The 57,671-nt window shown below is 39.4% G+C and carries 52 protein-coding genes, 1 rRNA gene and 1 pseudogene (1 of these 54 running past the window's edge); 17 read left to right on the plus strand and 37 right to left on the minus strand.

Going from position 1 to position 57,671, the window contains the following annotated elements; translation table 11 throughout:
• The 6 genes from MMU07_RS17730 to rpmH all read right to left on the minus strand — a co-directional run.
• Positions 1–71: ribosomal RNA gene (locus MMU07_RS17730) — 16S ribosomal RNA — on the minus strand; the annotation flags it as partial.
• A gap of 388 nt (positions 72–459) precedes the next feature.
• Positions 460–966, minus strand: a complete 507-nt coding sequence (locus MMU07_RS17735; RefSeq protein ID WP_241127899.1) for a DUF2480 family protein — start codon at positions 964–966, stop codon at positions 460–462.
• On the minus strand, positions 963–1,652 hold the full coding sequence (gene tsaB, locus MMU07_RS17740; RefSeq protein ID WP_241127900.1) for a tRNA (adenosine(37)-N6)-threonylcarbamoyltransferase complex dimerization subunit type 1 TsaB: 690 nt from the start codon (positions 1,650–1,652) through the stop codon (positions 963–965). The genes MMU07_RS17735 and tsaB overlap by 4 nt, the downstream gene beginning before the upstream one ends.
• Before the next feature lie 12 nt (positions 1,653–1,664).
• Positions 1,665–3,332, minus strand: a complete 1,668-nt coding sequence (locus tag MMU07_RS17745; RefSeq protein ID WP_241127901.1) for a S41 family peptidase — start codon at positions 3,330–3,332, stop codon at positions 1,665–1,667.
• The gene (gene rnpA / locus MMU07_RS17750) at positions 3,329–3,718 is read right to left on the minus strand and encodes a ribonuclease P protein component (protein WP_241127902.1); all 390 of its coding nucleotides are present in this window, start codon (positions 3,716–3,718) and stop codon (positions 3,329–3,331) included. The genes MMU07_RS17745 and rnpA overlap by 4 nt, the downstream gene beginning before the upstream one ends.
• A gap of 46 nt (positions 3,719–3,764) precedes the next feature.
• Complete coding sequence (gene rpmH / locus MMU07_RS17755; protein ID WP_113926163.1) at positions 3,765–3,923, minus strand: 50S ribosomal protein L34; 159 nt, start codon at positions 3,921–3,923, stop codon at positions 3,765–3,767.
• Positions 3,924–4,062: 139 nt separating this feature from the next.
• Here rpmH and MMU07_RS17760 point away from each other — a divergent pair, with 139 nt between their 5' ends.
• Positions 4,063–5,718: a M61 family metallopeptidase gene (locus MMU07_RS17760; protein ID WP_241127903.1), complete on the plus strand. Its 1,656-nt coding sequence runs from the start codon at positions 4,063–4,065 to the stop codon at positions 5,716–5,718.
• Positions 5,719–5,879: 161 nt separating this feature from the next.
• Here the strand turns inward: MMU07_RS17760 and MMU07_RS17765 are convergent, their stop codons facing one another.
• The 8 genes from MMU07_RS17765 to MMU07_RS17800 all read right to left on the minus strand — a co-directional run bounded on the left by MMU07_RS17765 (position 5,880) and on the right by MMU07_RS17800 (position 14,591).
• A complete protein-coding gene (locus MMU07_RS17765) occupies positions 5,880–6,617 on the minus strand; it encodes a LolA-like protein (protein WP_241127904.1) in 738 nt (245 codons plus the stop codon).
• A 56-nt stretch (positions 6,618–6,673) separates the two neighbouring features.
• The gene (locus tag MMU07_RS17770; RefSeq protein ID WP_241127905.1) at positions 6,674–8,716 is read right to left on the minus strand and encodes a M16 family metallopeptidase; all 2,043 of its coding nucleotides are present in this window, start codon (positions 8,714–8,716) and stop codon (positions 6,674–6,676) included.
• Between the two features lie 44 nt (positions 8,717–8,760).
• Positions 8,761–10,125: a M16 family metallopeptidase gene (locus MMU07_RS17775; protein ID WP_241127906.1), complete on the minus strand. Its 1,365-nt coding sequence runs from the start codon at positions 10,123–10,125 to the stop codon at positions 8,761–8,763.
• Positions 10,126–10,331: 206 nt separating this feature from the next.
• Positions 10,332–11,327 (minus strand): adenosine kinase, encoded by a 996-nt coding sequence (locus MMU07_RS17780; protein ID WP_241127907.1) that lies wholly within the window; start codon positions 11,325–11,327, stop codon positions 10,332–10,334.
• A 68-nt stretch (positions 11,328–11,395) separates the two neighbouring features.
• Positions 11,396–12,562 carry a hypothetical protein gene (locus tag MMU07_RS17785; protein ID WP_241127908.1) on the minus strand — a complete coding sequence of 389 codons (1,167 nt, stop codon included), beginning with the start codon at positions 12,560–12,562 and terminating at the stop codon, positions 11,396–11,398.
• A 120-nt stretch (positions 12,563–12,682) separates the two neighbouring features.
• Positions 12,683–13,174, minus strand: a complete 492-nt coding sequence (locus tag MMU07_RS17790) for a rhodanese-like domain-containing protein (RefSeq protein WP_241127909.1) — start codon at positions 13,172–13,174, stop codon at positions 12,683–12,685.
• A 155-nt stretch (positions 13,175–13,329) separates the two neighbouring features.
• Positions 13,330–14,043 carry a Crp/Fnr family transcriptional regulator gene (locus MMU07_RS17795; protein WP_241127910.1) on the minus strand — a complete coding sequence of 238 codons (714 nt, stop codon included), beginning with the start codon at positions 14,041–14,043 and terminating at the stop codon, positions 13,330–13,332.
• An 80-nt stretch (positions 14,044–14,123) separates the two neighbouring features.
• A complete protein-coding gene (locus MMU07_RS17800; protein ID WP_241127911.1) occupies positions 14,124–14,591 on the minus strand; it encodes a type I restriction enzyme HsdR N-terminal domain-containing protein in 468 nt (155 codons plus the stop codon).
• A gap of 51 nt (positions 14,592–14,642) precedes the next feature.
• Between MMU07_RS17800 and MMU07_RS17805 the strand changes: the two genes are divergently transcribed.
• Positions 14,643–16,277 carry an amidohydrolase gene (locus MMU07_RS17805; protein WP_241127912.1) on the plus strand — a complete coding sequence of 545 codons (1,635 nt, stop codon included), beginning with the start codon at positions 14,643–14,645 and terminating at the stop codon, positions 16,275–16,277.
• A gap of 19 nt (positions 16,278–16,296) precedes the next feature.
• Here MMU07_RS17805 and MMU07_RS17810 read toward each other — a convergent pair whose 3' ends face one another.
• Positions 16,297–16,989 carry a ComEA family DNA-binding protein gene (locus MMU07_RS17810; RefSeq protein WP_241127913.1) on the minus strand — a complete coding sequence of 231 codons (693 nt, stop codon included), beginning with the start codon at positions 16,987–16,989 and terminating at the stop codon, positions 16,297–16,299.
• A gap of 232 nt (positions 16,990–17,221) precedes the next feature.
• Here MMU07_RS17810 and hemA point away from each other — a divergent pair, with 232 nt between their 5' ends.
• Both hemA and MMU07_RS17820 read left to right on the plus strand, forming a co-directional pair.
• The gene (gene hemA / locus MMU07_RS17815) at positions 17,222–18,493 is read left to right on the plus strand and encodes a glutamyl-tRNA reductase (RefSeq protein ID WP_241127914.1); all 1,272 of its coding nucleotides are present in this window, start codon (positions 17,222–17,224) and stop codon (positions 18,491–18,493) included.
• Between the two features lie 68 nt (positions 18,494–18,561).
• A complete protein-coding gene (locus MMU07_RS17820; RefSeq protein ID WP_241127916.1) occupies positions 18,562–20,133 on the plus strand; it encodes a WG repeat-containing protein in 1,572 nt (523 codons plus the stop codon).
• 70 nt (positions 20,134–20,203) lie between these two features.
• Here the strand turns inward: MMU07_RS17820 and floA are convergent, their stop codons facing one another.
• The 3 genes from floA to proS form a co-directional block, all read right to left on the minus strand.
• Positions 20,204–21,220, minus strand: coding sequence for a flotillin-like protein FloA (gene floA, locus MMU07_RS17825; protein ID WP_241127918.1), 1,017 nt, complete (start codon positions 21,218–21,220; stop codon positions 20,204–20,206).
• A gap of 3 nt (positions 21,221–21,223) precedes the next feature.
• Positions 21,224–21,685: an NfeD family protein gene (locus tag MMU07_RS17830; protein ID WP_241127921.1), complete on the minus strand. Its 462-nt coding sequence runs from the start codon at positions 21,683–21,685 to the stop codon at positions 21,224–21,226.
• A gap of 116 nt (positions 21,686–21,801) precedes the next feature.
• Entirely contained in the window at positions 21,802–23,283 is a 1,482-nt protein-coding gene (gene proS, locus MMU07_RS17835) for a proline--tRNA ligase (protein ID WP_241127922.1), read from the minus strand.
• Positions 23,284–23,409: 126 nt separating this feature from the next.
• Here proS and MMU07_RS17840 point away from each other — a divergent pair, with 126 nt between their 5' ends.
• Entirely contained in the window at positions 23,410–24,831 is a 1,422-nt protein-coding gene (locus tag MMU07_RS17840) for a hypothetical protein (protein WP_241127924.1), read from the plus strand.
• 85 nt (positions 24,832–24,916) lie between these two features.
• Positions 24,917–26,437, plus strand: a complete 1,521-nt coding sequence (locus MMU07_RS17845) for an OmpP1/FadL family transporter (protein WP_241127926.1) — start codon at positions 24,917–24,919, stop codon at positions 26,435–26,437.
• Here MMU07_RS17845 and MMU07_RS17850 read toward each other — a convergent pair.
• Genes MMU07_RS17850 through MMU07_RS17860 form a run of 3 tightly spaced genes read right to left on the minus strand, consistent with a single transcriptional unit; the run spans position 26,427 to position 28,592 of the window.
• Positions 26,427–26,957, minus strand: a complete 531-nt coding sequence (locus MMU07_RS17850; protein WP_241127927.1) for a shikimate kinase — start codon at positions 26,955–26,957, stop codon at positions 26,427–26,429. The genes MMU07_RS17845 and MMU07_RS17850 overlap by 11 nt on opposite strands.
• Entirely contained in the window at positions 26,954–28,054 is a 1,101-nt protein-coding gene (locus MMU07_RS17855; RefSeq protein ID WP_241127929.1) for a BT_3928 family protein, read from the minus strand. Before MMU07_RS17855 ends, MMU07_RS17850 begins: the two co-directional genes overlap by 4 nt.
• Positions 28,047–28,592 (minus strand): DUF1599 domain-containing protein, encoded by a 546-nt coding sequence (locus MMU07_RS17860; RefSeq protein ID WP_241127931.1) that lies wholly within the window; start codon positions 28,590–28,592, stop codon positions 28,047–28,049. Before MMU07_RS17860 ends, MMU07_RS17855 begins: the two co-directional genes overlap by 8 nt.
• A gap of 16 nt (positions 28,593–28,608) precedes the next feature.
• Between MMU07_RS17860 and folP the strand changes: the two genes are divergently transcribed.
• Positions 28,609–29,493: a dihydropteroate synthase gene (gene folP, locus MMU07_RS17865; RefSeq protein WP_241127933.1), complete on the plus strand. Its 885-nt coding sequence runs from the start codon at positions 28,609–28,611 to the stop codon at positions 29,491–29,493.
• Positions 29,490–30,359 (plus strand): diadenylate cyclase CdaA, encoded by an 870-nt coding sequence (gene cdaA, locus MMU07_RS17870; protein WP_241127934.1) that lies wholly within the window; start codon positions 29,490–29,492, stop codon positions 30,357–30,359. Before folP ends, cdaA begins: the two co-directional genes overlap by 4 nt.
• A 58-nt stretch (positions 30,360–30,417) precedes the next feature.
• Here the strand turns inward: cdaA and MMU07_RS17875 are convergent, their stop codons facing one another.
• A complete protein-coding gene (locus MMU07_RS17875; RefSeq protein ID WP_113926186.1) occupies positions 30,418–30,609 on the minus strand; it encodes a cold-shock protein in 192 nt (63 codons plus the stop codon).
• 89 nt (positions 30,610–30,698) lie between these two features.
• Between MMU07_RS17875 and MMU07_RS17880 the strand changes: the two genes are divergently transcribed.
• Positions 30,699–31,187 carry a SixA phosphatase family protein gene (locus MMU07_RS17880; protein ID WP_241127936.1) on the plus strand — a complete coding sequence of 163 codons (489 nt, stop codon included), beginning with the start codon at positions 30,699–30,701 and terminating at the stop codon, positions 31,185–31,187.
• Positions 31,188–31,219: 32 nt separating this feature from the next.
• Here the strand turns inward: MMU07_RS17880 and MMU07_RS17885 are convergent, their stop codons facing one another.
• The 9 genes and pseudogenes from MMU07_RS17885 to MMU07_RS17925 form a co-directional block, all read right to left on the minus strand.
• On the minus strand, positions 31,220–31,957 hold the full coding sequence (locus tag MMU07_RS17885; protein WP_241127938.1) for an SDR family NAD(P)-dependent oxidoreductase: 738 nt from the start codon (positions 31,955–31,957) through the stop codon (positions 31,220–31,222).
• A gap of 108 nt (positions 31,958–32,065) precedes the next feature.
• Positions 32,066–33,469, minus strand: a complete 1,404-nt coding sequence (hslU, locus tag MMU07_RS17890) for an ATP-dependent protease ATPase subunit HslU (RefSeq protein WP_241127940.1) — start codon at positions 33,467–33,469, stop codon at positions 32,066–32,068.
• Between the two features lie 191 nt (positions 33,470–33,660).
• The gene (gene lon / locus MMU07_RS17895; protein WP_241127942.1) at positions 33,661–36,150 is read right to left on the minus strand and encodes an endopeptidase La; all 2,490 of its coding nucleotides are present in this window, start codon (positions 36,148–36,150) and stop codon (positions 33,661–33,663) included.
• 125 nt (positions 36,151–36,275) lie between these two features.
• Positions 36,276–38,315 (minus strand): Kelch repeat-containing protein, encoded by a 2,040-nt coding sequence (locus MMU07_RS17900; RefSeq protein ID WP_241127944.1) that lies wholly within the window; start codon positions 38,313–38,315, stop codon positions 36,276–36,278.
• Between the two features lie 12 nt (positions 38,316–38,327).
• Positions 38,328–39,548, minus strand: a complete 1,221-nt coding sequence (locus tag MMU07_RS17905; RefSeq protein WP_241127946.1) for a hypothetical protein — start codon at positions 39,546–39,548, stop codon at positions 38,328–38,330.
• A gap of 116 nt (positions 39,549–39,664) precedes the next feature.
• A pseudogene (locus tag MMU07_RS17910) lies at positions 39,665–39,864 on the minus strand (site-2 protease family protein); the annotation flags it as partial.
• Between the two features lie 223 nt (positions 39,865–40,087).
• Entirely contained in the window at positions 40,088–41,314 is a 1,227-nt protein-coding gene (locus MMU07_RS17915; RefSeq protein ID WP_241127948.1) for a hypothetical protein, read from the minus strand.
• Positions 41,315–41,416: 102 nt separating this feature from the next.
• Positions 41,417–42,736 carry an RIP metalloprotease RseP gene (gene rseP, locus MMU07_RS17920; protein WP_241127950.1) on the minus strand — a complete coding sequence of 440 codons (1,320 nt, stop codon included), beginning with the start codon at positions 42,734–42,736 and terminating at the stop codon, positions 41,417–41,419.
• Positions 42,736–43,902 (minus strand): 1-deoxy-D-xylulose-5-phosphate reductoisomerase, encoded by a 1,167-nt coding sequence (locus MMU07_RS17925; RefSeq protein WP_241127952.1) that lies wholly within the window; start codon positions 43,900–43,902, stop codon positions 42,736–42,738. Before MMU07_RS17925 ends, rseP begins: the two co-directional genes overlap by 1 nt.
• Positions 43,903–44,100: 198 nt before the next feature.
• Here MMU07_RS17925 and MMU07_RS17930 point away from each other — a divergent pair, with 198 nt between their 5' ends.
• From MMU07_RS17930 to MMU07_RS17945, 4 genes are all read left to right on the plus strand, one after another.
• Positions 44,101–45,546 carry a trypsin-like peptidase domain-containing protein gene (locus MMU07_RS17930; protein WP_241127954.1) on the plus strand — a complete coding sequence of 482 codons (1,446 nt, stop codon included), beginning with the start codon at positions 44,101–44,103 and terminating at the stop codon, positions 45,544–45,546.
• A gap of 71 nt (positions 45,547–45,617) precedes the next feature.
• Positions 45,618–46,034 (plus strand): nucleotidyltransferase substrate binding protein, encoded by a 417-nt coding sequence (locus MMU07_RS17935; RefSeq protein ID WP_241127956.1) that lies wholly within the window; start codon positions 45,618–45,620, stop codon positions 46,032–46,034.
• Positions 46,035–46,224: 190 nt separating this feature from the next.
• Positions 46,225–47,502 carry an LVIVD repeat-containing protein gene (locus tag MMU07_RS17940; RefSeq protein ID WP_241127958.1) on the plus strand — a complete coding sequence of 426 codons (1,278 nt, stop codon included), beginning with the start codon at positions 46,225–46,227 and terminating at the stop codon, positions 47,500–47,502.
• A gap of 66 nt (positions 47,503–47,568) precedes the next feature.
• The gene (locus MMU07_RS17945) at positions 47,569–48,183 is read left to right on the plus strand and encodes a hypothetical protein (RefSeq protein ID WP_241127959.1); all 615 of its coding nucleotides are present in this window, start codon (positions 47,569–47,571) and stop codon (positions 48,181–48,183) included.
• A gap of 58 nt (positions 48,184–48,241) precedes the next feature.
• Here MMU07_RS17945 and MMU07_RS17950 read toward each other — a convergent pair whose 3' ends face one another.
• Entirely contained in the window at positions 48,242–48,853 is a 612-nt protein-coding gene (locus MMU07_RS17950) for a hypothetical protein (protein WP_241127961.1), read from the minus strand.
• A 653-nt stretch (positions 48,854–49,506) separates the two neighbouring features.
• Here MMU07_RS17950 and MMU07_RS17955 point away from each other — a divergent pair.
• Both MMU07_RS17955 and MMU07_RS17960 read left to right on the plus strand, forming a co-directional pair.
• Complete coding sequence (locus MMU07_RS17955) at positions 49,507–50,223, plus strand: ABC transporter ATP-binding protein (protein ID WP_241127963.1); 717 nt, start codon at positions 49,507–49,509, stop codon at positions 50,221–50,223.
• Positions 50,216–51,859, plus strand: a complete 1,644-nt coding sequence (locus tag MMU07_RS17960) for a putative ABC exporter domain-containing protein (protein WP_241127965.1) — start codon at positions 50,216–50,218, stop codon at positions 51,857–51,859. Before MMU07_RS17955 ends, MMU07_RS17960 begins: the two co-directional genes overlap by 8 nt.
• Positions 51,860–52,228: 369 nt before the next feature.
• Here MMU07_RS17960 and MMU07_RS17965 read toward each other — a convergent pair whose 3' ends face one another.
• From MMU07_RS17965 to MMU07_RS17975, 3 genes are read right to left on the minus strand one after another with little or no spacing between them, the layout of a single operon-like run.
• Positions 52,229–52,798, minus strand: coding sequence for a pentapeptide repeat-containing protein (locus tag MMU07_RS17965; RefSeq protein WP_241127967.1), 570 nt, complete (start codon positions 52,796–52,798; stop codon positions 52,229–52,231).
• Between the two features lie 23 nt (positions 52,799–52,821).
• Positions 52,822–53,229: a type II toxin-antitoxin system VapC family toxin gene (locus tag MMU07_RS17970; RefSeq protein WP_241127969.1), complete on the minus strand. Its 408-nt coding sequence runs from the start codon at positions 53,227–53,229 to the stop codon at positions 52,822–52,824.
• Positions 53,222–53,458, minus strand: a complete 237-nt coding sequence (locus tag MMU07_RS17975) for a hypothetical protein (protein ID WP_241127971.1) — start codon at positions 53,456–53,458, stop codon at positions 53,222–53,224. The genes MMU07_RS17970 and MMU07_RS17975 overlap by 8 nt, the downstream gene beginning before the upstream one ends.
• A gap of 223 nt (positions 53,459–53,681) precedes the next feature.
• On the opposite strand from MMU07_RS17975, the gene MMU07_RS17980 reads away from it, so the two are divergent.
• Positions 53,682–54,716, plus strand: coding sequence for a galactitol-1-phosphate 5-dehydrogenase (locus MMU07_RS17980; RefSeq protein ID WP_241127973.1), 1,035 nt, complete (start codon positions 53,682–53,684; stop codon positions 54,714–54,716).
• A gap of 10 nt (positions 54,717–54,726) precedes the next feature.
• Positions 54,727–55,845 (plus strand): Gfo/Idh/MocA family protein, encoded by a 1,119-nt coding sequence (locus MMU07_RS17985; RefSeq protein WP_241127975.1) that lies wholly within the window; start codon positions 54,727–54,729, stop codon positions 55,843–55,845.
• A gap of 168 nt (positions 55,846–56,013) precedes the next feature.
• Here the strand turns inward: MMU07_RS17985 and tnpA are convergent, their stop codons facing one another.
• Both tnpA and MMU07_RS17995 read right to left on the minus strand, forming a co-directional pair.
• Positions 56,014–56,475 carry an IS200/IS605 family transposase gene (tnpA, locus tag MMU07_RS17990; protein WP_241127992.1) on the minus strand — a complete coding sequence of 154 codons (462 nt, stop codon included), beginning with the start codon at positions 56,473–56,475 and terminating at the stop codon, positions 56,014–56,016.
• 171 nt (positions 56,476–56,646) lie between these two features.
• Positions 56,647–57,671: the 3' portion of a Gfo/Idh/MocA family protein gene (locus MMU07_RS17995; RefSeq protein WP_241127977.1), read on the minus strand. It continues 349 nt past the right edge of the window; 1,025 of the gene's 1,374 nt are visible here — the last part of the coding sequence; its start codon lies beyond the right edge, outside the window; it ends in the stop codon at positions 56,647–56,649.

Here is a 57,671-nt window from a genome sequence, read left to right on the forward strand (position 1 = left end):
TACCGCTCAACTTGCATGTATTAGGCCTGCCGCTAGCGTTCATCCTGAGCCAGGATCAAACTCTCCATTGTATAGTTATTTTCTCAGCATCACTGCTGATTCGTTTCCTAATCCTATTGCTTCTGTTTGTATGGATATACAAACAGTATTTTGTGTTATTTCTCCAGTACTTCAATGAACTTTTACCACTCTTTTCAGCAGTAATGTAAGACCTTGTCTTAAAAGCGAGTGCAAATATCGGGATATAAATCTGAACTTGCAAAACCAAAGCCAAAAAAAGAATGAATTTATTTTTTGACTTGAAATTGAGATGTATTGTTAGACAAATATCAGACCTCTTTTGGCTGAACTTTGTCGTAATCGGATTGCAAACTTAGCAGACTGAATTAATATTACCAAACTGTAATGTTAAAAAAACTGCATGTGTAACCTAAGTATCTGTATACAAGAAGAATGTTTTTACTTAGGAGCCTTGTATAACGGTACAGTACTGCAGGGTTCTCCATACATGATGGATTTTGCAAAGGGTTGGATTATAGCCTGAATCCTCCCATATGCATACAAGGGGACTGGATATTTACTACAACCTTTGATGACGACAGGTCTATTTTCGTAATCCTTTGGCTTGACTTCTGAAATCGCTTTCTCAAAAAGATATTGTTCCAAGTCGTCCATTCCTCCAATCACAAATTCAACCCCAGCTTTTGAAAGATAGGTTCCTACCAACATAAAAGCCCAGTTTGGTACAATGGCATCTGCTGAACAGAATATAGCAACCAATTTACCGTTATATCTTTTCCAATCTATTTTATTAAGATCTGCCCTGAATTCTTTTTCCTTCAAAACCAATTCTTGAAAAAGAAATTCTTTGAGGTCAAAACCGACCCTTTCTTCATTCCTATAAAAGGTTTCAAGGTCAATGGTAATGATGGGGCTAGACGCTACTCTGTTTACAATTTCGCTCATATTAAAAGTGGGTTCTTTTTTGAAGCTAAAACCCGAAATTCCTTCAAGTAGTTCGGTTCAAAATAAGCGATATCTTCAAAAGATTTATTGATAAATTTTTTGTAGGCCAAGAAACCGATTGATGACGCGGAATTTAAATTCGGCAAAAAGATGGAATTTTCATGGTCAAGAATGTCAAGAAGCTTTTTTAGACCATCACCTAAAAAAAACACTTTACTGGTATTCAGATAGTTCAAAAATGGATTCCCTTCTATTTCAAGCGGGTGGGATGACTCTATCAATTTGCCATCAAAACCAAATATACTTGTGTAAACCTCCATTCTTCTGGCATCCAACAATGGGATAACGAAATCATTGAGCCCAGATAATGGGAATGCCTGAAAAGCCAAGGCCTCTAATGTATCCACTGCAATTAGGGGTATATTGAATGCAAAAGCCAATCCTTTGGCAACCGAAACCCCTATCCTCAAGCCTGTATATGAACCCGGACCTGAGGAAATCGCAACTGCAGAAAGATCGGATGGTTTCAGTCCCGACTCATTAAACATTCCCTCAACCAAAAGCATCAATTGCTTAGCATGGGTATTTTCCTGATCAAGCTCAGACAACCTCAGCAACTTCCCTTCTCTATGTAATGCTACAGAACAAATAGATGTTGCGGATTCTATCGAAAGGATCAATGCCATACAAGAGCTGAATTATTTTACTGAGGCTGATAGAACCCTGTTAATTTCATTTGTATTGGAAAGGATTTTTAAGGCAGCTTTGGCATCTTCATCATTTACGAGAGAAGCTTCTACTATACCTTGTTGAAAAAAATATCTTGAAACCAGCTCTTCCCTCAATGCTTCCTTAATTTCAAATTTGAAGGTGACCAAGTCCTGCTCCTTGTTATGGCTTACTTTTTTCTTAAGATCATCTATGGTTGGCTTGATATCATCAAAAAATTTCTCCTTCAATGCGTACTTTTCCAGATCTTCAAGTGTTTTTTCAACATATGTGGTATAATCGTAATCTTTTCCTTCTAAAGAGGCCACGAAGTCGGCATAAATTTCTTCTGTAACCACAAAATCCTTGGGACTGGAAATCATCTCATTTTCAAGGAAAAACTTGTTACCAAATTCAAAAACAAGATTTCTTGCCACCAAACTGTAGGTAATTGGTGCAAACGATTTGGATTCCGTTCTTTGGTCAGGTTCAATACCGGCTCCATCGAGTACAATTCGACCGTTTTTCGTCTTAAATTCCTTCCTTAGCGAATCAGGAATTGAAATTGAATTCCCATTTTCATCCCTATTTACTTGACTATAATCTATAGCTTGAATACATCTGCCACTTGGTATATAATACTTTGCTGTTGTGATTTTTACCTGGGAGTTGTATGAAAGCGGAACCGTGGTCTGCACCAAGCCTTTTCCAAAGGTCTTTCTTCCAACTAGAACTGCCCTGTCATAATCCTGAAGTGCGCCGGCGACAATTTCGGCTGCTGAAGCACTCCTTTCATTGATCAAAACCACCATAGGTATGTCCTTATCAAGTGGTGACTTCGTCGTTTTGTAAACCGAATTCACATTTTCAAGCTTTCCAATCGTCCTGACAACTTCTTTTCCTTTGGGAATAAACAAGTTGACAATTTCAACTGCCTCCTTCAAAATACCTCCTGGATTATCCCTTACATCCAACACTAGCCTCGTGATTCCTTGGGATTTTAGATCAACCAATGCATTTCTGACATCAGATGCAGCATTTGTGGTAAAGTCTGACAGTTTGATGTATCCTGTTTGGTCATCGAGTTTGCCATAAAACGGAACGTTGCTGATGACGATTTTCTTTCTTGTCAAATTCACTGAAATAGTGTCAGCACCTCTTTTTACCTGAACAAAAACATTGGTATTGGCAGGACCCTTTAATAATTTTGAAATATCAGAAGTAAGACTATTGACAACGTCGACTGTATCCACTTTCAGAATTTGATCTCCAATCCGCAATCCTGCCGATTGTGCGGGAAATCCCTTGTAGGGCATTAAAATCATGTTTGAGCCAATCCTGTTTCCAATCAAAGCACCTACTCCTGCATATTCCCCGGTGGTCATCAGTCTAAAATCATCTGAGTTCTCTTCAGGAATAAATTCAGTATATGGATCCAACTCTTCGAGCATGGCGTTGATTCCGATTGTAACCAATTCCTCCGCATTGATCTCATCGACATAGTAGGAATCCAATTCCCTAATTAGGGATGCGAAAATGTCCAGGTTTTTTGCAATGGCAAATAACTTGTCATTTTTGTTAACAAATGAAAACAGCAATCCTACCGTAAGAACTGCTGAGAGCATAAGGATTACAGGTTTTTTGAAATTTCTGTTCATGGATGGTTTTTGTCGGAAAGTGGCTTTTCCTTAATAGTGGTGAGTATTTTTTTTATTTTGGCCTCGATGACATGAAATGTAACAATTTCTGAGGAAACGTAAATAAGGCCGATTATTTTTTTACCCTCAGCCATTTCCCCAAGAATTTGCTTGTTAAGTCTATAGGCCTCTCTCATCCTACGTTTGATCAGGTTCCTATTGACAGCTTTTTTGAGCTTCTTCTTTGAAACGGAAAACAATACCTGATTGGTTTCTGAAATATCAAAATTGATTTCCAAAACCATTACCTTAAAGGGATATAAAAAAAAAGAGGAACCTTTGTCAAAAAGTTCCTTTATTAACTTTTTAGAATGCAATCTTTCATTCTTATGAAGTTCGGAATTCATTGCATTTTGATTTGCGTATTAAATATACGAAACTAAATGCTCAAAATTACTTCTTCAAAGTCTTTTCAGAAGATACTGTAAGTTTGTGTCTTCCTTTTGCTCTTCTGGATTTCAATACTCTCCTACCGTTAGCAGTGGACATTCTAAGTTTGAATCCATGCTTGTTTCTTCTTTTTCTTCGAGAAGGCTGAAATGTTCTTTTCATGACGCTATCTATTTAATATTTTGTGCTTTGCTTGTTGAATTCCTGAAGGTTGCCCTTTAAAGGACTGCAAAGATAGATAACCTTTTTTTATTTACAAACCGTAGATTTACTTTTGTTTTGAATCCAAAGAATTTAGCCAATGCATTATTCGATTGTGAGGAATTCACACACTTCCCAATTTATACAAATCCAACTGGAAATTTCCTGCCATCAAATGGAAACAATCTGTCTCCAATTGCCTTCTTGGAGGCCTGGCAGGTATGAATTGACCAACTATGCCCAAAAAATAAGGGGTTTTGAAGTACTTGCTAAGGGATCGGAAATTGCTTGGAAAAAAACGGTCAAAGACCTTTGGGAATTTACAGCTACTGAGTCCGGACAATATTTCATCAATTATGAGTTTTATTGTAATCAGATGGACGCAGGTGGCAGTTGGTCTGATGACCAACAATTATACCTCAATTTCAGTAATTTCATTTTCGAGGTTTTAAAGAGGAAAAATGAAAAAATCAGCATTTCAATTGAATTACCCGGTGATTATAAAGTTGCAACTGCGCTTAAAAAAATCGGTATCAATAAATGGGAATCTGTGTCTTTTCAACATCTGATGGACAGTCCATTATTGGCAAGTGCAGAATTGAAACATTTTTCTTATTCAGTAAATGGTTCGACATTTCATATTTGGATTCAGGGGGAAATTCATTTTCAAATTGAAAACTTGATTGCTGTATTTCATTCCTTTTCTGAAAAGCAAATCGAAGATTTTGGAGAATTCCCCGCGGAGGATTACCATTTTATATTTCTGCTTTTGCCTTACAAGCACTATCACGGTGTCGAACACGCCTATTCTTCAGTCATTACCTTTGGCCCCGCCCACGCATTATCAGAAAAATCCGAATTGGATCAACTCATTGGGGTAAGTTCCCATGAGCTTTACCACTTTTGGAATGTCTGCCGTATAAGGCCTAAAGGCATTCTTCCTTATGATCTTTCCAAAGAAGTCTATTTGAAGGAAGGTCTAGTCATGGAAGGAGTCACTACCTATATGGGGGATTACTACCTCCTTAAATCAGGATATTATAAATTGGAAGAATACCTCCTGATTCTTCAAAAACAGATTCAACGTGAGTTTGACGGCTTCGGATGGCAAAATCAGTCCATTGTTGAATCAAGTTTTGACCTGTGGCTCGATGGTTATAAAGGTGGAATCCCTGAAAAAAAAGTCAGTATTTACAACCGCGGTGCTTTGCTTTCACTCTGTATGGATCTGATGCTACGGAAGTCAGGATCTTCGCTTGCCAAAGTATTGAAAGAAATGTGGGAGAAATTCGGAAAAACGCAGATTGGGTATGCCATTGGGGATTTTGAAAAGTTGGTAGTGTCTCATGCAAAAGAAAAGGAATCGATGACAGACTTCTTTTGGGATTTTGTTTGGGGTAAAAATGACTTGCTTCCCTATTTGAAATCCTTATTGGCCAATATAAATATCGAACTCCTAGAAAATTTTGAAAACAATAACCTGCTTCATTTCTTTGGAATCCGAAAAGAAGAATCTGGCATCGTCACACAGCTTCATCCGCATGCTGATGCATACAAGATACTTATGAAAAATGATCGGATTCTGGAAGATGACAGCATCAATACAATCGGACATCAAGTCAATCTCAAAATTGAAAGGTTGGGAAGAACCATTACTGTAGTACTCCCAAAGAGTCAGAAAATGTATTTCCCAAAATTCATACTCCATGCAAAAAAAGACAATGTATCAAGTCTCCAAGGACTTATTGGAGAATGACGGACTAATTGGATTCTGCAGGGATTTTTAACTCCTTGAAATTGTTTGGACAGCATTGCGGGATTTTCGAAAAAACAAAAATCAGATTTTTGATAGGGGAAAAACAAAAAAAAGGGCTTCCATATTTCAGGAAGCCCTTTTTGGCACAAAATAGTTTTGATTTATTTGAAATCTTCATCAGAAAGCTCTTGGTTGAATTTCATTGAAACCATTTTTGCTTCCAAAGCCACGGGCAACATTGGGTTTTTGATTGAAAGTCTCATGGGAACTTTAACTCCCTCGATCTCTGTGTAATCCATGTAAGAAACATCACCTGTTGCATCAGAGCTTGTTCTCAATTTTAAACCTGAAGCAACTGAATAATATTCTGCGGTTTTCATCCCGTTTGGGGCGGTGATAATCAATTTGTAGGCATCTTCTTCATCGATAATTTCAGTACCTTGAACCTCCAGAACATATCCCAAATCCTCGTAATGCATCTCAGGGAAAACAAAAGTCTGGGCTTTCAACATAGATACCATTTCTTCGGTTAATTCTTGTTCCTGTCCCATACCCGACATTTTTCCTTTACCGTTTGCAAGCACTGTTTTCTGGGCAACATTACCCATCACCGATGTTTCCTGGAGCATTCGGCCATTGACTTGATCAGAAATGCCACGGATGATGATTGCATTCCCTTGAAAATCAGCCTCCATTACTAGTACCGAATTTTTGATTTTCTCAACATTTGCTTTACCACCTACAGCTTTGATATAATTATCAATGATAGTTGTGGGATCATTGTCCGCCCAACCATGTATTTCGGGTATATTGTTTTCTGTAAGGTTTATTTTGGCCGCGACATTTGATCCTGTCAAAATGATTCCCATTGCGAGCGCTACAATAAATAGTTTTTTCATTATCTTTTTTTTTGAAATTTAAACAAAAAAAGAGGGGAAGAACCCCTCTTCTAAATTTATTTTATATCGTCTTCAGAGATAGAAACATTGAATTCGATTTTTTCCACTTTAGTTTCCAAAGGCATAGGAATCATCGGTGATTTCAACAACATCATCATAGGGTATTTGACACCCTCTACTTCCTGATAATCGCTGTAAAACATGTCGCCTGCCTCGGCGCTTTCTGTTTTGATTTTCAATCCAGATTCCACACTGTAATAATTGATTTGCTTGGAACCGGTAGGATTAGAAATAATTAATTTGTAGGCATTCTCGCCTTCTACATCTTTTATTCCTTCCAAAACCATGGAATAACCTAATTCTTCGTAATGTAATTCGGGGAAAATATACATGCTCATTTTGGCCGCTTCGTATTGTTCGTCCGTCAATTCTGTGGATTGTCCCATGGCAGTAACAGAACCTTTCCCATCCTTGATGACCGTATTGGAAGCAACATTTCCCATCATCATAACTCTTTGTGCAAACGCTCCCTTAGGCTCGTCATAGACAGCTACGAAATTCAGTTTCATTCCCTGAATTTCGGCGACAGATTCCATTTTGGAAGTCCTGATGGCTTCGGCTTTACTTTCTCCGCCTATTGCTGAAAGGTAATTTTCAATGACCTGCTCCGCATCCATCTCTGTGTCCATTGCAATCTGCCGCTCAGGCTCCGCCATATTGGTAAACCTTTTTACATCACCAAAAGCAAGAAGGCTTTTTTCAATTGCAGCTCCGTTTCCTACGACCGTAATGTACATGTTGTCAGGCTTCATGAATTTTTTTGCTGCAGCATTGATATCGGCAACAGTCAAGGCATTCAATTTCTGAAGATAAGTGGCATAGAAATCTTGTGGAAGCTTATACCTTTCGGTATTGATGGCAAAATTGGCAATCGTAGAAGGACTTTCTAGAGATCTTCCAAAAGAACCACTCAAATTTGCTTTCGCATTGACCAATTCCTCTTCTGTGATGCCATTGTCCCGAAGGTTTTTGATCTCATAAATCATCTCTGTGATGGCTGAATCTGTTGCAGTCTGTTTTACACTTGCATTTGCAGAAAAACTTGTGATCAATTTGTCCGCACCAATGGAAGAATAGGCTCCATAAGTATAGCCCTTTTTCTCCCTTAGGTTCATGAATAACCTAGATGAAGCACCTCCGCCAAGAATATAATTCAAGACCCTTGAGGCCAAATAATCAGAATTGCTCAAGTTCATTTCTAGTGGATAAGTAACATCTACCACTGTTTGCACAGAGGCTGCCCTGTCAACCAAGGCTACCATATTCTTGGCCGGAGGAGTTGGTTTGTCGTAAGACTTGGTTGGCACGGTGCCTTTTTCCCATTTGCTGAAATATTTTTTGACCAAAGCTTCAGCTTCTTTCTTATTGATATCTCCGACAATGGCCAAGTAAGCGATGTTTGGCTTGAAATAAGTGCCATAATGGGATTTAATATCCTCCACAGTTATATTTTTTACTGTAGCCTCGGTTTCGGATTCTCCATAAGGATGGTTAGTTCCAAAATTTAGGGTTGATGTCAGCCTTCCCGAAATGGCGTTCGGATCATCCTTACTTGCTGCCAATCCTGAAATCATCTGTTTTTTCAACTTATCCAGTTCTTCTTGAGGGAAAACCGGATTGTAAAGAACATCGGTCATCAACTCGAGAACCTTTTCCTGATGCTTTTTCAAAGAGGCCGCATAAATGGAACTGGCACTTGCATCTAATGACGCACCGATGAAATCAATTTCCTCATCCAATTGGTCTTTGGTCCTATTTGCAGTACCGCCGGTCATCATCTGACCTACCATACCTAAAATACCTGCCTTTTCTCCTTCGAATATAGGATCTCTCTCCAAAACCAAAGAAAATGCCACTCTTGGCAATTTCCTGTTTTCGACCACAAATACCTTAAGTCCATTTGGCAGGGTAAAAGAATCGGCATTCCCAAGTTTGATTTCTCTCGCTGGACCGGGTTCTGGATAGGAGCTCCTATCAATCTGTGCAAAGCCTGTCTGAACGACACAAGCCAATAATATGTATAGAATTATATTTTTCATGTTTTTGAAATTGATGGATAAAAATGATTGGGATAAATCTTTTATCAATTTTTGTTTTCCTGCATTGAAGCCCCTGCGGGAGATTCCGGAACCTGAGCTGATTTTGGCATATAATAAAGCACCACCCTACCATCCAATGAAAGGTACTCATTCGCTACTCTCTTCAGGTCCTCAGGAGTCACTTTGGAGTAATATTCCATTTCTTGGTTGATATAATCTGTTTTGCCATAAAACACTTTAGACTCAGCCAAATTTTGGGCAATTCCTGCCATCGAACTGTTTTTGGTCACCAGGTTGTTTTCAATGATATTTTTCAATTTCTGAAAATCCTTATCCGAGATACCTTCTTTTTGGACTTTGGCCAGGATTATATCCATCTCTGTTTCCAAAGCCTTAGGATCTACACCCATGTTTGCTATGCCATACATCAAAAACACTCCTCCATCTTCCAGATCCAAAGGAATAGCAGCAACACCAAGCGCTTTTTGTTGCCTATCCACCAATTCTTTGGTCATCAAAGAAGAATTGCCGCCTGCCAAGTAAGTCGAAAGCATGGATAGTGCATAAGAATCCGGATGGTTTTTTGGGGGAAGGTTGTAAGATTGGATTACGGCAGGAATCTGGATATTATCATAAATAATATCTCTAGTTTCTGTGGTTTTCTTTGGTTCTGCTATGTTGGGACGATAAAATTCTGAAGGTCCTGATGGGATTTCTCCAAAATAATCCCTCACCCATTTTTCTGCCTGTGCATAATCAATGTCTCCGGCAATTGTTAGGGTTGAATTTCTTGGAACGTAATATGCTTTATGAAAAGCCATAAACTCTTCCAATCTGGCGGAATCCAAATGCTCCATTGATCCGATTACAGGCGACATGTAAGGATGGTTGACAAACGATCTTTTCATTGTCTCAGGAAGGATTGTTCCATAAGGACGGTTATCATAGGATTGTCTTTTCTCTTCCTTGATGACTTCTCTTTGTGTATCTACGCCAATTTGATCGATTTTAGGATGAAGCATCCTCTCCGATTCCATATATAGCGCTGTTTCCAATTGATTAGAAGGAACTATCTCGTAATAATAGGTTATATCATTTGAAGTGAATGCGTTTAATGTTCCTCCGATTGATTGTATTTTGTTCATGTATTCTCCTCTGCCGATGTTTTCTGTTCCTTCAAATAGGAGGTGCTCAAAAAAGTGGGCAAAACCTGTTCTATCCGGTTTTTCATTTTTTGACCCAACGTGGTACAGCACAGAAACCGCGACGATCGGTGTGCTGTTATCCTGATGCATAATCACATTCAAACCATTTTCCAAGGTAAATTCCTTGAAATCGATTTTATTTTGGGCTATTGCTGAAAGCGTCAAAAAGACTCCCATCAACAGCATAAAGGTAAACTTTCTCATATACTTGGATTTAGTTTTTGGTTCATGTAAGTTTTACTTTTTTAAATCAAATTTGTTTATCAAAAAAGGATAAAAGAATAAAATTGGATACCGATGAAGAAATTGTTAAGTAATATCTGCGAAAAATATAACAAAGCAAATAACTGAACAAATCCATAACTAATTATTTTCAGTTAAATTTAAAAACTGTAAACCACATGTTGGTATCAAGGAGTCAGCCTGCCCAATATTTCTTTGGCTTCATGCCATTTCAACCTTGGTCCAAATTGACTTACGATTTTGGAACTTGCCATAGATGCTAATTTTCCACTTGAAGCATAGCTGTGACCATTGGTAATGCCATACATAAAAGCTCCTGCAAACATATCCCCTGCCCCATTGCTGTCAATGGCCACGGTCCTATAAGGCTCAATATCAATAAAGGTGTCCCCATCCCATATCATCGCCCCGTTTTTTCCCTGGGTAATCACAAAGTGCTTTGCTGCCTTTTTCAATTCCTCCCTGGCTTCTGCAAGGGTATCTTTAGCAGTAAACAACATTGCCTCTTCTTCATTGGCAAATAACAAGTCAACACTTGGTCCGATGACATCATCAAATCCGGACTTGAAATACTTCACCATAGCCGGATCTGAAAATGTCAATGCTACTTTTGTGCCGGCAGCTTCTGCGATTTTCTTTGCTTTTACCATGGCTTCTTTCCCATTCGGAGAAGTCACAAGATACCCTTCTAAAAATAAGTATTTGGAATCTTTGATAGCCCATTCATTCAGGTCTTGGACTGAAAAATTCTGGGTGATTCCCAAAAATGTGTTCATCGTCCTTTCGGAGTCTTCGGTGACCATGACGAGACATTTGCCGGTAATTCCGTACTCAGGTACTTTTCCTTCCAAGCTGTTGTCCACGCCGGAGTTTTTCAAATCCTCAAGGTAAAAATGTCCAAGTTCGTCATTGGCCACTTTACAACAATAGAAAGCATTTCCCCCAAATTGGCTTACAGCGATAACTGTATTTGCGGCAGAACCTCCGCATTGTTTTTTTGCTTCTTCTGTATTGATGACTCGCATCAGGGAATTTTGACGGTCTTCGTCAACCAACGTCATCAGGCCTTTTTCAACATGATTGTCTAAGAAAAACTGGTCAGAAACTCTGAATTCTATATCTACGAGGGCATTACCGATACCCGTTACATCATACTTTTTCATGTTTTTTGTTTTTATCAATTAGATGTTTTGTTCAGTAAATAAATCCCCCTATATGGAAGACCATCCGGTCATTCAAAAATTTTATGCCTCTCAAAAGGTATGGATCTGTCAAACAGATACCTGTAGGTATGATGGGTTTTGTATATTTCTGCATTGAGCTGTTCGCAGACACGCATCATTTTAGGATTAAAATCTCCGATCCAATTCATTTCGATGGTTTTGTAGGGAAAAGAATCATGGCGGGCAAATATTTCATTATAAGCCATAATCATGGCGCTGTCTACACCTTTTCCCTGAAACTCCGGCACAACACCAAAGACCAAACCCAACATTTTATTGGGTGGATGAAAGGTTTTGTACCAAAGGAATTTGAGTTTGCCCATCAGATCCAACTTCCCTTTTACATATTTGAATATTTGGTTGATCTCGGGAATATTAATAAAAAATGATACAGGTTCCCCTTTATAAAAACCAAAGTATAGCAACCTTGGGTCGCGTATTGGTTTTAGTTTAGCAAACATCAATTGGGTCTCCCTGATAGTAAGGCTTTTTCCCATATGCTTTGCCCAAGCTCTATTATACACTTCCATGAAGTATTGCGGGGCTTTTTCGGAAAGCTCTTTTCCTTTCATATATCGAAATGAAAAATCAGGATCAGCCAGGACTTTGTTGGCTCTTTCGACCATTTTTGCGTCAAAGTTCCCTCCCTGAACAGGCCGCATATAGGTGTATTGTCTGAAATACAGCTGAAAACCATAATCTTCAAAGAGTTTCTGGTAATAAGGAAAATTCCAAGGCATGTTGTAATTGGCAGGGGAAAAACCCTTTACCAATAAGCCCCACCATTTATCCCTTTCACCAAAATTGACCGGTCCATCCATGGCTTCGACTTCCTCATTTTGAAGCCAGGATTTTGCAGTGTCAAATAAAAGGAAAGCAACTTTGTTATCATCTATAGACTCGAAGAAGCCGACTCCGCCTGTAGGTTGTTTTTCTTTCCATTTGGGATGGATAAAAGCTGCAATCCTTCCAACAGATTTTCCTTTTTGATCTTGTACCAACCAACGCTTGGCCTTTCCTCCTTGCTTAAACAGCTTATTTGTTTCCGGCTCAAACAATCCCTGAATGTCTTTGTCGAGAGGTCTGATCCAGTTTTTCTCTTTATTGTATAGCCTTACGGCCATTTCCAAAAACTCTTTTTCAAGTGCTGGACTGTTGACTTCCAGAATATTCATAGCAGTGAATTAAATTAAGCGCTTAAAAGTAGAGAGATAATTTTAAAGTAGAAAAGGGTGTTTTTGAGGAAACAGGGATTTTGAGGTTTTTGTATGCAGTTTTGGCCAACTGGAAGGAATTCAATATACTTTCTCCCCTTTATTTACCCAAATACTCCAAATCCGATTGTAGGTATGTATTCTGTTTGTGGTTGTCTGGCCGCTGAAGACAGGTCGGTCTTCGTTGACCCAATGAAAAATCCCTCCGTAAAGATTATAGACCTCTTTGTATCCTGCTGCCTTGAGTTTTTTTCCAATATCCTGACTTCTGGCACCCACTGAACAATAAACCACAATCGGTTCACTTTTGGCTATGTCCTTTACGCTTACTAAGGAAAATGTATCATATCCAACCCATCTTGCGCCTTTTATGTGACTTACTTCAAATTCCTCTTTTTCCCTAGTGTCCAACAAGATCGCTTTACTTAAAACATCTTTTTGGTCAATATAGACCAATGGAAAATCTTTTTCATAGATGCCACTTAGCATTGTTTTGTAGGCAGTGCTTTGGCTGTGACCTTTCACAAATGAGATTAAAAGAAGAAAGAGAAGTAGTGAGGCTCTAATTTTCATGGAAATGGGCTTATTGATGAATTCAGTTTTAAAAGACCAAAGAGCTTCATTTGGACAAACAGTTAAAAAGAAAAATTGATTGATCCGTTCTTGTAAAAAGTCAATGAAAAAAATTAACGCGTGTTTTGATCCAATCTTCTTTTGGGTGTGGCATATTATCCATAAAAATCCGATAATCTAGCCAACCCTCTTTTGTCTAGTACTAGGATTTTCTTCCCTTCAAAATCGATGAGCTCATCCTTTTTGAATTCAGAAAGTAACCTAATGACAGTTTCTGTGGCTGTTCCTACCAAACCTGCAATTTCCTCTCTTGTCAAAATAATATCAATTTTTTCTCCTTCATTCCCTTCAATTCCATAGGTTTCACTGAGTTTTAGGAGTGTAAAGGCAAGTCTTTCTCTGATTGATTTTTGGGTGGCATCGGTGAGTTTGTCTTCCATGATGCCAAGGTCATGGCAAAGCGCCTTTGTGACCCTTCTGTGGAACTCTGTGTCTTCAGCTAATACTTTTAGAAATGATTCTCTTGGCACAAAACAGATTTTGGCATCTTCTACGATAGTTGCCGAATTGGAATAAGACTCTTCGCCCAATAGCGAAGCGTAACCTAAAAAATCACCCTTTTTTGCAAGTCTAATAATCTGTTCTTTTCCATTGGAGGCAGTTTTGAAAACCTTCACAACCCCATCGTTGATGCAAAATACGCCAAGCGGCTTCGTTCCTTCATAAAATAGAATCTGCCCCTTTTTATGCGTTATGAAATTTTTATGGTCAGATAAATGGCAGAGATGTGGCTCAGAAAGACTGGAAAAGAGTGAAAATTTCCGGCTCATACAAAGTTCACATGGAGTGCTTTTTTCTATAGTTTTCATATCGAAGAGTTAACAACCATTTAACAAACTTAATTCATAAATATAACAGATTACATGACAATAGTCACATAAATCATTGTTTAAAATTGAGGCAGTTCTGATATTTGGTCATATATTTTTGCAGTAAAATTATATTTTAAGAACAAATGTTGCCTGCCGTTGCTGATTCCCATAAAAGCAGCACCTATGGTTTTATTATAGACAGCAACTTGTTCGACTGTTTTTTTAGACAAACTGACTTTTGGGGCCTTGCATTCGATCAGAAGAAAAGGGTTTCCTTCTCTATCCAATATCAAAATATCAAATCTTTTCTGAACGGAATTATACAAGATTTCTTTTTCTAGTGAAAAAAGCCCCTTGGGATAACCTCTATGTTGTACCAAAAAACAAATCATGTGCTGTCTGACCCATTCTTCCGGAGTCAATATCAAATATTTCTTTCTAAGGGAATCGAAAATGCTTAATTTCCCCTCAAACTCTTGAATTTTGAATTCGAATTCAGGAAAATTGAGAGAAAGCCGCATAAATTCATACCGATCAGCTATCATTTCGCAAATATGTCCGCTTTCCAATTAGAAACATCAACCAAACTGTCTAAAATGAAGAAATTTATTTTCTTTTCACTGCTTTCAGCTACCATTCTCTTTTTTTCTTGTTCTCCAAAGGAAAAAGTAGACATCATCGTCCATAATGGCACTATTTACACCGTAGATGAAGGGTTCACAATAGCCAATGCATTTGCGATCAGGGACAACCGTTATGTGGCGGTCGGAAATGAAAATGCCATATTTTCTAAATATGAATCCGAAGAAATCATTGACTTACAAGGCAAACCGGTATATCCAGGCTTCATAGATTCCCATTCGCATTTTTACAGGTATGGATTGGGCTTACAAGTGGCTGATCTGCTTGGAGCAGAATCAGAAGCAGAACTGGTAGACAGAGTGAGAGTTCATGCGGAAAAAAATCCGGAGGCAGCTTGGATTTTGGGAAGGGGTTGGGATCAGAATCTTTGGGAATCAAAAGAATTTCCAACCAAAGCCAAATTGGATTCCCTTTTCCCTGACAAGCCGGTCCTTCTTACCAGGATTGACGGACATGCTGCCCTAGTCAACCAAAAGGCTTTGGATCTGGGAGGTGTAACTGCCCAAACATCAATGATTGGAGGAAAAGTTATACTTACAGGAAACAAACCTTCGGGGGTTTTGATTGACAATGCGATTGATCTGGTTTCATCCAAGGTGCCCAACGCGAGTAAGGAGGAATCCAGGATTGCCTTACTCGGAGCTCAGGAAAATTGTTTTGCAGTCGGTCTGACAACAGTAGTAGATGCTGGTCTGGAGAAGGAAACAATCGACCTTATCTTTGAAATGCAAAAAGACAATACATTAAAAATGCGGGTATATGCCATGGTAAATCCAACAGAAGCCAATATGGCCCATTACTTCAAAGCCGGGATTTATCAAGACGACAACCTCACAATCAGGAGTTTTAAAATATATGGAGATGGAGCTTTGGGCTCTAGAGGCGCCGCACTCCTAAAGCCTTACCATGATCACGCTGACAATTATGGCTTTCTTCTCAAAAACCCTGAGGAATTTGATGAGTTGGCTAAAAAAATGTATGAAAACGGCTTCCAAATGAACACCCATTGTATTGGTGATTCTGCCAATAGGACACTCTTAGACATCTATGCCAAATATCTAAAAGTCAAAAACGACCTCAGGTGGCGAATCGAGCATGCCCAGGTAGTAAGCAAAGAAGACATGCCGAAATTTGCTCAATACAGTGTCATTCCTTCCGTCCAGCCTACCCACGCTACTTCTGATATGTATTGGGCAGGTCAAAGACTTGGTCCTTTCCGAATCAAAACAGCTTACGCCTACAAGGACCTTTTGGACCAAAATGGGATGCTGGCACTTGGAAGTGATTTTCCGGTGGAGCATATCAACCCACTTTATGGATTTCATTCGGCTGTAGTGCGAAAGGATGCCAAAAACTGGCCTGACGATGGATTCCAGCCGGAAAATAAAATCACAAGAGAACATGCACTTAAAGGGATGACGATTTGGGCAGCATTTGCAAACTTTGAGGAAAACCTAAAAGGAAGTATTGAACCGGGAAAACTCGCTGACTTTGTGGTTTTGGAAAAAGACATCATGACAGCTCCCGAAAACGAACTCCGTGAGATCAAAATCTCAGGAACCTTTGTTGGTGGGAAAAAAGTCTTTTAACTTATGAGATCAAATACCGTCAAAATTCCAGGTAAGGTTTGAGCCTATCCACCCATTCAGCATTGAAAATTTTGATCTTGAGAAGGTCATCCGAAGACTGGTAAGGTCCATGTTGCTCACGGAATGCGACAATGACTTTTGCCGATCCATAGTTGATATAGGGGTGTTTTGCCAGAGTGTTGACATCAGCCTGATTGATGGGGATTTTGTTTTTGACACCAGGTTCAAAATCAAAATAATCAAAAACCCTTTCCAAAACCTCAGGAGTCATTCCATAAACCTCCAATAGTTGATCTTTGCTATGTAAGCCTCCAATATTATCCCTGAACTTTACTACTCTTCCAGCCATGGTCTGCCCTATCCCAGGAACAATTTGAAGGACAATAGAGTCAGCTTCTGAGAATGACATTTTATTGAACTGCGGAATTTTGGGTTTTTGATATGTGCTTGCCCTTTTGACCGTATCTGATTTATGGCCTAAGGATTGACTTTGATAGTTATTTTGAGAAGGTTTCCAACCAGCCAATACCAAGCTGTCAATCTTTTGAGAATACGCTGAATAATGCTTTTCGTTTTTCTTTCTAACAAGCCAACCATAGCCTAACGGAATGATATAGAGTAGAATAAGAGCCGGAACCACCAACACGAAGCCTCTAGATTCCCTTTTGGAGAATCCAAAATAAGACTTTAGAAAAAAATAAATTTTAGCCATCAGAATATTATCATAAAAACCATACTCCAAACGCAACCGATACTTTGTATCTATATCCTTTAAGAAAATACAATTGGAATTATTTTACAATTATTACGAAATTTGAAATTGAAAACCAAGAGCTTAATTTTTACTCATTTTATTTAGACCGAATTTAAATTAAACGGAAGTATAGAGAATTTATCTTTTACTACTTAAACTGAATTAAATTTGTGTCAGAAAAGTATCTAAAATGCAAAAAACGTTTAGAGCCATCAGTTTATCCCACAAAAGTGCCCCTGTCGAAATACGGGAAGTCATTGCACTAGATGAGGGCTCCATACATTCTCTATTACTGAAACTGAAAGATTTTTTCAGCGTTACTGATACGCTCATTCTTTCAACCTGCAACAGGACTGAAGTTTATTACTCTCACGAAATCGACTTAAACGAGGAAATTATCAAACTCATTGGGCTTGAAAAAGGCATGACCAATGTGGTTGATTACATGGATTATTTCAAAATTCATAACGATGACAGAGATGCCATCGAGCATCTCTTCCGGGTATCGATGGGACTTGAGGCCCAAGTAGTGGGTGACATGCAAATATCCAATCAAGTGAAAAGAGCCTATCAGGCTTCCGCGGACTTGGATATGGCCGGACCATTCCTGCATCGATTGATGCACATGATTTTTTTTACGAGCAAAAGACTTGTTCAGGAAACTGCATTTAGGGACGGTGCGGCTTCTGTATCATATGCGGCGGTTGAGCTTATCGAAGAGCTTACCTCCAATACTCACCAGCCTAGGGTGTTACTTATCGGAGTAGGTGAAATCGGAGAAGATGTTGCCAAAAATATGGTACATATTCCTGAGGTAAAAGTTACCATTACAAACAGGACTTTTGAAAGAGCAAAAGCCTTGGCAGATGAGATGGGATTTGAAGTTATTCCCTTCGAAAACTGCTTTGAAGCCATGAAAGAGGCAGACGTTATCGTTTCTTCAATAATGAAGTCTGAGCCGTTCATTACCAAATCATTGGTTTCCAAAATGGAAATCCAAAGCTATAAGCTTTTTGTTGACCTTTCTGTTCCCCGCAGCATAGAAACAAACCTCGAGGAAATCCCGGGAGTTATGCTTTACAATGTGGATAATATACGAAGCAAAGCAACCGAAACCCTTGAAAAAAGACTTGCTTCTATCCCACAAGTTGAAGTGATAATTAATGAAAGCATTGAAGACTTTTTTAACTGGAAAAAAGAAATGATGGTTTCCCCGACTATCAATAAGCTGAAAAATGCATTGGAGCAAATCCGCCAAGAGGAGATGGAAAGATTTTTGAAAAATGCTGATGAAGTTCAAATAGCCACCATCGACAAAATCACGAAAAGCATGATGCAAAAAATCCTCAAAGTCCCTGTGGTACAACTTCGTGCTGCATGCCAAAGAGATGAAGCGGATAAAATGATTGACATCCTGTCGGACCTCTTCGATCTTGAAAAAGATTCAGAAAAAAAGGTTTAGAATAATCCTCCGTATACTTGAAATACAGATCCAATCCATTTATTTTACCTTCGCCAATTTAATGATTTATGAAGCTTAAAATTTATGGGACACTTCCCCTCTATTTCATTTTTATAATATTCTCTACCGAAAAAGTAAATTCCCAAACCTATGAGGTTTTTGACCAGAACCTCAAGTTAAAATCAAGAATAGAATTCGACCGGATAAGTATTTTGGGGGAGTCTGTGAGGGTAAGTTCTGCCAATAACCAGCTTAAGCTTCTAAGTAAAGAATATAAGCCATTTGTAGACTTAAATGCCTTTTCAGTTTATACCTACGACCAGCCTTGGATTGTGGTAGAAGGCCCTAAAGGAAAAGGGGCATTTCACGAATATGGCGAAGAGATCTTTGCTCCTGAATACGATCATATTGAGATACTTTTTACGAGGCTTCTTGCCAAAAAGGGCAGTCAGTATTGGATTTACGATCATTCAAAAAGGCAAATCAAATCTATAGGCACCTTTCAAGAGGCAAAAATGGCACTGAATGGGCAAGTGATTGCAAAAAATACCGAAGGCTATTTTTTGCCCTTGTCTGATAATCCTGAAAAATACTATGAAGAACTAGAGGAAGTAAGCGAAAACTTCCTGATTTCAAAAGAAAACTCAGGATATGGCATAATCAACAGAGAAGGGAATTATATCCTAGAGCCTATTATTGACCATATGGTTCACCTTGAAGGAGATTATTTTTATGCTTTCGACGGCAAGCAATATATGCTTATCCGAGGTCTAGAAAAAAGGGCTGATATCAAATATACCTCATACCACAAAATTACATTAGAGAATGGTATACTTCTCGAGTATATACATGGCAAATTACGTAGAGTGATGGATAATGACGGTATCCTTCTGGACCAAGTAGGAATGGATAAAGTCACGGGTGTCGGCGGGAAACATTACAATGTTTTATTACGGGATAAAAAAACAGGTTTACTTGGCCCAAACGGTTGGGAAGTGAGTCCATTGATAGAGGTTGATTTGATATTACAGGGGAGTGAAGGATTGTTTCCCGCAAAAAAATCTGGAAAATATGGATTTATTGACCGGTCAGGAAATTGGGTAATTGAAAACCGTTTCGACGAAGTAAGGAGCTTTAAAGAAGGAATTGCCGCTTATAAGTCGGAAGGAAACTGGGGTTTTGTCAACAAGGAAGGATTGCTAATAACAACAGCTACTTATGAGTATGTGTCTGATTTCTATAAAGGAAAAGCAATAGTAAAAAAAAGTGGCAAGTACTTTTTAGTGGGAAATGATGGCCATCAAATTTTGGACAAGTCTTTTGAAAGGATTTCCCTTCTAGTAGACAACTATTATGTTTCGGAACTTGATGGAAAATATGGCTTGATATCTCCTGAAGGAAAAGAAATAGTAGAACCCAAATTCCAGGAACTTAGGAGGGAAGATCTAAACAGAGTCCTGGTCAGGCTGGGAGATAAATATGGGATTTTGGATGAAAACGGAGATTATATCCTTCCTGTTTATTATAAAAGTATCGTGTTCGATTACGGCGCCAATCAAATTCTAGCCGAAGATGATTATCAATTTACACCTTTAGAATCTGTAGAAAAAATAAACATCAAAAAGAAAAAAGGAAACTGAACTTTTCGATAAAAGCCATTAAAAAGCCTGATCCGAATTCAAACTCGGATCAGGCTTTTTTATTCTAGAATTACTTCTTATCTCCTTGTTTACCTCTTCCCCCTTCTGTACCGCTTGCCACATCCGTGCCGGCGATGGAGGATCTCATTTCTGTATCAGATTTGATGTTTTCCATTTTATAATAATCCATGACACCTAGGTTTCCGCTTCTAAATGCCTCTGAAATAGCTTTCGGAATCTCAGCTTCAGCAGCGATTACAAGAGCTCTCATTTCGACCGTCCTGGCTTTCATTTCCTGCTCAAGAGCAACTGCCATGGCCCTTCTTTCCTCGGCTTTTGCCTCTGCTACTTTTAGATCGGCGGATGCCTGATCAATTTGAAGCTTGGCGCCGATGTTGGTTCCCACATCGATATCCGCAATATCTATGGATAGTATTTCAAAGGCAGTGCCTGCATCAAGACCTCTTTGCAGAACTAATTTTGAAATTTTATCAGGGTTTTCTAGGACGCTTTTGTGGTTCAGAGAAGATCCGATTGAAGTTACAATTCCCTCCCCTACTCTTGCCAGAATAGTTTCTTCACCGGCACCACCTACAAGCTGGGCTATATTGGCACGTACCGTAACCCTTGCTTTAGCTATCAACTGGATCCCATCTGCAGCCACAGCTGCTACATTTGGGGTATTGATGACTTTAGGATTGACTGAAATTTGAACTGCCTCAAAAACATCCCTTCCTGCTAAGTCAATGGCTGTGGCCTGTTTGAAAGTCAGGGTAATATTGGCCTTATCAGCAGAAATCAATGCCCGGATAACATTTGGTACATTTCCCCCTGCCAGGTAATGAGTCTCAAGGTCATTTGTAGTGAGATCAAGTCCTGCTTTGGTAGCTGTAATCAAAGAATTGACAATCACTCCGGGAGGCACTTTCCTGATTCTCATTCCGATCAGCTCCCCTATTCCCACTTTCACATTTGAAAAGATGGCGGTAATCCAAAGATTGACAGGTATAAAGTATAAAAACACAAAAAGCAATATCAGCGCGGCAAAGGCTGTAAACAAAATAATAGCCGAGTTAGACATGTCCATAAATTATGATTTAATGATTATTGTATTGTTTTCCAATTTAGTAATAAAAACAGAAGTCCCGACAGAAATAAACCCCGATTCGGATTTAACCTCATAAATCCCATCCCCTATTTCAGCTTTCCCTATTGGTTTTATGTCTGAGATAGTGGTCCCTTTCATCCCTAGCTCCAATCCTTTGAGCCTATCATCGAATACCCTGCTTTTTACAGTACTCTTCAATGCAAATTTCTTCCAGGCACCTGTCCTGAAACCATAAATAAGTGCCCCCAAATTAAGGACAAGTGTGGCAATCAAAACCATACCTGCAACTTGCTTTTCAAAAGTCACGAAGGCATAATAGATTCCTACAGCAGTCACCAAAACTCCAATAATTCCGATAATCGTGGTGCCAGGAATAAAAAGAATCTCTGAGATCACCAAAATCAATCCGATAAGAAGAAGTGTACTTAAGACAAACCAAACCATTTCATTTAATTTTCATGAAATTAGTCAGTTTTTTTGCAACCAAAAAACTGAACAAATAATTAAGTCAAAAAAAATACCTCCCAATAATCAGGAGGTATAAAATTTTGGTCAGGATTCTAATAAGCCCTTGCAAAGTAAACCCGGCCTTTTGAAGGGTTCCCTGTGAGGATACATTTACCGTCCTCTTCTTTCCGGTCGATTGGGATACACCTTATAGTTGCTTTGGTAAGCTCTTTGATTCTCTCCTCAGTTTCAGAGGTACCATCCCAATGTGCAGACAAAAACCCTCCTTTTGACTCTAATAGCTCTTCAAATTCGGCCCAGGTATTGACCTCGGTGGTCATTTTTTCTCTAAAATTAAACGCTTTTCTATATATACTTTCCTGAATATCATCTAGTAGGTTACTGATGTACTCTTCAAGGATTATTTCTCCAAGGTAGACTGTTTCTTTGGATAGGTTATCGCGTCTCGCCAACTCAATGGTATTGTTTTCCAGATCCCTTGGTCCCATTGCTATTCTTAATGGGACACCCTTGAGTTCATATTCAGCAAATTTCCAACCTGGCTTGTGCGTATCCCTATTATCAAAATGAACAGAAATACCTTTAGCTTTTAATTTGGTGATTATTTCCCTTGCTTTAATGGAAATTCTTGCGAGTTCTTCTTCCCCTTTATAAATCGGCACGATAACAACCTGATTTGGTGCAAGCTTTGGAGGAAGTACCAAACCATTGTCATCAGAGTGGGCCATAATCAATGCCCCCATCAATCGGGTACTTGCACCCCAGGAAGTCCCCCAAACATATTCAAGTCCACCTTCTTTGGTAGCGAATTTTACATCAAAAGCTTTTGCGAAATTCTGCCCCAAGAAATGGGAGGTACCCGCCTGAAGGGCCTTACCATCCTGCATCAACGCTTCTATGCAATAGGTATCTTCCGCACCTGCAAATCTTTCGTTGATACTTTTAACCCCCTTTACCACAGGAAGTGCCATAAAAGTTTCTGCAAATCCAGCATAAATGTTCATCATTTGAATGGTTTCATCAATAGCTTCCTGCTTGGTAGCATGGGCTGTATGCCCTTCCTGCCACAAAAACTCCGTTGTTCTTAAAAACAACCTGGTTCGCATTTCCCATCTGACCACATTTGCCCATTGATTTATGAGTAGTGGCAAGTCTCTATAAGATTGTATCCAGTTTTTATATGTACTCCAAATGACAGTTTCAGAGGTAGGTCTGACGATCAGTTCTTCCTCAAGTTTTGCTTCAGGATCGACAATCACACTTTTTCCATCTTCAGAATTTTTAAGTCTGTAATGGGTCACAACCGCACATTCCTTTGCAAATCCTTCGATGTGGCTTGCTTCCTTGGAAAGATAAGATTTTGGAATAAATAAGGGAAAGTAAGCATTTGTATGCCCTGTTTCCTTAAACATCCTGTCGAGTTCTGCCTGCATTTTCTCCCAGATAGAATACCCATACGGTTTGATTACCATACAACCTCTAACCGGAGAATTTTCTGCTAAATCCGCTCTTTTTACCAATTCATTGTACCACAAAGAATAGTCTTCACTCCTTTTTGGCAATCCTTTACTCATAGTGTTTTTTGATTTCAAAAATCTAATTATCTTCGCTAACTACTGTAGGGGGCAAATATAATCCAAAAAATGATAACCCTCTCTTATATGACTCGTATATAACGGTAATTAGTAAAAACCAAACAAATGAAAAATCTCAACAAAATATTGATCCTTGGAGCTGGTACAGTACTTGTCCTCTCCTCTTGCAGCACAAGTCAAACAGCTACAAGGGGTAGAGAAACTGACGATTTATACTTTATGGCTTCAGATGTGAAAGTAGCCACTCAGTTTGCAGTCTCAAATAATAATCCTGAGAGTTTCAAACAATTAAACACCGTCAATCCCGGGGAATTTGAACAGGAAAATTTTTCTGCGAGAAATGTTAACCCTGAATATATCGCCAAATATCAATCCCAAACCGCAACCCCTAATTCGGGAGAGGTATATTTTGATGACAATGAGATGCAAGAATCAAATCCAAACGTGAATGTTTACAACAACTTCTATGGTTCAGGCGCCGGTGTAAACGGAGCAGGATTCAATAGTGGCTTGAATGTAAATGTAGGTTTCGGTATGGGATTTGGAGCTCCAATGTGGGGTATGGGAATGGGTTGGGGTATGCCAATGTGGGGCATGGGAATGGGCTGGGGTATGCCAATGTGGGGAATGGGTATGGGATGGAATTCTATGTGGGGTTGGAATATGGGAATGGGAATGGGTATGGGTTGGGGAATGGGTGGAATGTGGGGCAACCCTTGGATGAATCCCTGGATGGGTGGTGGAATGTGGGGCAACCCGTGGATGAACCCTTGGATGGGTGGCGGAATGTGGGGCTGGGGAAGACCAGGTTGGGGTATGCCAGTATGGGGGGCTCCAGGATGGGGCGGTGAAAATGGTCGACAGGTAGTAAGAGGAGGCAGACCGGGAAGAGATTCTGGAATGGCTTCAGTAGGAAATAGACCTGGGACAAATTATCCTTCCACAGCAAGATCTGCTAGAAGAGATGCAGTCAGTCCTGATAGATCAGTGGGGGCAAACAATAGAACAGCCGGTAGGGATTTTAGCAGATCTCAAAATGATTATTACAATAGTTCTAGAAGTAGAGTGGCCAATTCGGCGGCAACGGGCAGCAGAAATGTAGGATCTGCAGCGGCAACAAGACCAAGTAACAGGACCGGAATTGACAATGCAAGACCAACTTACAACTCAAGAAGCAATTCAGGAGTATCAAATGGTACTATCAACAGAGGCACCGCATCGCCAAGCTTCAATAATAGAGGTACAACCAATACAAACAGAGGTGCCAACCCTTCTTATAATAGAGGTAACACCATAAATAATAGCAGGACTTCAACACCATCGAGAGGAGGTAGTATGGCAGCCCCATCAAGAGGAGGCAGCATGTCGACTCCTTCAAGAGGTGGTAGTATGTCAGCTCCTAGCAGAAGCTCTTCACCATCATTTAGCTCACCTAGCAGAAGTAGTGGTGGCAGTAGCATGGGTGGGGCAAGCCGCGGAGGTGGTATGAGCTCCGGGGGTTCTAGAGGAGGTAGAGGGGGAAGATAATTCCCCTTTTTTTATAAGGCCTACACTACTATTCTTGTCAATTTATCCTTTGTTAATTCCATAAGTCAAATTTCCATATTCTTATATGATTTCGACAAAACACCTTCTTCTTGGAATTTTTATGGTTTTTTTAGGCACTTCATCAGTATTTGCTCAGTTCGGATACTTTGAGGACGCCTTAAGATTCAGTCAATTCAGATCTAATGGATCTGCCAGAATAATTGGTTTGGGGGGCGCTCAAATGTCTTTGGGGGGAGATATTTCAAATATCCATACTAACCCCGCAGGACTTGGATTTTTCAGAAGATCTGAATTCAGCTTTACGCCATCTTTTGGAACTTGGAACACTGAATCGAATTATTTGGGGCAAATTCAAAACGACAGAACAGGGAATTTTGCTATTCCAAACCTAAGCTTGGTAATCAGTAATCCCAGGCAGGGGGCTTTAAACACAAGCGCATTTAAAGGTGGATCATTCGGTATCAGTTTTAACCGGATCAATCATTTTAATAGTCAATTCGGCTATTTTTCGGATATCGAGGGTGATGTTTCTATCATTGATTTCTTTCTACAGCAAGCAAACGGAATACCTGAAAGCCAGATAGAAAATTTTGGACTTACAGGATTGGCATACCAAACTTTCTTGATCAATCCCATAACTAGAGATCAAAATGGGAATCCGATCAATAATCCTACCCAATATGATTCTTTTGTCTTGGGATTCCCTTTTCAGGATGAAACAGTATTCTCAGAAGGTAGGGTCAGCCAAACATCAATCTCTTATGGGGCAAACTTTCTAAATAAATTTTTTTTGGGAGCGGGGCTGGGCTTATCTTCAGTCGTTTATAATTCCAGAAAAAATTACAGAGAAGAATTCTTCAATGAACCTTTGTTGAATTCCACAATTGACGAAAGGCTTTCCATGAGTGGTTTTGGAGCAAATATTAATCTTGGCATAATATTTAAGCCAATTGACCAATTGAACCTCGGTGTAAATTTTCAGTCGCCAACTTGGTACAGCTTCAACGAGGAATATGAGGCTAGGATGTTAAACAACTTTGATAACTTTTTTTTCGAAGAGGAAAACATAACTCTTGCCACAGAAGATGCTCAAACACCAATTACTATTGGAAATTATAACCTTAACACTCCACTTAGGCTGAGTGGTGGGGCGACCATCTTTTTGGGAAAGAATGGTTTCATCACAGCCGACGTCGATTATCTTGACTATAGCAGAAGCCGCATCAATTCTCGTGATTTTAATCCAGGCGCTGATAATCAACAAATCCGGACATTATTTGGCCAAACCCTGAATTACAGGGTTGGTGCAGAATTCAGATTTGATATCTTCAGGGTGAGAGGCGGATATGGCTTTTATGGCGATCCATTTGTAAACAGTGATTTTGACAGAAAAACACAACAATTTTCGGGGGGATTCGGAGCTCGTTTAAAATCAATGTATGCTGATTTTGCTTTGTCCACTACCAATTTCCACCAACTTTACAACTCATTTCCTGTGGAAGAGGGAGGATTTAACATTGGGCCATTTACCGAAATCCGAAACAATATTACCACAGGAACATTGACTTTTGGGTTCAATTTCTAAAAAATCCCATCAATGCCGACATCAAATGCTCAGTGGAAATATCTTCTCCACTGAGTATTATTTTTGATTTTAAGTAAAAAGATTCTCGTTGCAAAAGAAGATTTTTCAATTTTAAAATGATTTCACCTTCATCCAATCCCGCAAACATCGGTCTTTTCCCAGTTTGGTCTTTCATCAATCTTCTATTGATTTCATCCAAAGAAACATCAAGATACACTGACACTCCTCTTCTGTTGATAATTTCCATGTTGTCATTGAAGCAGGGTGTGCCGCCTCCTGTAGAAAGTACAAAACCTTCATTTCCTTCCAAGGTCTTTTCTAAATACAATGTCTCCAACTCCCTAAATTTTCCTTCGCCCTGAGAAACAAAAATATCCCTTATCTTTTTTTGGGTTTCTTTTTCAATCAACAGGTCTAAATCAATAAATTGAAAATTGAGTTGCTTGGCAATCTGCCTTCCAAAGGTAGATTTCCCGGAACCGGGCATTCCAACCAACACAATTTTCAACGGGGATTTCATTGAGCAAAAAGATTAATCACTTCCTCAGGACTGGGAGTATTTCTGTAATGGTATTTTTTGAGAACCACTCCATCCCTGATCAACATGACACCGGGATTGGAACGCATGATCGTTTTGATAACAGTAGCATCCCCCTGATAACCTTCAATCCCCCAATTTCTTGAGGAAATCAAAGCCTCGATTTCGTCTACAGAAGATGCTGCCACTAGGATAGGTGAAATACCGCTTCCCTTAAGGCCGACAATCATGTCATCAATTTCGGCAAGATGGTCGGTATTCATTTTCCCGATAAAAGTCACAAAGATCACTGCTTTATTTCCTGTCAAAATGCCTTCTGTAAAATCGCCCTCCTCGTTCCAAACGGCAAAATCAGAAATCTTGGGAAGAGCATCTTCATTGACTAGGACCATATCCACAAATTCGTAGGATTCATCAGTTGGGTATTGGTCAAGTATTACCTCCTGCCCATCCTTTTTCATAATGTAATTATATTGCAATGGGGCAGAAGGCTTCATTGCTGTTGTAATATTCACGCCCTCTTTATAGGCTCTAAAATCGATAAATGGCAAGTTGCGGATTGCTGTAATTGCCAATAAAAATGACAGAACCAAACTACCACGAACAGACCATTTGGCCCATGAAGGGCCTTCATTAGAAAGGTCTTTTTTGAAAAGAAACAGAATTCCAATTAAAACCAATAAAATCACATCTTTTGTAAATGACTCCCAAGGCGTCAGCTTGATGGCATCCCCAAAGCATCCACAGTCAGTAACTTTATTGAAATATGCAGAATAAAAAGTAAGGAAAGTGAAAAACAAAATCATGATTCCCAAAGCCCAAACTGTCAACCTTAACCTTACTCCAAGTATAAGCATCACACCCAAGACTACTTCTGCCACTACCAAAAATACAGCTATTGGCAATGCATAATCTTTGAATATGTAAAAGAAAGAAGCGATATCATTAGAGAAAACATCAAAATACTCTTCTAACTTAATGGAAGTACCAACGGGATCGTTTACCTTGATCAGGCCGGAAAAAATAAACAGGCCACCAACCAAGAACCTGATGATATATAATATGGTTTGCTTAAACATGGTAATTCAATTTTATTAAACAGAAAACAGCATAATTTATCATATCCTGGTAATTGGCCTCAATCCCTTCTGACACCACCGTCATTCCCTGATTGTCCTCGATTTGCTTCACGCGGTAAAGTTTCATCAAGATGATATCTGTCATAGAAGATACCCTCATATCTCTCCACGCTTCCCCATAATCATGGTTTTTGTTTTCCAACAAGCCTCTTGTATCCTCTACCCATTTATCATACAATGGTTCAAATTCAGCGTAGGGAATCTCCAATCTAGAATCGTTTTGGTACGAAATCTGAATCAGTGCAATGAGGCAGTAATTAATAATGCCTACGAACTCATCAACTATAGGATCGTTGACTTTCTGATTTCCCTTTTCTTGAATGGATCTTATCCGCTGCGCCTTTATAAAAATCTGATCAGTAATGGAAGGAAGTCTTAGTATTCGCCATGCCGTTCCATAATCCAAGGTTTTCTTCTTAAAGAGTTCTTTACAATGGGCGATAACTTGATTATATTCGCTAACAGTTTGCGTTTTCAATTTATTTTCAATTTTAATGATTCCTGATCCACAATCAATTTCCGCCTCCGAATATATATCATTTCCCACAAAAATAACATTCTGTTCCAAAGGAAAGATATTGGTTTTGGATAGACCTTGGGTAATGGGAATATTAAATGTCACGCCGGATTCTTTTTTTGAAAAAAGCAGGGTTCAAAATTCCAACGAAGGTTTTTTGAAAGTTTCAGAAAGAATGATTTCAGATGGAGCAGATATTTTGGATATCGGAGGTTACTCAAGCAGGCCAATGGCTGAGGATATTTCAATCGAAGAAGAATTGAAGAGGACAATCTCAACTATTGAAAAAATCAAAAATAATTTCCCGGAAACATTGATATCCATAGATACCTTCAGGTCAAAAGTAGCAGTAGAATCAGTAAACGCCGGAGCTGATTTTGTCAACGATATCTCAGCGGGCGAACTCGATCCGGCTATGATACCGTGTGTAGGAAAGCTAAATGTTCCTTACATTGCTATGCATATGAAGGGAAACCCAAGAACAATGGTAGGGGAAACAGGATATAAAGATCTTTTATTGGAAATATCAAATTATTTTTCTCAAAAAATTAACACATGCAAGAAAGCTGGCATTAAAGATGTGTTGATCGATCCGGGATTTGGATTTGCTAAAACTTTGAAACAAAATTATTGGATTCTCAAAAATTTGGCTTATTTTAAAACAATTCAAGCTCCTATCATGGTAGGCATCTCAAGGAAATCAATGATTCAAAAAATACTAAATGTCCCTGCTGATGATACACTGAATGGTACAACTGCCTTAAACATGACTGCCCTTATAAACGGAGCGAACATTTTGAGAGTACATGACGTGAAAGAAGCCAAAGAAGCCATTAAACTTTATAAAGAAATTTACCCTTGACATTACTTTTCAAAATAGGTTTTTTAGAAATATCCGTTGTGAATATCATCGATATCACATTGGTGAGCATTCTTATTTATCAAGTTTATAAACTTTTAAGAGGCAGTGTAGCAATTAAAATATTCCTTGGCTTCTTATCGATTTACTTGATATATCTTATGGTAAGTGCCTTGAGGATGGAGCTTTTATCCATTATTTTAGGGCAATTTATGGGAGTAGGTGTAATCGCCGCAATAATAATATTTGCTCCTGAGATTCGTAAATTCCTCTTAATCATTGGTAGATCTTCTTTCCTTTCAAATGAGAATTTTTTTCAGGAATTGCTGTTTTGGAAGAAGAGAGAAAGCCATGCCTTTAATATTAATCCAATAATTGAAGCATCAAAAAGTCTCTCTGGTACAAATACCGGCGCCTTGATGGTTTTATCAAGCAATACCGAATTAAAATTTTATGCTGAAAGTGGGGATATTTTGGATGCCCAGATTTCAAAAAGACTGCTTATTTCTATTTTTAATAAGTATAGCCCCTTGCATGATGGAGCTGTCATCATCTATAATGGAAAAGTAAAAGCCGCAAGGTGTATTCTTCCTGTGACAGAGAGGGAGGTACCGGCACAATTTGGCCTTAGACATCGTGCAGGTATAGGAATGTCAGAAGCAACAGATACTTTGGTTTTAATAATTTCAGAAGAAACCGGCCAGGTCTCATTAGCAAAAAATGGTAAAATCCTTCACAACTTATCATTTCAGGAGTTACGCGAATTGATCAATGATTACCTCTCAGGGGTCGATATTGATGAAAAATTCGAATCAATTTCAGTCTTTGAAAGAACAAAGCTTAAAAAAGTCACTCCAACAAGTGCATAAAAAAAAGTCCAAAAATTAAATTTTAGACCTTTTTTAATTCTTCAAAGCAAATCTACTACTATAATTTTTTTACGTTAATAGCATTAAGGCCTTTTTTGCCGTCCTTAACATCATAGGTCACTTTGTCATTTTGGGCTACTTTGTCCACAAGTCCTGTGGCATGGACAAAAACATCATTTTGAGACTCGTCATCAACGATAAAACCGAATCCTTTTGCATCGTTGTAGAATTTTACTGTTCCGGTAAGCATGATAAATTTTAAAATTTTGTGGTTAAATGTCCTTTAAATGTAAATATACTAGTTGACAAAACAAAAATTTATTTTGCTAAATTGCCCCTATGAAAAAGCTTGTTATTATCAGGCATGCCAAATCTTCTTGGGATGATCCCTTCCTAAATGACCATGAAAGACCACTTGCTGATAGAGGTCTTAGAGATGCTCCAAAAATGGCAAAAAGGTTAAAAAAGGAAAAAATCTATCCCGACGCCATCATTTCTTCGGATGCAGAAAGAGCAAAAACGACTACCTTAATAACAGCAGAATCCTTGGATTTCCCAACCAAAAAGATCGATTTCAGGAAAGATTTATACCATGGATCTGTAAATCAAATCATGTCAGAAATAAAAAAAACCGGTGATAACGTCAAAACTTTATTCTTGGTTGGGCACAATCCAGGATTGAATGACCTGATTTGGAAATTAGGTGGTGAAATAGACAACCTTCCTACTGCAGGACAATTTGGGTTAAAATTCGATATCAAATCATGGGATGAAATAAGTGCAAAAAATGCAAAATTCTGGTTTTTTGATTACCCAAAAAAGGACTAAAAAAATAGATCCCAAATTACTATTAATAAAACCTAAAAATCTCTAACATCCAGAATCACCCCATCAAATTTTTCTGCATTGTCAATTAGGTATACAATTTTTTCAGCTGCAGATTCAGGACTACTCAAATTTCTGTTCTCTTTGAGTGCCAAGAATTTTGGTAAGGAGGAAAAAGCATCCGAGGAGGCATTTCTGATTTCTAACTGCATATCCGTATCCACCACACCTGGTGCGACTGCAAAAAATCTGATTCCATTTCGATCGAGGTCAGCCTCATTTTGTGCCGTTTGAGTAAGAATATTCAAAGCTGATTTGGAAGCCGAATACCCTGACCAGCCATCTATGACTTTGGAGGCTGCTCCGGAGCTTATATTCACCACAATTTTTTTCGCTTCCTTTGCTAATGTGTATTTTTTTACGAAAGCATTCATTAAAATAGCAGGTGCAATTGTATTGACTTTAAAAATCTGATGGATGCTTTGATGGGGTAACTTACCCAAATGGTTAATTTCACCGATCAATCCGGCATTGTTTATCAACACGATTCGTTCAAATTTTCCGTCAGGGAAAATATAATCAAGCCTGTTTTCCAAGTGTGACAATTCATTAAGGTCGCAGATTACATGGCGGTAATTGGGATGGGATATATAGGATGGATTCCTAGCTATACCTATAACTCTGGCAGAGTTCCTTTGGAGTATCTGCCTTACCAAAGCCTCACCAATACCCTTACTAGTACCTGTGATAATAAAAAGCGATCCAATTGACATGGTTCAAATATTAAATATTTTGAAACAACCCAATAAACAAAACTCCGGACCACTTGGTATTGCCACAATGTAGTCCGAGGTTTTAAATCTGAAGTTAAAATGTCTCTCTCAAAGAATATACTGCGAAAGATCTCTGTTTTTCACCAACGAGGTCAATCTTTCTTGTACCATTTCTTGGGTAATCATGATTTTTGAATTCGCCTCTATGGTATCAGGGACTTCAAAAAGGAAATCGTTGAGCAAGTGACTCATGACTGTATGTAACCTTCTTGCGCCGATGTTTTCCACTTCCTCATTGATCTGAAAAGCCAACTTGGCGATCTCTCGAATGGCATCATCATTGAAGTCAAGATAGACCTCTTCTGACTCAAACAACGCCTGGTATTGTTTGGTCAGGGCATTCTTAGGCTCTTTCAATATCCTATAGAAATCATCCTCTGTAAGGCTATTCAATTCCACTCTAATCGGAAACCTTCCTTGAAGTTCGGGGATCAAATCTGATGGTTTTGCTACATGGAATGCTCCCGCGGCAATAAACAAGACATGGTCCGTATTGATGATACCATATTTGGTATTGACAGCACTTCCTTCCACTATGGGAAGCAAATCACGCTGCACACCTTCCCTACTTACGTCAGGTCCAGATCCGCCTTTACCGCTTTTTGAGGCTATTTTGTCTATTTCATCAATGAAGATAATGCCATTGTTTTCAGCCAACCGAAGAGCTTCCTCTTTTACCTCGTCAAAATCCACCAACTTTGAGGTTTCCTCTTCCATCAGTATCTTTCGTGCTTCGGCAATGGTAACCTTTCTTTTTTTGGTTTTTTTCGGCATCATTCCGCTGATCATATCCTGAATCCCCGCCATACTCGCATCATCCATCATACCGTTACCGATCATCCCGATACCTACAGGAGGGCTTTGCTTGACATTGATCTCCACCTTGCGTTCTTCCAACTCCCCATTTTTCAGTTTCTCTCTGAATCTGTCGCGGGTTCTTTCATTCAATTCATCGTCAGGAGCATGTTCGGGGTTAAAATCTATCGAACCAGAAACTGCCGGCCGGATAAAACCAGCTGTTTTGACCGGTGGTATCAAGATATCCAAAATAGCCTCCTCCACTGCATCTGCGGCCTTACCTTTGACTTCTTCATTCTTTTTTTCCCTAACCAAATGCACAGATTGCTCTACAAGGTCACGGACCATACTTTCCACATCTCTTCCCACATATCCCACCTCGGTAAACTTGGAAGCTTCCACTTTGGTAAAAGGAGCATTGGCAATTTTCGCCAACCTTCTTGCAATTTCTGTCTTTCCAACCCCCGTAGAACCAATAAGGAGTATATTGTTTGGCACAATATCTTTTTGGATATCCCCTTTAACATTCATTCTTCTGATCCTATTGCGAAGGGCTATTGCTACATTTCTTTTGGCATCATGTTGCCCAATGATATATTTATCAAGTTCTGCAACAATCTGTTTAGGGGTCAAATCACTAAAATCGTTTCTCATATTATTGGCTTTAAAACGTCCTTCATTTATTTAATGAGGTGCATTTCCTGAAAACATTTGATCTACCGGATACACCGAAATACATTTTGATGTAGGAAGAACGTATGATTTTTGGCTGATTAGTACGAGTCAAATCCGCCAAAAATGGTAATTAGGATAAATCTACTCCATTGCTTCAGATTACAATCCCATCAGGCTATATGCCTGTTATTTTCGGATTCTTTAGGAAAGGAAAAGACCATAGGATCATCAACTTTGTATTTCATCAGGGCTATTCCCAGTACTTCTTCGACCTTGTCTACAAAATGGAACTCTACTCCTTTGATATATTCATTATCGATTTCCTCGATGTCTCTTTTATTATTTTTACAAAGAATTATTTCTTTGATTCCTGCTCTTTTTGCTGCAAGAATTTTTTCTTTAATTCCACCCACAGGCATAACTTTGCCACGTAGAGTTATCTCACCTGTCATGGCCACCTTAGATTTTACTTTCCTTTGGGTAAAAATGGATGCCATAGCTGTCAGCATTGTGATCCCTGCAGAAGGCCCGTCCTTAGGCACCGCACCGGCAGGGACGTGAATGTGAAGGTCATAATAATCAAACAGGCGGTCATCAATTCCCAATTTATCCGCTTTTGATTTAAGATAGGAAAGTGCTGTCATAGCAGATTCTTTCATTACTTCACCCAATTGACCTGATAAGGTCAGCTTACCTTTTCCTTTGCTCAATGAAGTTTCAACGAAGAGTATTTCACCACCTACAGATGTCCAGGCTAAACCAGTAACGACACCTGCAGTACTATTGTCCTGATACATTTCCTTATCAAAAACCTCTCCTCCCAATATCTTCCTCACCATACCAGTAGTGATTTTTTTATCATATTCTTCCTCCATGGCGATGGATTTTGCAAGGTTTCTGACCACTTTCCCAATCGCCCTCTCTAGATTCCTTACACCGGATTCTCTGGTGTAGTCTTCTATAATTTTACCAATTGCAGCCCTGTCAAAAGAGATATCCTTCGCCTTTAGACCATGTTCTTGACGCTGTTTTGGAATAAGATGCTTTTTGGCTATCTCAATTTTCTCTTCGAGGGTATACCCCGTCACTTCAATGATCTCCATTCTGTCCCTAAGTGCAGGCTGAATGGTGTCCAATGAGTTGGCTGTGGCAATAAACAAAACCTTGGAAAGGTCGTACTCCACTTCCAAATAATTGTCAACAAAAGTACTGTTTTGTTCAGGGTCTAAAACTTCCAAAAAAGCGGAAGAAGGATCACCTCTAAAGTCCGAACTCAATTTGTCAATCTCATCCAATACATATACAGGATTGGAATATTTGACTTTCTTCATGTTCTGAATAATCTTGCCGGGCATAGCGCCAACGTAGGTTTTTCTATGGCCCCGAATTTCAGCTTCATCGTGAAGTCCACCTAGCGACATTCTGATATATTTCCTTCCAAGTGCCGTTGCAATGGATTTACCCAAAGAGGTTTTACCTACTCCCGGAGGTCCATAAAGACACAATATAGGTCCTTTGAGGTCTTTCTTGAGTTTTAATACTGCTAGGTATTCTATGATCCTATCCTTGACTTTTTCAATTCCGTGATGGTCTTTGTCCAAAATAGCCTTGGCTCTTTTGAGGTCAAAGTTATCTTCTGTCGTTTCATTCCAAGGGAGCTCAACCAAAGTCTCTGCATAATTCAATGCGATGGGATATTCTGCAGCAGAAGGGTTGATTCTAAGTATCTTATCAAGTTCTTTTTCAAAATGCCTAGCAACTTCCTTTGGCCATTTTTTCAAAAGCCCTTTTGTACGGAGCTCTTCGACTTCTTTTTCCGGACCTTCTTCCCCAAGCTCTGTTTGAAGAACTTTCATCTGCTGTCGGAGAAAATAATCCCTCTGCTGCTGGTCTATGTCTGTATGGACTTTCTTTTGGATCTCACTTTTGAGTTCGAGCATCTGAATGTCCTTCATCATAAATTCCAACAAAAGCGTTGCCCTTTCTACACCGTCATTGATTTCCAATAGTTTTTGCTTGGCTTCCACCGGAGCATTGATGTTGGAAGAAAGAAAATGGGTAAGAAAAGCGGTATTGTCTATGTTGTCTAGTGCCACTTGTGCTTCTCTAGGAATCTCAGGATTGAGATGCAAAATCTTGGCTGCAGAATCTTTCAAAGATTCCTCCAAGGCCTTGATTTTTTTACTGTTTTTGGGAAAATTTTCTTCCAGGTATTCTACTTTGGCCATAAAATATGGATCCTCGGTAATGGTTTCAGTGATTTGAAACCTTTTTTTACCCTGAATGATGATAGTAGTATTGCCATCAGGAAGAATGATCATTTTGATGATCTTGGCCAAAGTACCGACATGATATATATCGTCCCAAGAAGGATCGTCGTTTTGGGCATTGATCTGAGCACAGACTCCGATGAGTTTATCTCCTTTCTGGGCTTTTTTGACAAGTTTGATAGAACGCTGCCTTCCGACGGTAATTGGAATGACAACTCCCGGAAACAACACTGTATTACGAACTGAAAGAATCGGGATATCAGTGGAAAAATTCTCCGGCTGCTGTAGACTTTCGTCTTCGTCGTCAGCGATCAGCTGTATCAAGTCGCCTTCGCCGGCATAGTCACCTGTTATCATCGATTGATATAATTGGTTTTCAAAATTGTTCATAAAGGACAATATGACAGACAAGCTGTCAAGTAAATATTAAAATAAAGAAGAACCTTCAAATTAAGAGGGTTCTTATATTAAAATCAATGAATATGCCAAGGATATTTTAAGTACAAATTGGCAGGTTAATCAAGGAGAGAAGGATTGAATTCCACTATTCTTCCATCCCAAATATAGAAAGCAACGTTTCCATTTGGGAAAGTAAAACCATTAACACTATAAATCAAAGGGTTCGAATACAAAGGTAAGAGTCTTTCAAAATCATAACTAGTTAAATTTAGCCTATGAAAAGTTTGATCCATTACTAAATACAACATATCATTGAAGACAATCGGCTCTTTATAAGTCAAAGTTCCCTTAAGAGAAATCTGACCCTCAGGAATCCATTCCAAAGTTGTTTTATCGAGCCTTTTTAAAATTTTGTCTGTAAGGTAATCCCTCGGCTGAATAGCAAAAATCTCCCCACCTTTCTGAAAAACATAGTCACGGGGATTTCTTCCAAAAAACCCGGGAAACGACTTATCATCAATTTTTTCCCATGTATTATTTTCAATACTGTAACTATATCTCGCTTGGGTATTCCCTTGATCTTCTAGTGAAATCCGATAATAATTCCCTTCGAAAATAATATTTTTATTCAAAGGAAAAATTGAAATCGGATTACCCAAATACTCGGGTAAATCAGCCAGCTTGACTACTTGATTTGAAAAAGGATCAAAACTGTAAAATGACCTTACATCATTTCCCATTTCATCCTCACCCGAACCAAAATAAATTTTCCCGTGAAATGATTTTAAAAAAGAATAGAAATTATAATCTGAAGGTAATGTCGTGATTTCTTGAAATTGAAAATCATTATTGAAATCAATAAAACAAATTTTATTGTTTGCCATAAAATAACCTTTGTTGTCTATTGTAACCCCATCCAAACTATTAGGATTAAATTCATTATTTATATATCCTTTCAATAAAAATGGGCTTTGAATCTTGAAATCCATTGAATTGGTTGTGTTAATACCAAAATTTTGGACAAATAATTTGCCTATCCTATCAGGATATATTTTGTTATGGTCAAAAATTATTTCCATTGAATTTTCCTCAATTGAGACAGTCTGAAATGGATATTCATTTCCAAATTCATCGAAAAGCTTGTTGAATCCCTCTAAATCAGGCCCGAAATTATTTCCCCGAAAAATTACCGGTTGTCCAAAATCTATTACCACCGACTGATTTGGATCTAATTGGGTTGGGTTCAATAAAAATAACTGCCCAAGTGCAAATTCCTTTCCTCTGATTTCAACTGTTACATTTGGGTTTTGGATGGCACTTGATAAACTGTAAACAGGGATTTCTATAATATTATCCTCTATCGTAGTCGGCGAAACAGGTATGCCACTGAGCTTCACTATCAGGTCTGAACTGAAAAAATATTTGCCTGTGATTTGGTATAGGTCGCGAAAATTAACATTTCTAATATTTTTGACATCAAAGATTGGATCCTTAAAAACAAAAACCCTTTTAAACTCTCTTTGGATCTCAGTATCTGAAATGAATATTGACAATTCTGTGGTTTTAGTATTGATTAATGCTACTAATTCACTTGGTATTATAAACTTCAGATGTGTTTCACTACCGGAAATTATCTCAGCTTCATACACAGCTATTTTTACATTTTTTGCAGAAATACCAGAACTGAAATTATTCCCAATCACCTCCACAGTGTCCCCAAAATAAACCTCATTGTTAAAATTAATTTTTTCAACAAAAAATCCTCCTGAACCGGTGCTGACAAAAGAAACCGGTTGTGAATAAACAATATTTTTATTTGTTTTTATGTAGGCAGCTACCCAATAATTTACATCTTTCTTAAGTATGGTGGTGATAACCATTTGAAAAAATAATTCAGGTTTTCCCAACATCTTTGTAACACTCAACGGTTGGATTTTGGGTTCTGGAAATGCTGATACTGCAAAGCCATATTCAATAATCTCATCTGACCCATAATCAAAAACATTTGCCGCTACAGAAATACCTTGGGTATTGGTTTCTTGAATTTCAGCCACACTAAACCTCGGATTCGTTGCGGGTTTGACATCCTCTTCTTTTTGACAGGAATAGAAAAATGAAACTGTCAAAACCAATATTGATAAAACTCTTGCTTTCATAATCTCCTCAAATTAAAAACGTAAACCAATAAGGAATGAACTGACCAATCTATCGTAAATAACCACATTGAAAGGGAGACTTACACTCATCATTTCAGGATTTTGACTGATCTGAAATTCCGCCACCAATCCAATCCTATTGCTCAGATTGATGATACTCCCAATTTTGCCGATCGGGCTGACAAACCTCCTCTTGAATTCCGTCAACGGCTCCTCATAGAGTGTTGTGATCCCGTTGGAATTCAATGTCTGATCGATAATTGAAAATTCACTTTCGATAGTACTATAATTCGAGGCGACACCAAATCCAACATAGGAATCTATATTCCCCAACCTGATCCAAGTAAAATTGATAGTAGCAGGAACGGTAATCGTCCTTGCGGAATATGTTTCTGTGGCGGTCATGTATTGCTCTGTGGAAACATATTCCGAAATCACCGTATTGTCCTGATTCATGAAAACAATAGAGACATCCATTGACAATCTTGGCCATTTCCTGAACTGATGGGTTTTGACACCTATCTGGAAAATAGGGAATAAACTAGTTTCAAAAGCGTCCTTTCTGTTGCCCGTTATGATAGCTGGGGATAGGGCTATAGAAGATATCCCTGCTGAAAGCACAGGAGAAATCTTAACAAAAGGCTCCTTTTTAAAATGAATTTCATATTCAAGATTTTCGCATAGGTGGTATTTTGACAATATTGAGATGAAATTAAATTCCTCATAATTTGAATTGAAAATATCCTGATATAACTCATCGGTACAATCTCCAGCCACCAACATATTCAGGGTAGCAATGTAGGGTCTTTTGAATTCGCTGAATTGCCTCCCATTTATTTCCTCCTTCTCGTAGCGTGCCACAAGCTCCACAATTTCAGAACCCGTGTCGATATAAAAAATATTTCTGCTTCGGAGCAAGGTGAGTTTTCCTGTAATCAAAACCTGAACAAATTCAACTTCATTTCTCCCAGGTAATTTTTTGGCCATATAAAACCACCCATTATCAAAACCAAATCCTGCTATATCAGTCGGCGACAGCGTTTTTGACTTTTCACCAGGTTTTGAAAAACGGATATTATCATAAGATTCATGGTCAAATTTCTTTTCAAATTTCCCACTCACTTTGGATCCTTCGATGGTGATAATATAATCCCCAGATTGGGCATTGGAGTATTGTACAAATGAAAAAAGACATAATGCCAAAAATAAAATTAAGGAGAGGCTTTTTCTCATAAAAGGGCAATTAGACAATTAACCTAACAATGATACCCAAAAAAATAATATTAATAAATAAGGGGAAAAAATAAATTTTCATCCCCTTTGAAACTTTGATTTTTAGCCAAATTAAGGCCCTGTAAATACTTCAGGACGCTATTCCCTATCGCAGAGACCATCAGTGCAAGAAGTAACACCATCCCCACTTTATGGACATTATTCAAAAACTTATCAGAAGGTGCCTGACCTGAACCATTTCACAAATTAGAAACATTACATGGCCACCATCGAGTAGGGAAATGAGCGAGAGGTTCATAGAAATTAGGATCTTTGATTGATATAATTGATTTTCAAAATTCTTCATATAGAACTGTATGACATAAAAGCTCTCAAGAAATTAACAAAATAAAGAAGAACCTTCATTTTAAGAAGGTTCTTCTTTCAAAATCAATGAAAATGCCAAGGGTATTTTCTGTACAAAATTGGCAGAAATTGGTAGGATATGAGTAAATAAATAAGTCGGATTTTTGCAGATTACTTCACAAACATAAGCACTGCTAAAATTTAACTGCAATATTTAGAGAGTAACCATACAAAGAATATTTGTAGTGACCTGAAGCTTGGACAGAAGGTGCACTTGCAAAAATCTCTCCATATCGGGACATTCTATGGACTTGCCCTTCTAAAACCAATGCCATTTTTGAAGTTATACTTCTGGTCACACCTAATCTAACAAGCAATCCAATGTTATTGCCAACATCTAGGTATTGGGGATCAAATGATTCAATAAGTGATCCATTACTTCTTCTTGCATCAGCTACGATTTCATTGGTGGTTTTATTCAGTATTCTGTAATTCATTCCTATCCCGGAATGAACTTTAAAGCGATTGTTCCCCATCAAATAATAATTGAACAACAAAGGAATGCCAATACTGTTAAGTTCATAGTCCTCAAAGAGAATAAAACGACCTCCCATTACAGGAAAATCAATATTCATAGTGGCTTGGAATTTTTGAATAACAAGACCTGAGGTTATAAAAACCCTCGGTGCATCCCTGATCAAATGAAAATCCAATAAGGCATTGACCCCTATAGAACTATTAACTTCCCCCGTTGAGGAATAAGTGCCGTTTACGTCTTGAAACATTCGGTAATATCCTACTCCTACATTAGGACTGATTTTAAGAAAAGGATAGTCTGCCCCAAACTCTTCATATTCATAACCATTCAATTCGTGATATTCCCTAAATAACTCTTTAATCGCATTTTTTTTGGGTGGAACATTCCTTATTTTTTCAACAAATTCGTATTCCATACCTGTTCCAAGCCCATAGGCCAAAAGACCTATATATCCAAATGATTCAGTCTTAACCTGCCTCATATTTACTTCTTTATTTTGCTTGAATTCAAGTCTTTTCAGCCCCTCTTCAAGTTCTATAAACAGCTGGTCATTATACTTTAAAAAACTCTTTTCCCCAACAATAATCTCTTCAAAAAAAAACATTTCACCAGTATTGGGGTGATTTGCGGATCTATATCTTGCACCATTGGCAAGCCCAAATCCCTTGATATCTTCAGGCTTGAATATGGTATCTAAAATTCCTTCTGCTGAAAATTCCAAAACCTTATATCTTCGGGGGTCTAAAGGCTTTTGTACCTCCCCGGAGATAATCTCACCAGATAAATCAACAACATAATCCTTTTTGTCATTTTGAGCAAAACAAAGAGTGCTGATGAAATTCAAAGAAGCCATCAGGAGGAAAAGGCTGATTATTTTTTTCATAATTTTTTTTAAATCTTATAAACATAGTCGAAATAATTGTAAAAAATAAAAAGGGGATGAAAAAAATTTTCATCCCCTTTGAAATCTTGAATTTTGAATAAACTAAGGCCCTGTAAATAACTTCAGGATGTCATTTCCAATGGCAAAAACCATCAATGCTAGGAGAAGGACCATACCAACTTTCTGTGCATTTTCCAAAAACTTATCAGAAGGTGCTTGACCCGAAACCATCTCATAAAGTAGAAACATTACATGTCCACCGTCTAACGCAGGAATGGGCAATAGATTCATGAAAGCCAGAATCATGGAAATCAAACCAGTGATGCTCCAGAATTTGACCCAATCCCAACTGTTGCCATAAATTTTTGCCATACCTATTGGTCCGCTTACGTTTTTGGCAGAAACTTCCCCAGTAAACATCTTGCCTAGGGCTTTGGCATTGACGATCACCACGCCAAAAGCACGCTGCGTGCCCTTGGTGATAGACTGTGCAATTCCATATTTTTTGACAACTGGCTCTAGTAAAGGGTTAACTGCTATTCCGATAGTGCCTTCCTCGGAAATCTGGGCTGTTTTTTCCAATGTTTGCCCATTTCTTTCTACCAATATAGTGGCTTCTTTGCCCTTCAACTCAGCAAGGGAACTTTGCAAATCATTGAAATAGGCGATCTGCACGCCATTGACCCCTAAAATTTTGTCTCCTGCTTTCAACCCGATTTTTTCGGCGGTAGTATTTGGCGAGACTTCTCTTACATCAAAAGGCACCCTGATGTTGATAAAGCTAGACATTGCCTGTTCACTATTGAATGAATTGATAAAGCCTCTTGGAATATCAATCTTGATGATCTCACCCCCGCGGTCAACGGTGTAATAACCACCACTACTTAGTAATGTCTCTCCACCGCTTAATTCATTGATGCTCTCATATGGCAATCCATTGACATCCAAAATCCTATCTCCATCCTGAAAACCGATCTGCTTTCCGATTTCCAAGGCAACAATGCCGTTTTGGATAACTTGGTCCCTTGAATAGTAAGTTTCCCCTCTTTGGTAAACCAAAACCACAAAAATGATGATCCCTGTCACGACATTTACTATAATTCCACCAAGCATGACGATCAATCGCTGCCATGCAGGCTTAGAGCGAAATTCCCAAGGCTGAGGTTCAGAGGAAAGCTGCTCGGTGTCCATGGACTCATCGACCATTCCCGAAATTTTGACAAATCCTCCCAAAGGAATAGCTCCTATGGAATATTCTGTCTCGCCCCATTGGAATCCAATAATTTTGGGGGGAAATCCGATGGAGAATTTCTCCACCCTCATGCCAAACATTTTGGCAGTAAGCAAGTGGCCTAACTCGTGAAGGCCTACTAATATTGACAAACCCAAAATCAATTGGGCAACCATGATCAGTGTATCCATTATACTTTACTCTTAATTAAATCTTCCGTGAGCATACGGGACATTTTGTCCGTATTTACATAATCTTCCAATGTTGGATTCCTGACAAAATCCGACTTTATCATTACCTCTGCGATGATATCCGACATTTCAAGAAATCCGATTTGTTCCCTCAAAAATGCAGCCACAACGATCTCATTGGCAGCATTTAGTATACAAGGTGCATTTCCTCCTCTTTCCAGTGCTTCAAATGCCAAAGCAAGATTACGGAATGTTGAAACATCCGGTTTCTCGAAAGTCAGGTTAGGATATTTAGCAAAATCAAATCTTGGAAAATCTGCCTTTAGCCTGTCTGGGTAGCTCAATGCAAACTGAATAGGAATACGCATATCAGGTAAGCCAAGTTGTGCTTTAATGCTTCCATCTTCAAATTGAATCAGGGAATGGATAATAGATTGGGGATGAACTACTACTTCAATTTGGTCTTTCCTGAGGCCAAACAACCATTTGGCTTCGATTACCTCTAGTCCTTTGTTCATCAAAGAAGCAGAATCAATAGTAATCTTCGCTCCCATATCCCAATTGGGATGTTTTAAAGCTTGGGCTTTAGTCACAGATTCCAAAAACAACCTGTCTTTTCCTCTAAATGGTCCTCCTGAGGCAGTCAGAATAATTTTCTCGATTGGATTATGAAACTCCCCTACCAAACATTGAAAAATTGCAGAATGTTCGGAATCAACCGGATAAATATTCACTCCTTTTTCCCGAGCCAATTTAGTCACCAATTCACCAGCTACTACCAAAGTTTCTTTGTTAGCGAGAGCAATTGCTTTTCCTGCCTCGATTGCATTCATAGTAGGAATCAATCCAGAATAACCGACAAGGGCGGTCAGCACAATATCGATGGTCGCCATGGTGACGACGTCGGCCAAAGCTTTTTCTCCGGCAAAAACCTTGATTCCCAAAGGGAGCAATGCATCTCTTACCTTTTCATATAGCCCCTCATTAGCTATTACCACACAGTTGGGCTGAAACTCAACAGCCTGATTGATCAATAAATCTGCGTTATTTTGGGCAGTCAGGACCTCAACTTGAAATTTTTCGGCGTGTGATCGGATGACCTCGAGGGTCTGTGTCCCTATACTTCCTGTAGAGCCAAGGATGGCTACCTTCTTTTTTCCTGACATTAATTCATTTTGTATTAGCAAGGGACAAAGTCTATCTGTCTGATAAATTCCCTTTTGAACATGACAAAATTACAAGGTTAAAGGACTTTTCCTTCAAATTTTCCAGTCTTTTTGAAAAGGGGTAAATTTGGCACATAAATCGGTATAGTCATCAATAGATGTCACAAAAGGACTAACCCAACGTTACAACTATTCGTTATGGATGTTATGATAAAAAATGCAAAGACAATTCTTTTAGCCTTTACGGCAGGTTTGTTAGGGGCTTGGGTTTTTCAGGAATTTAGCTCAATGTACAAATTTCCTGACAAAAAAATAATTGAAAACTCTGATAATCAATCATTTAATGTCAATTATTCATTAGAGTCTGCCTCTAGTGCTACCACGCCTGTTTCATTTGTAGATGCTTCGGAAAAGAGCACTCCTTCAGTCGTCTTTATAAAGAATTTCTCGGGAACCGACCAAAGACGCTACAGCATGTTCGACTATTTTTTTGGAACAGAACCTACCCAACGAGTCAGTACAGGTTCAGGAGTAATCATCAGTGCTGACGGGTATATCATTACCAACAATCACGTCATCGACCGTGCCGAAACCATCGAAATTGTCCATCAAAAACGAACCTATCCGGCCAAACTAATAGGAACAGATAAGAATACCGACATTGCAGTATTGAAAGTGGAGGCGACAAATCTACCCGCAATTCAGTTAGGGAGCAGCCGTGCCCTCAAAATCGGAGAATGGGTGATTGCTGTAGGAAATCCCTTCAACTTGACTTCAACAGTGACAGCCGGTATTGTCTCAGCCAAGGAAAGACAGATCAATATTTTGGGAGGTGAATTTCCTTTGGAGTCTTTTATCCAAACAGATGCCCCCATCAACCCGGGCAATTCAGGGGGAGCTTTGGTCAATATCAATGGAGAATTGGTCGGTATCAATACTGCTATTCTTTCTAGGACGGGTTCTTATACAGGATATGGATTTGCAGTGCCGGTGGATATTGCGATGAAAATCGCCAATGACCTGATCAAATACGGTGAAGTACAGAAAGCCATCCCCGGTTTGGAAGTAGTTGAAATCACTCCCGAACTCGCCGAGGACATGAAATTACCCTCACTGGATGGAGTTATCGTGACACACGTGGTCAGGGAAGGTGCAGCAGAAAAAGCCGGCATGCAAAAAAATGATGTGGTGACATGGATTGAAAATATTGACATTACCGGAAAGGGAAGTTTTGAGGAAGTCCTTTCCTATTACAAACCCGGAGACAAAGTGCGTGTACAGTTCAAGCGTGGAAATGAACTCAAAACTGCAACCCTCACCCTTCAAAATCTGGAAGGAACCACCGGAGTCATCAAGAGAGAATATTACGCTTCCAACTTGCTTGGAGCAAGGTTAGAATCCGTCAATACCATAGAAAAAGACAAGTTCGGTATCAATTATGGCATCAAGATCACCGGTATTTCTCGTGGATATTTGAGGGATCTTGGATTGAATAACGGCTTTGTAATTACAATGGTCAATGGAGAACCCGCCACAAATCCGGAGCAAGTTGGCCTATATCTAGAAAAATTCAGCGGAAGGTTAAGACTCGAGGGAATTACTCCAAGCGGACAACCCTTTATGCAGTCCTATAATGTGAGATAATTTTCCTAAATTAAGGTTTTGCAATCCACATCTACAAGATGAATTGTACTCCAAAATAGACACCACTACTTATGAAAATAGCTCCTCCCTCTTGCGAAAAATGCTTTGACGACTACAAGGATGCTCTTGATGAATTGCAAGAAGTTGTAAGGCTGTATAAAACCGCCCCTTTGGATGCTAAAATGCAAAAAAAGGTCATCCGTACTTTTGAACTGACGCACGAACTAGCCTTGAAAACCATTGTGGAATTCTTCAAAAAACAAGGCCGGCAACAACCTTTTTCAGGTTCAAGAGACACTACGGTAGAGGCTTTTAATGAAGAACTGATCGACGACGGCAAGGGATGGCTCGACATGATCATCGAAAGAATCAAATTTAACCCTCTTTATACTGAAGATTTTCAAGGCGAGTTTGCAGAAAAAATTACCAAAAAGTACATCAAACTCCTTGAAAATTTTGAGCGGAAATTGACTAAAAAACTGGAGTAGGATTGGAAAATGACAGGGTGAGCTGCAAAACATCAATCTGTACATTGATCCGAACACGAAGTTTATTTTTGAAAATGAAAATTTCTGCAATTTTTTTAATACCCATTGTAGCACTATTATACTATGGACCGTCAAGGGGATACAAACTTTTGACAAACTGTTTTTCTCCTACACCAAATATTTTACCGCTATGAAAAATAACACTAATCCCACTATTGGTAAAAGTCTCCATCTAGTATTGGCCTTTATGATGTTTTTGGTGTTGCCTTCCTGTCATGACGAGGTCACCAACACCTACACTTATAAAACCATCATTCCGGTTTATCTCCAAATGAGTACTGTAAGGGAGGCAGACATCATCATAGAACCGGGGAAAGAATTGGATAACCCAGGCAAAATCTACATCTACGAGGATTACCTATTCATCAATGAACCCCAAAAGGGAATCCATATACTCGACAACTCCAATCCTGCTGATCCCAAGAACCTCAATTTTATCAATATTCCGGGCAATGTAGACCTAGCCATAAACAGCAATATCCTTTACGCAGACAATTACGTGGATCTCTTGTCTTTTGATATCAGTGATGTGAGGAGTATCAAAATGGTAGGAAGGGAAGAAGATGTATTCAAAAGCATGTATTCAAATTTTGACACAGGACAAATCATCACTTGGAAAGATACTGTCCTAACGAGCGAATCCGATAGGATGTGGGGTTGGGCAGGATGGTGGGGAAGACCGGAGTTCTCGTCGTTTGCTAATGATTCCGGTAGCAAAGGAGGGGGTCAAAGTTATGGTCAGGGTGGTTCCATGGCGAGATTCACCCTGATGAGTGCGCACTTATATGCAGTGGACCAATACAGTTTGAGGGTATTTGATGTCACAAAAGAAGATGAGCCCACCTTTATCAAAAACATTGAGTTAGGATGGGGAATCGAAACCATTTTCCCTTTTCAGGAAAAACTCTTCATCGGTTCAACCACCGGTATGCATATCTATGATGCGAGTACGCCTTCTGATCCGAAAAAAATGGCTGAATACTCCCATTTCACGGCATGCGATCCTGTAGTGGTGAATGAAGATTATGCCTTTGTGACGCTCCGCAATGGCGAATTTTGCCGTCAGGGAGTGAATGAATTGCAGGTTTTAGACATCAAAGATCCTTACAATCCAAAGCTGCTGAAATCCTATGCCATGCTTAATCCGCATGGGTTGGGCCTTGCGGGTGATTACCTCTATATCGCTGAAGGAAAACACGGCCTCAAAAGCTTCAATGTGGCTGATGTGATGAACATCGACAAACATCAGCTTGAATTTTTGAAATCCATGAAGTCTGTGGACATCATTCCCGGTCCAAAATCCTTGATTGTTATCGGCCCGGACGGCGTTTGTCAGTTTGATTATTCCACTCCTTCCAAACTCAAACCGCTAAGCTGCATTCAGGTCAAAAAGCCTGTGATTGTTTGATTTATTTTTCCTAAAACGCTCCACGGGCTCAAAACCCTTGGAGGGTTCTTCACTTTCAAAAATAAAATGAAAAAAAGCCTGCATCTTTTTCTTGTCCTCTTTTCTTTGATAGGAAAAACCTATTCCCAAGAAAAAACCTTTTTCAACCAAACTGATTTTGGCACTTCGTTCGGGCAGGTGAAGACCCTTTTTGAGGAATACACGACACGGGTCAATTTTTCATTCCAAACATTGAACGGAGTAAGAATCAATAAATACCATGCAACGGGATTTTTGGTAGGAGTGGATACCTATCCTAATCTCACCCTGATGCCATTGGGCTTAGGCTGGAGAGGTTTCATGGACAAAGGGAAAAGACATACCTTATTTGCGGGAATGGACTTGGGGGCTGCCTCAGCCATGTTGGAAAAAAGAGTAGAAACAGAGTGGACAGAATCCTGGTATGAAGGAGGTTTATTTTTGAACCCGAGCATAGGAATCCGACGCCAATCCAAAAAGGGAAAACATGCATCTGTCTTGAGTATTGGATACAAAAGGCAGGAAGCAAACTTTTATGAGGGATCAAAAGAAATCGGTTTTTCCTCATTCAGAGATGCCTCCATCCCTCCGGGATTTAATTCTATACGTAGGGAAGAGTACATTTTCAATAGCTTGGCCCTGAAATGGGGATTGATTTTTTAAAATCGGAAAAGGCAATGCCTTTAATGATTGCCTTGTCCGATTTTATATATGTTTTTACTTAATTCCTCCATTTACCGCCACCAACATAGAATCCAATGGCGATACCCAGATAGCTGTTGGCACTTATCCCAATTACATCCCCCTGTAAATTCACCAAATCAGATTTTGGTATAAAATTATAATCTAGTCCTAGCCTAAACTTCCTTGCTTCAAATCCTGCCCTAATCATGGGTGCAATAGCTGAATTTGTAGACAAAGTCCCATAATCGTCTGGATCTATTGTTGTATCTACCTCAAAACTGCCAAAACGTGCCCAACCAAGCCCAGCTCCAATAAATGGTGCAAAATTGCTCCCTGGCTTCTTGAAATAATAATCATAGGTCAAGGCAATAATGCCGTTGGCAGAAAGTTTTCCTGTCGCATCATCTGTTGATTGGATATAAACTACATCTCTTGCCATGGTGGCACCGCCAATCCTCAAGCCAATATTCATATTTTCTTTAATATTGTACTTGGGTTCTAAATAATATAAAATCCCGCCCCCACCTGCACTTGGAACGGTGTAGCCTAAATCCAAGCCAATCCGGAATTTCCCTTTTTCCTGGGCATTTGCCAAACCTGTAAAACAAAAAAAATACAGGATGGCCAAAACAAACATTGCTTTTTTCATATTGTTTATAAAATAATGATTTAGGAAAGATTAATAAAATTTTACAATTTTTAGGTGTTAGTTACGTAAAAAAAATATGGAAGGTTCATTGAAAATTGTGAATTTTCAATCCTCTTTAAAAATTATATGTCAATATTTTGTAAAAAAAAAGGGAAATAAACGACTTTGCAAAAATGATATCCAAAAACCAACCGGAACATTAAGGAAAACAACTAAGCGAAATCGTAACGTAATCGCCATTTAAGCGAGGATGTTTCAGCGATTAAGAATTCCTATAGAGTTTTTAAAGATCAGATTTTAGTACAAAAGTATTGTCTACTGCCAAGTATTGGTGCTTCAAATTCTACCCTTAATACCGGCACAATTGAAGAACTGTAAGCCAAAACCTTGATTTTTTTGATTTTAATTTTGAGAGTAATTTCCTATTGACCGATGATGAGATTAAATTCATCCTTATGGTACAAAAAGAACATAATCAATGGCCCATTTCCAAGATATTGAAAAATAGCTTGTAAAATCGAGTATGATTTACACATGGATCTTTAATTATATTTATTAATGTAAGAAAATCGGCGTTTATCTTCAAGTCTTAAACCAAAATCCGCCGAAGGCGTTACATTTGCCGAAGATCAAAAACTTTTACGTACGCCATCATGCTTGAGGTTTCGGGATTAATCAAAAAATACGGCAAACAAAATGCCGTCAATGACATCAGTTTTTCATTACAAGGCGGGGAAGTAGTCGGGCTATTAGGTCCAAACGGCGCCGGAAAAAGTACCACGATGAAATGTATCGTGGGTCTGCTTCGCAAGACTGCCGGAGAAATCCAGATCGGAGGTCATGACCACCTGTCAGTAGCTGCAAAGAAGTATTTCTCTTACATCCCCGAAACACCCCATGTCTATGACCTGCTTACTGTCAAAGAACATATGCAGTTTATTGCACAGGCATATGGCATAAGGGATTGGAAAGACAAAGCAGCCGAATTGATGGAAATCTACGACTTGACCGACAAAGCGGACAAACTCGGCCGTGATTTGTCAAAAGGGATGCGCCAAAAAGTGTCCATCTGTTGTGCTTTGTTGCCAGATCCACAAGTTTTGTTCTTTGACGAACCAATGATTGGCCTAGATCCAAAAGCCATCAAAAACACCAAAAAAATATTCAAGGAGCTCAAAGACCAAGGAAAAACCATTTTAGTCAGCACACACCTTATCGATAGCGTCGAAACTATCGCTGACAGAATTATGATCATGAAAGATGGCAACATCATCGGCAATGATACCATATCCAATCTCAAGACAGCCTTTAGTAGTACAGGCGACTCAAGTTTAGAAGACCTCTTTTTAGAATTGACCAAAGATGAATGAGTTCAAACTTCTGATCCGTAAAGACCTTTTTATTCTGGTCAATAACATCAAGCTGATCCTCAGAAATCCCCTGAGGCTGTTGCCTTATGTGTTTGTGTTGGGCTATTTCAGTTTTTTCTATTTCCGAAGAACAGGCAAAAAACAAGAAATCAACACGGATGAAATTGGGAACCTTCAGGACGCTGCCGGTCAAATTGAAGAAGTGGATTTTGCAGTTCAGAATATTGCCGGGGGAATTACCCTATTGGCTTTGGCATTCCTGATGTTTCAACTTTATCGGGCTACGAAGAAAAACATCAGCTTCTTCAGCATGGCTGATGTAAATTTGCTTTTTACCTCGCCCGTTTCACCTCAGAAATTGCTGATGTATTATATGATTAGGTCAATCATCCCATCATTGGGAGGATCTTTTCTGTTTGTCATCTATAGTACGGCACAACTCAATGATGTTTTTGATCTCAACTTCTGGAATCTGGCGTTGATGTCCATCGGCGTGACATTATTCTTTTTTATTCTTTCGCCGATCAAGTTTCTGATCTATACGCTCAACACCAAGTATAATATCTTGGGATATATCAAAAACGGTGTATTTGCACTCGGAGTGATTCTCTTCCTGATGGTGCTGATTCCAGGAATGATGGCAGAGAAATTTTGGCAGGGAATGTTTGCTTGGATCGGTTCATCATGGTTTGATTTCTTTCCACTTGTCGGCTGGAGCCGGGGGATTATCACTTTTGTCAGCCATGATAATCTCTGGAGTTCAATGGGCTTTATTGGCGTTTACCTGCTTTCATTTTTAATTATTGTACAGCTCGTACTGACTCATGCTGGGTATTATTATGAAGATGTCCTCGATTCGACCCAATCCAATGAGGAGGTGAAGGAGAAAGCAAAAGGGAAGCAGCAAGCTTCTGAATCTACAGGAAGCCTCAACCTCAATAAGAAACTAGAACTGAAAGACTTCGGTACCGGTGCAACGGCATTATACTGGAGAAATTACGTCCACAGTTCGAGACAGGATTTCCATCCACTTTTTGGATTGTATGGCTTAGGATTCGCAGCAATTGCCATTATCATGGCCATTTTGTCAAATTTCGAATGGTTCTCTCACAAGATCATATATGGATACCTGATAATGATGGTAGGTTTTTACTTTTTGGCAGGAATGGGCAGATCGAGTGTGGGGGATTTGAAAAAACCCTTTTTTATCTTGATTCCTGCTTCTTGGCCTTCCAAGTTTTGGAACATGATCAAGCTGGACATTTATCAGACTTTGATTTTTGCAGTAATTATGATCATCCCCACGGTGCTGATAGCAGACCTGAATTGGGGATTGATGTTGCTGTTTCCTTACTGCATGGTGGCGTTTTATCTAACGGGCTTTGCCATTACACTCACGACGCAGGTGGGATTTGAAGAAGGTTGGGACAGGAAGCTGATCAAGCCCGTTATTATTGGAGGGGTGTTTTTATTTGGGATTTTACCTTCCTTGGCGGCAGGCATATTTGGGTTTGTCATCTCAAGACAATTTATATTTGCGATGACTGGTGTCAGCATGGGTATTTTCGTCGTGGCTGCAGTGATGCTGCACGTGACCTTGGATATCATCAGCAAAGTGGAATTTAAGGAAATGTGATTTTTGGTTCAAGACTGGAGGTGTTTTTTATTGCTCACGCAAAGACGGAGAGAAAAATAAATGATGAATTCAGAATTATGAATGATGCCCCCTTATCTCTGAGTTCTCAGGGCACTCCTTTGGTAAATTTTCTTGGATTCCCTTTTGCGACCATTGCAAAACCTTTGCGTCCATTGCGGTAAAAAAACCAGTAAGAGAATTTGGAAAATAAAGTCTGAAGACTTTCTCATTTTAGTCCAAGTCTGTAGACTTGAACTAGTGTTGGTTCAAGACTTAGTCTTGGGCCATCTCAATGCAGTCTTCGGACTGCTATTTCGAAAAAAATTTTAGATCGAAAGTCCAAGTCTGAAGACTTGAACTATGCTTGAACTACCCAATTTCAACTCCATATTTTCCCAATAAACCCGGAAGTCCATCGAGGGCAAACTTTGCTTTTTTGATCCGGTTTCTCTCGGGATCGATACTGAAATTGGATGCATTCCTGAAATCTGCCCTTTCCAAAACGGTATTGTCAAAAACTGCTCCTGAAAGATCCGAGTCGTCAAAAATGGATGCACTAAAATCCGCTTCTGAAAAGTCAGATTCCTTCAACCTGCAATTTTTGAATACTGTCTTCTGCAGCTTTGTTCTGAAAAATGAAGCATGGTCCAAAACACAATTCTCAAATCCCAAGACCAAACCTATGATTTCGCATTTGTCAAATCGCAAACCCAATAACTTGCAGTCTTTGAAAACCACCTCTCTGAAAGCTGTTTTGAAAAGATTTGCCATACTGAGGTTACAACCCAAAAATTCACATTCGATAAAAACAGATCCCGACAAGTCAGCATTTGCTAAATCACAGCCCTTAAAAATACACGACTCATATTCCCCTTTGACAAAAGTCTTAGATTCATAATCAGCATTGGTGAATGTTTGGGATTGGTAATAATTAGGCATATCGATTGGCTCAGGAAATCAGACTATTTGCTTTTCCAATTTTGAATTTTCAAATCCCTTATTCTACCAAAATGATTCACATTATTGGTTACCAATGTTAAATTATTTTCAATAGCTATTCCGGCAATCAGTAAATCAATATCATCCACAGAATTTCCTGACTTCCTTAATGAGGAATATAAATCAGAGGAGATTTTTGATGAATTGATTGTAAGTGGTAGTATGATATTTCCGGACATGAAATCATCAAAAACTTCTAATTGCTTCAAAGCATTTTTTGCAAGCAAACCACTAGTGATTTCATAATGGGTAATAATGCTGATTTCGATAAAATTAAAATGCTCTAAATATTCCTTGAATTTAATCTTTACCTCTTGATCTCCTCTAAAAAAATATGAAAGGATATCTGTATCAATCATTACCCTATCCATCTATTCTTCTTTTACTGTTTTCTCTCCTTGCAATCAATCTTTCAGTAAAATCATTTGCTATATCCTTATCCAAATCATTCCATGAGCCAGAAAAAGACAAAATATCTTCTTTATGTAAGGTAGGGTTTTCAAGCTTAAGGATAAAATTCTCCAACAACTCCAGCTTATCTGAAGGTATCTGTTTGATTTTTTTGGAAAGCCTATTTCTTAACTCAGTTTCTTTAATCATAACCGTAACTTTAATTAAATGTAAGGATTTTTACGAAAAATTGGTTTACAAAAAGAGTCAATAAATGTCGTTCATCGAAATTCTAACCATTTATTTGAACTGAAATTAATAGAAATTAATGGATCGGAATCCTTTCCGCATCTTATTGGTCCATTCGACCATAAGCTTTCCTATTTCTTCAAAATTTCCCTTATTTTTAATTTCAAACTCTTTACCCTTGAATATGAAAGCGCTGGTACTGGAATCCTACAATAATCTGGTGTATAAAGACATGCCCGAACCGGAATACAAAGCCAATGAGGTGTTGGTCAGGGTCAAGGCCTGCGGAATCTGCGGAAGTGATATCCACGGTTTTGACGGGAGCTCGGGGAGGAGAAATCCACCCCTGATCATGGGACACGAGGCATCCGGGGTTATCGTGGAAGCGGGGTCCGCTGTCAAAAACTATAAAGTCGGCGACCGGGTCACCTTCGACTCCACTGTTTACGATCTTGACGATTGGTACACACTCAAAGGAAAATACAACCTCAGTGATAGCAGGATGGTGCTTGGCGTTTCTCCCAAAGAATATAAAAGGCATGGCGCTTTTGCGGAATATGTCGTTGTCCCTGAACACATCCTTTACCACTTGCCGGATTCGGTGACTTTTGAACAGGCGGCCATGGTGGAGTCAGTAGCTGTCGCGGCCCATGCGATCGACCTCACTCCCATCAATCTCCGTGACACGGCTTTGGTAGTGGGCACAGGCATGATCGGACTATTTTTGGTACAGTTGCTCAAACTTTCCAATGCAGGTACTATCATCGCCATTGACATCGATGACCAAAAATTGGACCTTGCCAAAAAATTCGGAGCAGAACATACTTTCAATTCAGCAACCGATTCCAATATCCATGAATCCATTTTGGCACTCACCCACAACCGAGGCGCTGATATAGCTTTCGAAGCTGTCGGTGTCAGTGCGACCATCAAAATGGCCATTGAAAATGTAAGAAAAGCAGCGACGGTGACTTTGGTGGGCAATATTTCTCCAAAAGTAGAAATCCCGCTTCAGGCTGTTGTCACACGGGAAGTCCGTCTGCAAGGCAGTTGTGCCATCGCGGGAGAATATGGCATCGTACTCGAATTGATCGAAAAAGGACTCGTCGATGTGGACTCCTTACTGAGTGCTACTGCCCCATTGGAAGATGGTGCATCTTGGTTCAGAAGACTGTATGCCAAAGAACCAGGACTGAACAAAGTAATCCTTCAACCCTAACCTAACCAACATGTATAGAACCGGAATCATCGGCTGCGGCAAAGTAGCCCACCTTCACGCCAAAGCTTTGAAGCACCTTCCCACCTCGGATTTTGCGGCAGTCTACAGCAGGACTTTGGACAAAGCAAAATCTTTTGCTTCGGAATATGGCGTCAATGCCTATGACAATATCACGGAGATGGTGGAAAAGGAAAAACTCGACCTTGTCATGGTCTGCACGCCACATCCAAATCACCTTGACCCCACCCTCGAAGCCATGGCGGCAGGCGCACATGTGATCGTCGAAAAACCCTTGGCCTCAACTTTGGAGGACTGTGATGTGATGATTGCTGCGGGTAAAAAATACAACAAGAAACTTGGGACGATCAGCCAAAGGCGATTCTATGAACCGGTCATCAGGTTGAAAAAAGCCATTGACGATGGGAAAATCGGCAGACCCATCCTCGGCACGATCAACATGCTGAGTTGGAGGGATGAAAAATACTACAAATCCGACCCTTGGAGAGGTTCCTGGGAACATGAAGGCGGCGGCGTGATGGTCAATCAGGCACCGCATCAGCTAGACCTCCTTGTTTGGCTGATGGGAGAAATCGATGAAGTGTACGGAACTTGGGCCAATATGACCCATCCCTACATCGAAGTCGAAGACACAGCTTTAGCGATAGTCAAATTCAAAAACGGCGGTCTGGGAAGCATCTTCCTCAGCAATTGCCAAAAACCGGGAATCCATACCAAAGTACAGATTCACGGCAGCAACGGCGCTTCCGTGGGCGTGACACCTGAGGCAGGTGCCATGTTTATCGCAGGTGTATCAGGCATAGCAGGGCCACCTGTCAATGACCTTTGGACTGTACCTGGAGAAGAACATCTGATCGCTGAATGGACCAAAGAAGACACAGAGATATTCAACAGCATCGATCCCACTGTCCATTATATCGAAAAGCAGATTGAGGAATTTTTGGATGCCTTGACAGCAGGGCGAGAACCCCTCATCACAGGCGAAGAAGGACGCAAAACTGTGGAGCTTTTCACCGCCATCTACCGCTCTACCCGCGACAACAAACCCGTCAAATTCCCCCTATTCCCAGAAAAAGATAGGGAAGATATGGATGGGAGGGTGAAAGAGTAAATAGATAATGGATTCGAGAGTTTGGTGAAAATCAAAATTTGATCAACTCCGAAGGGGTGTCATTTTTATAGGATAAACCAATATCACATTTCCAAAAACCCCGAAGGGGTGAAATGATTATAGAAAAGAAAGATCATAATTCGCAAAACCCCGAAGGGGTGACATGTTTCAATGAATCCAATCGAACAAATATTTTTCTTCATATTCAATTTCAAACTTCTTCAAAAATGAAATGTATTCCTGTTTAAAGGAAATTTTCATGTGATGCTCTTCTTGGTTTAAAATATATTGATATACATTATCCAATTGGGAATGGGAATAAGAAAACGCACCATATCCTTCCTGCCATTCGAACTTCCCTTTTACAAATTTATTCTCATTGATGAAGTTGGAAGAATTATTTTTAACGTCCCTGATAAGATCGGATATTGACATCGCAGGTTTGATTCCAACAAAAACATGTACGTGATCAGTTACCCCATTTACAATTATGGGTTTATGCTTTTTGCCTTTAATTATTCCTGCCATGTATTTAAACACTTCCTCTCGCCAAGGATTTAGCAAGAGGTTTTCTCTCCCCTTAACGGCAAAAACATATTGGATATAGATTTGGGAAAATGTTCCAGGCATGTAGCATATCACCCCTTCGGGGTTTTGGTGGTAAAACAATAATTTTTTTCTATAATACTATCACCCCTTCGGGGTTCAAAATGGATAATCAATTCTTGAATCCTCAATTGAATTCTCGGTCCAATTCTACACACCACTCTACTTCCGTCTTCTGACTTCCCTCCCTTTCCTCTATCTCCCCCTCCCACTCTTCTTCAATTCAATATCTGTCAGATCGGCGACTTTGATGGGTTTGCCGGATTCGATGGAATTGCGGGCGGCGATGCCGACAAGGATGGACATGGCCCCGTCACGGGTTCCGGCGGATTGTCGGTAAGGGTCGGACATGTTGGGATCTAGGAAAAGCTTGTCTTTGAGACGGGTATCTCCGCCTCCATGACCCCCGCCTCCATGAGGAATCACGATGATTTCTGTTTCTCCAAAGTTTTTGGTCAGGCGGATTTCGTCTTCCTCTTTTTCTTCCCAAGGTTGGCTTTCTTTGATCCAAGCCTCCACGCGGCCTTTGGTCCCATTGAATGCGATGCGGTAACCTTCATAAGGTGAATATGTTGTCAGCGAATAACTCACCTGAACCCCATTCATATATCGGATCTGAACCGCCATTTTATCATAAATATCAATATCCTCCCTGAAAACACAGCCGTCTCGAAGGTAACCGTCATGGTGCTCATTGTTGACATAAAGGTCCACCATATGCTTGCTTTTGGTGATGTCCCAATAAAAATCGCATTTGGATTTGTGTGGGCAAGGACGGCAATTGGTACTTCGGAAAGGCCCGTTCTTTCCATAAAACTCCAAAGCTCCATAGGCAAAAACCTCCTCCGCGTCCGAATCCAACCACCAATTGAGCAGGTCAAAGTGATGCGTGGATTTGTGGACGAGGAGCGTCCCACCCTTTGCTTTGTACCCATGCCACCGGCGGAAATAATCCGCCCCATGGGAAGTATCAAGATACCAATGAAAATCCACGGAGGTGATGTCACCGATTTCACCATTGCGGAGAATTTCATAGATCCGCTGACGGTGGGGAGAATAGCGGTAATTGAAGGTGACGATGACTTTCTTGCCTGATTTGCGCTCGGCGTCTAGAATAGCCTGACACTTATCCTCATCGGTAGTCATTGGTTTCTCGGTGATGACATTGATCCCTGCTTCCAAAGCCTTGATGATAAAGATGTGGTGCGTAGAATCCATTG

The sequence above is a fragment of the Cognataquiflexum nitidum genome (assembly GCF_022538055.1).
GTDB classification, from domain to species: Bacteria; Bacteroidota; Bacteroidia; order Cytophagales; family Cyclobacteriaceae; genus Cognataquiflexum; species Cognataquiflexum nitidum.

Coding starts and splice junctions, on each gene's coding strand:
- MMU07_RS17735 (WP_241127899.1), bottom strand. CDS start 966: ATGAGCGAAATTGTAAACAGAGTAGCGTCTAGCCCCATCATTACCATT.
- tsaB (WP_241127900.1), bottom strand. CDS start 1,652: ATGGCATTGATCCTTTCGATAGAATCCGCAACATCTATTTGTTCTGTA.
- MMU07_RS17745 (WP_241127901.1), bottom strand. CDS start 3,332: ATGAACAGAAATTTCAAAAAACCTGTAATCCTTATGCTCTCAGCAGTT.
- rnpA (WP_241127902.1), bottom strand. CDS start 3,718: ATGAATTCCGAACTTCATAAGAATGAAAGATTGCATTCTAAAAAGTTA.
- rpmH (WP_113926163.1), bottom strand. CDS start 3,923: ATGAAAAGAACATTTCAGCCTTCTCGAAGAAAAAGAAGAAACAAGCAT.
- MMU07_RS17760 (WP_241127903.1), top strand. CDS start 4,063: ATGCATTATTCGATTGTGAGGAATTCACACACTTCCCAATTTATACAA.
- MMU07_RS17765 (WP_241127904.1), bottom strand. CDS start 6,617: ATGAAAAAACTATTTATTGTAGCGCTCGCAATGGGAATCATTTTGACA.
- MMU07_RS17770 (WP_241127905.1), bottom strand. CDS start 8,716: ATGAAAAATATAATTCTATACATATTATTGGCTTGTGTCGTTCAGACA.
- MMU07_RS17775 (WP_241127906.1), bottom strand. CDS start 10,125: ATGAGAAAGTTTACCTTTATGCTGTTGATGGGAGTCTTTTTGACGCTT.
- MMU07_RS17780 (WP_241127907.1), bottom strand. CDS start 11,327: ATGAAAAAGTATGATGTAACGGGTATCGGTAATGCCCTCGTAGATATA.
- MMU07_RS17785 (WP_241127908.1), bottom strand. CDS start 12,562: ATGAATATTCTGGAAGTCAACAGTCCAGCACTTGAAAAAGAGTTTTTG.
- MMU07_RS17790 (WP_241127909.1), bottom strand. CDS start 13,174: ATGAAAATTAGAGCCTCACTACTTCTCTTTCTTCTTTTAATCTCATTT.
- MMU07_RS17795 (WP_241127910.1), bottom strand. CDS start 14,043: ATGAAAACTATAGAAAAAAGCACTCCATGTGAACTTTGTATGAGCCGG.
- MMU07_RS17800 (WP_241127911.1), bottom strand. CDS start 14,591: ATGATAGCTGATCGGTATGAATTTATGCGGCTTTCTCTCAATTTTCCT.
- MMU07_RS17805 (WP_241127912.1), top strand. CDS start 14,643: ATGAAGAAATTTATTTTCTTTTCACTGCTTTCAGCTACCATTCTCTTT.
- MMU07_RS17810 (WP_241127913.1), bottom strand. CDS start 16,989: ATGGCTAAAATTTATTTTTTTCTAAAGTCTTATTTTGGATTCTCCAAA.
- hemA (WP_241127914.1), top strand. CDS start 17,222: ATGCAAAAAACGTTTAGAGCCATCAGTTTATCCCACAAAAGTGCCCCT.
- MMU07_RS17820 (WP_241127916.1), top strand. CDS start 18,562: ATGAAGCTTAAAATTTATGGGACACTTCCCCTCTATTTCATTTTTATA.
- floA (WP_241127918.1), bottom strand. CDS start 21,220: ATGGACATGTCTAACTCGGCTATTATTTTGTTTACAGCCTTTGCCGCG.
- MMU07_RS17830 (WP_241127921.1), bottom strand. CDS start 21,685: ATGGTTTGGTTTGTCTTAAGTACACTTCTTCTTATCGGATTGATTTTG.
- proS (WP_241127922.1), bottom strand. CDS start 23,283: ATGAGTAAAGGATTGCCAAAAAGGAGTGAAGACTATTCTTTGTGGTAC.
- MMU07_RS17840 (WP_241127924.1), top strand. CDS start 23,410: ATGAAAAATCTCAACAAAATATTGATCCTTGGAGCTGGTACAGTACTT.
- MMU07_RS17845 (WP_241127926.1), top strand. CDS start 24,917: ATGATTTCGACAAAACACCTTCTTCTTGGAATTTTTATGGTTTTTTTA.
- MMU07_RS17850 (WP_241127927.1), bottom strand. CDS start 26,957: ATGAAATCCCCGTTGAAAATTGTGTTGGTTGGAATGCCCGGTTCCGGG.
- MMU07_RS17855 (WP_241127929.1), bottom strand. CDS start 28,054: ATGTTTAAGCAAACCATATTATATATCATCAGGTTCTTGGTTGGTGGC.
- folP (WP_241127933.1), top strand. CDS start 28,609: ATGATTCCTGATCCACAATCAATTTCCGCCTCCGAATATATATCATTT.
- MMU07_RS17875 (WP_113926186.1), bottom strand. CDS start 30,609: ATGCTTACCGGAACAGTAAAATTCTACAACGATGCAAAAGGATTCGGT.
- MMU07_RS17880 (WP_241127936.1), top strand. CDS start 30,699: ATGAAAAAGCTTGTTATTATCAGGCATGCCAAATCTTCTTGGGATGAT.
- MMU07_RS17885 (WP_241127938.1), bottom strand. CDS start 31,957: ATGTCAATTGGATCGCTTTTTATTATCACAGGTACTAGTAAGGGTATT.
- hslU (WP_241127940.1), bottom strand. CDS start 33,469: ATGAGAAACGATTTTAGTGATTTGACCCCTAAACAGATTGTTGCAGAA.
- lon (WP_241127942.1), bottom strand. CDS start 36,150: ATGAACAATTTTGAAAACCAATTATATCAATCGATGATAACAGGTGAC.
- MMU07_RS17900 (WP_241127944.1), bottom strand. CDS start 38,315: ATGAAAGCAAGAGTTTTATCAATATTGGTTTTGACAGTTTCATTTTTC.
- MMU07_RS17905 (WP_241127946.1), bottom strand. CDS start 39,548: ATGAGAAAAAGCCTCTCCTTAATTTTATTTTTGGCATTATGTCTTTTT.
- MMU07_RS17915 (WP_241127948.1), bottom strand. CDS start 41,314: ATGAAAAAAATAATCAGCCTTTTCCTCCTGATGGCTTCTTTGAATTTC.
- rseP (WP_241127950.1), bottom strand. CDS start 42,736: ATGGATACACTGATCATGGTTGCCCAATTGATTTTGGGTTTGTCAATA.
- MMU07_RS17925 (WP_241127952.1), bottom strand. CDS start 43,902: ATGTCAGGAAAAAAGAAGGTAGCCATCCTTGGCTCTACAGGAAGTATA.
- MMU07_RS17930 (WP_241127954.1), top strand. CDS start 44,101: ATGGATGTTATGATAAAAAATGCAAAGACAATTCTTTTAGCCTTTACG.
- MMU07_RS17935 (WP_241127956.1), top strand. CDS start 45,618: ATGAAAATAGCTCCTCCCTCTTGCGAAAAATGCTTTGACGACTACAAG.
- MMU07_RS17940 (WP_241127958.1), top strand. CDS start 46,225: ATGAAAAATAACACTAATCCCACTATTGGTAAAAGTCTCCATCTAGTA.
- MMU07_RS17945 (WP_241127959.1), top strand. CDS start 47,569: ATGAAAAAAAGCCTGCATCTTTTTCTTGTCCTCTTTTCTTTGATAGGA.
- MMU07_RS17950 (WP_241127961.1), bottom strand. CDS start 48,853: ATGAAAAAAGCAATGTTTGTTTTGGCCATCCTGTATTTTTTTTGTTTT.
- MMU07_RS17955 (WP_241127963.1), top strand. CDS start 49,507: ATGCTTGAGGTTTCGGGATTAATCAAAAAATACGGCAAACAAAATGCC.
- MMU07_RS17960 (WP_241127965.1), top strand. CDS start 50,216: ATGAATGAGTTCAAACTTCTGATCCGTAAAGACCTTTTTATTCTGGTC.
- MMU07_RS17965 (WP_241127967.1), bottom strand. CDS start 52,798: ATGCCTAATTATTACCAATCCCAAACATTCACCAATGCTGATTATGAA.
- MMU07_RS17970 (WP_241127969.1), bottom strand. CDS start 53,229: ATGGATAGGGTAATGATTGATACAGATATCCTTTCATATTTTTTTAGA.
- MMU07_RS17975 (WP_241127971.1), bottom strand. CDS start 53,458: ATGATTAAAGAAACTGAGTTAAGAAATAGGCTTTCCAAAAAAATCAAA.
- MMU07_RS17980 (WP_241127973.1), top strand. CDS start 53,682: ATGAAAGCGCTGGTACTGGAATCCTACAATAATCTGGTGTATAAAGAC.
- MMU07_RS17985 (WP_241127975.1), top strand. CDS start 54,727: ATGTATAGAACCGGAATCATCGGCTGCGGCAAAGTAGCCCACCTTCAC.
- tnpA (WP_241127992.1), bottom strand. CDS start 56,475: ATGCCTGGAACATTTTCCCAAATCTATATCCAATATGTTTTTGCCGTT.